This is a genomic window from Pectinatus cerevisiiphilus (assembly GCF_004341685.1).
In the GTDB taxonomy this organism is placed as follows: domain Bacteria; phylum Bacillota; class Negativicutes; order Selenomonadales; family Selenomonadaceae; genus Pectinatus; species Pectinatus cerevisiiphilus.
The window spans coordinates 57,672-106,340 of sequence record NZ_SMAA01000009.1; the positions used below are offsets into that span (position 1 = coordinate 57,672).

Sequence of the window (48,669 nt, forward strand, 5' to 3'; positions counted from 1 at the left end):
TGACAAGCTTCCCTCCACAGTACCAGGTCAGCTCGTCAGCCTTGCTGATAAAATGGACACCATCACAGCTACCTTCAGCCGTGGCCTAATTCCTACCGGCTCACAGGACCCCTTTGCCCTGCGTCGTCAGGCACTGGGGATTGTCAACACATTAATCAGCGCTAAGATGAATATTTCCTTAAATGCTTTTATCGAAAAGACCATGGAATTGCTGTCAATAAGTGCAGACAAACAAAACGCCTTAGCTGCCAGTATCATTGAGTTTATAAAACTACGTCTTAAAAATGTGCTTACAGAAGCAGCTATCCGTTATGACATAGTAGATTCCGTACTCGGTGACATTGACAACGTCTACGCCGTTTACGAAAAAGCACTCGCCCTCAATAATAAATTAAAGACAGAAGATTTGACCGGTGCGATCCAATCCTTTGTCCGTGTTGGCAACATTGCCAAACAGAATCTTTTCACAATCGACAAAACGCTATTTTCCGTTCCCGAAGAAAAAGCATTGTACCAAAGCTATCTCGATGTTAAAAACGAGCTTCAAGCATTGGGAAATGATTACAATACTATCATAGATAAGCTTGCCACCCTATCCACTCCCATTGATAATTTCTTTAATAAGGTAATGGTTATGGATAAAGATGAAAAAATTAAAAACAATCGACTTGCGCTACTCAAAAATATTGACAAATTAATCAAAACAATTGCTGACTTTAATAAAATCGTTCTTTGAAATTAATCACTTCAAACTTCCTATTACTATTTTCACTACTAGCCGCACTAAGCAACCTTTATCCTATTTCCCCAGTTCAGACTATTTGTGCTGCTTTGACTGTAAAGTGCAGCTGTATTTTTATAATACCGAAGTTTGAACAAATATGGTAAATTATGGGGTGAAATAAATGGAAGAAAAGAAATTACAACGCAATCTCAAAGCACGTCATGTCGAAATGATCGCTCTAGGTGGAACTATTGGTGTAGGGCTCTTTATGGGCTCCGCCAGTACTATCCAGACCGCCGGTCCCTCCGTACTACTTTGCTATGGAGTTGCCGGACTTGTCATCTTTTTCATAATGCGTATTATGGGTGAAATGCTCTACTTAGAACCGGTAACTGGCTCTTTTGCCTCTTACGGTTATAAATACATCCATCCTTTTGCTGGCTATTTGACCGCATGGTGCTACTGGTTTTTATGGGTGACGGTCGGCCTTTCGGAAATAACTGCCATTGGCATTTATGTAAGATTCTGGTTTCCCCTAATACCACAGTGGGTCTCGGCTTTCGGCGGTATGGCCATTGTAGCTCTGGCAAATATAGCAGCAGTAAAATATTATGGTGAATTTGAATTTTGGTTCTCTATCATAAAAATTACTACTATAGTCGTGATGATAATTGTAGGTTTCGGTGTTATATTATTTGGCTTTGGTTACGGCGGGCAACCACTCGGTTTCTCCAATCTGTGGTCACACGGAGGATTTTTCCCCAATGGCCTGACAGGTATGCTCACTGCTTTATGTATTGTAACGGCTTCCTTCCAAGGCGTAGAATTAGTCGGCATAACAGCAGGTGAAGCACAGCATCCACAGCATACGCTTAAAAAAGCCATCAAAGGAATTGTTTGGCGCATCCTGATCTTTTATATTGGTGCTATTTTTATAGTTATCACTATTTATCCATGGGACCAACTTAATATGATCGGCAGTCCTTTCGTAACTACTTTTGCTAAAATTGGCATACCGGCAGCAGCAGGCATAATCAATTTCGTTGTACTGACAGCCGCTCTTTCTGGCTGTAACAGCGGTATCTACAGTGCAGGCCGTATGCTTTATACCTTGGCAGAAAACAACCAGGCGCCCAAATGGCTTGGCAAATTATCAAAAACCGGTGTACCCCAAAATGCTATTATTTTTACAATAGCATTATTAAGCATTGGTGTCATTTTAAACTACCTGATACCAAATTCTAAACTGTTCCTATATATATACAGTGCCAGTGTTTTCCCCGGCATGATTGCTTGGTTTGTTTTAGCCGTTGCCCAGAAAAATTTCCGCCAAAAACATGGGAAAAAGATTATGGCTGAACATCCTTTTAAATCCCCATTTTATCCGTACAGTAACTACTTCTGTATAATTTTCCTCGCTTTGGTCACGGTTGGTATGTGGGTTAATAACGATACCAGGATGTCTCTAATCATTGGTTGGATATTTTGCGCCCTATTAGCGATATATTATTTCTTCAATCTGAAAAATAAAATTTATCCTGATATCAAAATTACACCAGTAAAGACAAATCGTCATTAATTGTCTTCCCATCTGTTTTATGTTATAATTTTTAGTAATGTAAAAATTTATTTTCCATTGTATTATATTGTAATTTAACGATGATAAAGAGAGTATGTTCTTGCTTTTTGTACAGAAAGCATTGTTTCAGCTGAGAACAATGCCAGAAGGCTGAACAGAAATTCACTTTTGAGTTCTATGGTGAAGATTCGGCAGAAATATTTCAGTATAACTTTTTTATACTGTTTATAGATATTTATTTTGCCAATTGCGTAGTCATTGCGTCGGCGGCGTTAACGCATTTAAAGTATCAATTAGGGTGGTACAGCGAATCCTTACCTTCGCCCCTTACAGGGCGGAGGTTTTTTTATTTTCTTTGAATTTATCAACCCAACTTCATCAGGAGGTATTAATTTTGGAACAGCAATTATCCCAAATCAAACAAGACGCTATAGCAGCTATAAAAGCGGCTACTAGTTTAAGTGAGCTCAGTGAACAACGCGTAAAATATCTTGGTAAAAAAGGTTCCCTTACTGCCATTTTGCGTGGTATGGGGAAACTAGCCCCGGAAGACAGGCCACGCGTCGGCCAACTGGTCAACGATGTTCGCAAAGAACTGGAAACATCATTAGACGACAAGCAGGCAGCTTTGAAAGCCAATGAACTTGCCAACCGCTTGTCAACCGAAAAAATAGACGTGACACTGCCTGGCCGTCATCATGAAATAGGCCATCTGCATCCGCTTACACTGACTTTAAATAAAATTAAAGGCATATTTAAAAGTATGGGGTATTCTATAGCGGAAGGCCCGCAGATAGAAACAGATTATTTTAATTTTGAAGCCTTAAATTTACCTAAAGACCATCCCGCCCGCGACATGCAGGATTCTTTTTATATAACAGAAGACATCCTCATGCGCACACAGACATCTCCCGTCCAGGCACGAACCATGCAGGCACATGATCCTAACAGCCCTATCCGTATAATAGCACCGGGCCGTGTCTTTCGGCGTGATGATTACGATGCCACCCATTCTCCCATGTTCACACAGGTAGAAGGTTTGTGTATTGACAAGGACATTAGTTTTTCCGATCTAAAGGGAACGCTGACTTCAGCAATGCGCCAGCTTTTTAGCGATGATCTTGAACTGCGTTTTCGTCCAAGCTTTTTCCCTTTTACAGAACCCAGTGCTGAAGTGGATATCACCTGCGTGATGTGCCATGGTAAAGGCTGTCGTGTCTGCAAAGGTACCGGCTGGCTTGAAATATTAGGTTCAGGTATGGTGCATCCACATGTTTTGGAAATGAGCGGTTATGATCCGAAAAAAGTTAGTGGTTTCGCCTTTGGCCTTGGTGTTGAACGCATTGCCATGCTTTCCTATGGAATCGAAGATTTACGTTTATTTTTCGACAATGATATACGTTTCTTAAAACAATTTTAAAAGAAAAGGAGACTCTTAAACATGCAGGTATCTATAAAGTGGCTTAAAGATTACATAGATTTCAAGGAAACACCCGAAAAACTTGCGGATATGCTCACAATGGCAGGTGTCCCCGTAGAAAATATAATAGACCCTGGGGCTGGCCTTGAAAAAGTGATAACGGGACGCATTGAAGAATTAAAACCACACGAAAATTCAGATCATCTCCAAATCTGCACTATGAATGTCGGCTTACCAGAAAACATCATCATAGTCACCGGCGCCCAAAACGTAGCCCAAGGACAGATTGTCCCCGTTGCCATGATCGGCGCACACTTGCCTAACGGCATGAAAATTTCCAAAGGAAAACTGCGCGGTGTAATGTCGTATGGTATGCTTTGTTCCGCACAAGAGCTCAAGCTTGATCTCGAAGCCCTGCCCGATAAACAAAAGACCGGCATTTATATACTGCCCGCCGATACACCTGTCGGTGTCCCTGTCAAAGACTTACTCGGTCTCAATGATGTAATCCTTGAATTTGAACTCACTGCCAACAGAAGTGATTGTTTCAGTGTTTTCGGCCTAGTACGTGAAATAGCCGCATTGACTGGGAACACTCCTAAATGGCCTGCTATCACGCTTGAAGAAAATTCTTCAGATAAAATAAATGATCTGCTCTCAATCGAAATCAAAGACGCTGATCTTTGTCCGCGTTTTTCCTGCCGCATGTTAAAAAACGTGAAAATCGGTCCTTCTCCCGAATGGATGCAGCAACGTCTTGAAGGTGCCGGTATACGGGCAATAAATAATGTCGTAGATGTGACAAATTTTGTCATGATCGAAATGGGGCAACCGCTGCATGCTTACGACTATGATGCCATAAGCGGACATAAGCTGATTGCCAGACGCAGCATAGAAGGAGAATTACTGCATACGCTTGACGATACTTCGCGCAAAGCGAAAAAAGACATGCTCGTCATTGCTGATACCGAAAAGGCTGCCGGACTAGCCGGTATAATGGGCGGCTTTGAAACAGAAATCACAGATAAAACTACAACGGTTGTCCTCGAAGCTGCCAAGTTTTATGGTGCCTGCATACGCCGTACCGCCCGTTCCTGCGGACTTGCCTCCGAAGCTTCAGGACGTTTTGAACGCGGTACTGATATAGAAAATACAATCCGCGCATTAGACAGGGCTGCCCAACTGCTCGTCCAGATGAATGCTGGTACTGTAGTAAAAGGTGTCCTCGATGTATATCCTGAAAAGAAAAAACCAACCACAGTTGACTTTACTGTCGAAGCAGTAAACAGACACTTAGGAACTGCTCTCGACAAACAGACCATGCTTAATATCCTTGCTAAACTGGAAATAAAAGCTGAAGAAAAAAACAACGTTATTACTGCCCATATTCCTTCATGGCGCGGTGACATTACCTGTATGCAGGATATCTCAGAAGAAGTATCGCGTATCTACGGCTTCGACAAGATAACCTCAACTCTCCCATCCGGTCTGGCCTTACAGGGTAAACAATCTGAAAAACAGACCTTTGTCGATAAGATAAAAGACATTATGGTAGGCCTCGGTCTCTGTGAAACAGTTTCCTTTAGTTTCACACATCCATCCCTCTTTGATAAACTCAACGTTCCTGCTGACCATACTATCCGCAAGGCCATTCCTATTATGAACCCACTCACCGATGAATATCCGCTGGTTAGAACCTGTCTTTTAACCTCAGTAATGGAAAATCTCACACGTAACTTTTCCCGTAAAAATAATGACATAAAAATATTTGAAGTAGGCACTACATTTCTGCCCAAAGCTTTACCAGTAACTGAACTACCTGATGAACACCTGAAAGTTGCCGGTGCAATAGCAGGACGCAGAAATCCAGTCGGCTGGAATGAAGACAATGCTTCAGTTGATTTTTATGATGCCAAAGGCATCGTTGAAGAATTATTGAAAAACCTGTCTATCAGCCGCTACAAAGTGGAAGCCGGCGAACATTTTGCCATGCATCCTGGTAAAACCGCCCTCTTTAAAAAAGGACGCGACACTATTTTCACCGTAGGCGAACTGCATCCTTCGGCAGCAGCGGCATTTGCCATCAACAAACCTGTTTATATCTTCTCTGCCGATATAGACACACTCATCAAATATGCGGCTAAAACCATAAAGAGCAAACCATTGCCAAAATACCCTGCTACTACGCGTGATCTTGCTATAATTATTGATACTTCTGTTGATGCTGCTTCAATCGAAAAAACAATAACAAAATCAGCCGGACAATATCTTATTTCTCTTGATTTATTTGATGTATATGAAGGCAAGCAAATTGATGCCCACAAAAAAAGCCTGGCCTTTTCTTTAACCTTCCAAGCCAATGAAAAAACATTAACAGACGCGGAAATAGATGCTGCTTTTAAAAATATTGTTACTGCATTGCAAAAAAATTACGATGCAGCTCTGCGTGCATAAAGCATATTTATTCAATAAAATCTTAAGCTATAAAAAACAGGAACTGTGACTAATTACGTCACAGTTCCTGTTTTTTTATTCTATACCAAAAGCTATTTTATCCCCATGTCTGCTACATCTTTAACAATCTGTAAAGTTAAGCGGGCTGTATCATATAAATCTTTTTCTTTGATAAATTCAGCAGTAGTATGTCCATTTGTCGTGCCTATCCCTAAAACAGCACAGAGGATTCCATAGCTATTAAAAAAGTTGGCATCACTCCCACCGCCAGATTCTTCCAGCAAAACAGGTAAGTTTATTTTTTGTGCGGCTTGTGCTGCGATCTGCACTACTGGTGAATTTGGGGAAATTTCATATGGATCATATGCTTTTCTTACTTCTACATCTACCTGCGTTCTTGTTTCTCTACCACCTCGTTCAAAAATATCACATATGTTCTTTGTCAGCTCATCTAATTTTACTTTGTCACGGCTGCGCGCTTCACAATCGACTTCCACTGTTTCTGCCACAATATTGGTAGCCTGTCCCCCTTTAATCCGACCTACATTGCAAGTGGTTTCTTCATCAATGCGTCCTTGCGGCATCTTTGTTAGCATCTTAGCTACCGCCATTATCGCATTATTGCCTTTTTCTGGTGCAATCCCTGCATGGGCAGCGGTTCCCTTCACTTTGACAAAAATTTTATTCTGTCCAGGAGCTTTTATCACTATTTTCCCTGGAGCCCCATGTGTATCCAAAGTATAGCCTAAATCAGCTTTTAAAAGCGTTTTATCCAAATTCTTGGAACCATTAACGCCGCCTTCTTCAGCAACAGTAAAAACTATTTGTAAATCGCCATGAGGTATATTATCTTCTTTCAAAACACGAAGTACTTCCAAAATGGAGGCAACACCAGCTTTATCATCTGCCCCTAAAATAGTACTGCCATCAGAACGGATAATGCCATCTACTATCTGCGGATGGATATTTTCACACGGTTCCACACAATCCATATGTGCCGTCAGCATAAGTACAGGTGCTTTAATACTCCCCTTCAAATCAGCAATAAGATTACCTGTATCACTATTTAATTTTTTTGCGGCATTATCCTCTTGTACTGTACAACCCAATTCAGTAAGCTGCTTGGTCAAAAGGTCGGCAACTTTACGCTCCTGTCTTGTCGAACAACGAATCTGCACCAACCTTAAAAATTCGTCTAGAAGTCGTTTTTCCTTAATCATATATTTACAATCCCTCCATATTTATATAGGCGCCATCCATATTATTTAATAAATTTTTTATAAAAGCAACATGAAAGTAACAACTCCCAACAACATAGGAATAGCATTTCGCTTTGCTAATTCCATAGGAGATACATTAGCTAATTCTGCACAAATAAGTGCGGCTCCAGCAACTGGTGACATAGAACGGCCAATGGCTCCCGACATTTGTGCTAATGAACCTAGATCCATTATAGACATTCCAAAATGTTCAGCAAATGGTGTGATTGCACCATTAAAAGCTAAAGCTGCGGCATCGCCTGAACCTGATAACACTGCAACAATAAATGGGCCAAAAGCTCCGGCAATTTTAGCCAATGATTGCGAGCTTTTCATTATTTCAATAAGGTTGTCCGTAAGTCCTACAGCTGCCATTCCCTGTGTAAAAACAGCAGCAGCAACAATTAAACCAATCACGTTACCGTATGCATTCCCCATGCCATCAAAAAATTTTTTGCAAACATCCTGGGGATTAGACCATGTTACGAGAATAGCAAGAATTGTACCAATAATCATTGCAAGTGGAACACTTACAAATGGTAATATTGCAATCTGCGCACTTCCCAAAACCAGTAAGATCAATGGAACCAAAGGAATCACTGCATGCACTGGATTTACTTTAAAAGTATCTTCGGCTCCCTTTCCAGCAACAATCTTGTTACTGTTTTTCGCATTAGCAGTTTCTTTATTAATAATAGCTATTCCGGTTAATGCGGCTATTACGACAAACGACGCAATAACAGCAGCTGGTGTTTCATTTATAATTACAGTCATTACATCCGTATTAGCTAATTGAGCCACAAAAGGATTATGCGATGTGCCAGGACTAATAGCACTTCCCCAAGTTCCAGCCAAAACTGCACAGCCTGCCATAGCTGGATGCACACCAGCAGCTATAAGGGTAGGGATAAGAATACTTCCGACAGCAGCAGCGCAGCCTGCCGCACTAGGAATGGCAACGCTGATCCACCAGGTAATTAAAATCGTCAATGGAATAAGGACCGATTTTCTTTTCTTGATTGCTGACGAAATGGCTATAGCTAAATGCTTATCACAGCCAGTATACCTCATTACAAAGGAAAACCCCATGACTGTACAAATTGTTGGTACTAAAGAACTATGCACCATAGTACTTGTAAATGCAGTAATTGCTGAATTTATTGCTCCACCTAATATACACATAACGATACCAGCTGTACATAATACCATACGTGCTTCATATTTTTTAATGATAGCTGCAAAAGCAACTAGAACAGTAATAATTCCGCCTAATAACATAATTTGCCTCCTTATAATTAAAATTTAATTCTTTATTTTCTGTATTTTATGATAATAAATATAATATATGTACTAATAAATTTAATACATAATTATATTATACATTATATAATTAATTTTTCAACAAAGGCTATATTTATATTATTAAAATAACACTATAAATTATCTTAGTTTGTAAAAATATCTCCTAAGACAAATTACACTATCCAATTGAACATATCATCTTAAATTATACAGAATATCCCCTAAAGATAATTATTGGTAAAAATTTTACTTGCCTTATATATATTGATCTCATTTTACAATAAATTATCAACTGAATTTGCGATATCCGCAAAATCTTTGTCTTGCATTTAACATTATTACGTGATAAAATAATTTAATGAAATATAGTGTAAAGGGGTGAATTACTTGCCAAATATTAAATCATCAATCCAAAGTGTTAAAAGTGATGCTGAACGCCGTGCGAAGAACGTAGCTGTAAAGTCTACTGTAAAAACTGCTTTTCGTAAGGTTAATGATGCAGTTAAAGCAGGCAATACCGACGATGTAAAATCTCTTTTAGCTGTTGCTTGCAAAAAAATAGATAAGGCTGCTGCCGACAATATTTATCACAAGAATGCTGCAGCTCGTCGTAAATCTCGCTTAGCTAAGAAAGTTAATGCTTCAGCGAAATAAGTTTTTACCTGCTTCTAAAATAAAATTGTGGAGCAGGTTTTTTTATGTGTCAAATGATAATTACTAATATAACTGCTTTATAAAAAATTCTTGACACTATTATTCATCTATGTTAGAATAGTTATCGCAGTTATGAAAAGAATATGGCCCTGTAGCTCAGTTGGATTAGAGCGTTTGACTACGAATCAAAAGGTCGCAGGTTCGAATCCTGCCAGGGTCACCATTATTATGGGTAGGTGCCCGAGTGGTTAAAGGGAACAGACTGTAAATCTGTCACCGTGAGGTTACGATGGTTCGAATCCATCCCTGCCCACCAATCTTTTCAATTATAATTACATATCATGGCCCTGTAGCTCAGTTGGATTAGAGCGTTTGACTACGAATCAAAAGGTCGCAGGTTCGAATCCTGCCAGGGTCACCATTATCATGGGTAGGTGCCCGAGTGGTTAAAGGGAACAGACTGTAAATCTGTCACCGTGAGGTTACGATGGTTCGAATCCATCCCTGCCCACCATCCTTGTAATTACGATTGATAATAACGAAAAACCATAGCAATTTGCTATGGTTTTTTTAGTTCCAAATAAATTGTTAATCAACGGCAACGATCACTGAACTTGCTTTCACTATTGCATAAGCTTCTTTTCCCACAGCAAGCCCCAGTTCTTCAACGGACTTTTTAGTAATAGTCGCGGATATTATATCCCCGCTTGCGAGTTTAATTTTAACAACGTCGTTTACGCTGCCTACATCAATCCCACACACTACACCCTTTAATTGATTTCTTGCGCTCAATTTCATTTCATCACCTCATTTCTTTAGTAAAATAAGTTTATTTTCCGGGATTGTTAGAAACAGTGGCTTCTCCCTCAAACGCAGCCACTCAGCTTTATCAAGTTCCCAGCGCAACGGCCGTCCTTCTGTCCCATAAGGACGCACCATAATGATATAGGAGAACGTATCCTCGATTACTTTGAGCACCTGTGCGCGAAAACAATTCATAACCTGCTGCTGTGTTGATTTCGGTTCAAAAAAATGTGCCCTAAAGCCGACATAAGACAAATCATCAGGAATTTGCTGATTGACACTAAGTTGCAACTGCCAATCCTCTGCATATAAGCTGTGCGCATTTACTTTATGTGCCCTTGAGTTATTCTTACATCCCGTCAAAATCGCAGCCGTTAATGTCTGTGGATCTTCAAATATCCCATGTTTATCACTTATAGCTTCAATTTCTCCATTATTCATCACGGCAATACGGCTGCATAGACGATATACTTCGTCACGGTTATGTGATACAAAAAGTGTTGTTTTGTTATACTTATCGAGCAGTTCACCCAGCTCCAGTTCCAGCTGCCATTTCAAATAACTGTCCAATGCGGAAAAAGGTTCATCAAGCATCAACAGCTTTGACTGCGCAGCTAAAATTCTGGCAAAAGCCACTCTTTGCTGTTGTCCTCCAGAAAGGCTGCATGGGTAATCATTTTCAAGCCCTCGCAAATGAAAACGGACGATATTTTCCTGTGTGAGTTCATCCTTATATTCTTTATTACCTTCAATAACAAAAGCGATATTTTCCCAAACTGTCATATTGGGAAATAACGCATAGTTTTGAAAAAGATATCCCGCATGCCGTTTCTGCGGTGGTAGATCTATCCGCTTGTCACTGTCAAAAAAGACCTTTCCATCAAGCTCTATATGGCCGCTATCCGGTTTTTCTACACCGGCAATACATTTCAGCGTCATACTTTTCCCGCAACCTGAAGCGCCTAAAATAGCAAAAGTTCCATTCTCTACAGTAAAATTTACATTCAGTAAAAACGCATTAAGCTGCTTTTTTATATTGACTTTTAATGTCATCTTCAGCCCTCATTCCTCACTGGGGCTTTTGCCGTATAACGTGCACTATTTTTCAGCCATAAATTCATCAGCACTATTACCACAAAAGAAAATATCATGATTATCCCCACCCAGAAAAAAGCAGCATCATTATCTCCGGCTTGCACAGCCGAATATATAGCGGTAGATATAGTTTGTGTTATTCCCGGTATATTACCGGCGACCATTATCGTCGCCCCAAATTCACCGAGAGCACGGGTAAAGGATAATATGACACCAGCTATAAGTCCATGCTTTGTGTTTGGCAATATGATATGCCAAAAAATTTTCCAATCAGAAATACCAAGTGTTTTCGCGGCATAAATGATATTCTTGTCCAATTGTTCAAATGCACCGCGCGTAGTTCTGTACATCAGCGGAAAGGCGACAACAACTGCCGCTACAACCGTTGCTTCCCATGAAAAGACCAGCGAATATCCCATTGAAAGCAGGATCTTTCCCACCAGACTGTTTTTACCAAAAGCAACCAACAGTATAAAGCCTACCACAGTAGGAGGCAATACCAAGGGAAGTGTTAGAATAGCATCGACGACACCTTGAAAATGTTTGAGCCGTACCACTACATAAGCTGCATAAATTCCCGTAAAAAAAGTTATAACCGTTGCTAAGCACGATGTTTTAAGCGATATTAGAAGCGGTGAATAGTCCATAATCATCCAGCCATGCTGAAGCCGTAATGTTCAAATATTTTTGCTGCTTCAGGTGTTTGCAAAAAGTCGACGAAGTCTTTTGCCGCCTGCATATTTTTTGTTGATTTCAATATCGCAATAGGATATACTATCGGCTTATGTGAGTCTTCTGGTGCTTCGGCTACAATTTTTACTTTATCGGAAATAGCAGCATCGGTTTGATATACTAATCCGCAATCGACCTCACCATTTTCAACCCAGGCGAGCACTGCGCGTACGTCATTCCCATAGACAGATTTTGGTTTCACTGTATCTTCATAGTTTAAATTTTTGAATATTTCTTCGGCATACTGTCCTGCCGGTACGCTTTTGGGATCACCGACAGCGATTTTGCTGACCTTATCGGTCGTAATATCAGCAAGCTGGGTTATATTATTTTTATTATCTTTTGGTGTTATCAACACTATTTTATTTATAAGCAGATCTTTGCGGGTGCCATCCGCCAACAAAGCTTTGTTATCTAACGCATCCATTTGTTGCTGCGCGGCCGAAATAAAAATATCTGCGGGAGCGCCTTGTTCAATCTGTGTTTGCAAAGTTCCGCTTGCAGCAAAATTAAAGGTCAAATCTACATTCGGATTCTTTTTCTTGTACTCTTCCGCCAGTGTATTCATAGTTTCCTTTAGGCTGGCTGCAGCTGAAACCACTAATTTTTGTTGCTGGCCTGCATCTGCGCTGCTTGTCTTTTCCCCTTCATTTTGCTGGCCGCAGCCAGATACCAATACAGCTGTCAACGTTATCATTAACAACATCATAAAGATAGAGACTTTACACCTTTTCATCATCATACAACTCCCTTATTTTCAAATTCTGTTTTAGAATAGCTGAAAATTGATAGTTAACAGTATACATCTTGCCAATACCTTTGCAAAATCATATTGATATATTATATTTTTTTACTATTTATGTCAATAATACTTTAAATAAAGAAATCGAATGTATAACATTAATAATTTCCGTATTTTATTTAACAGTATCATAAAAAAAGATAAATTTGCTTTTCAACCTACTTTTTATTAGGAAAAACTATTAGAATCTATATTTGGAAAAGAATTTGGAAATATGTCAGAAAATTCATTCTAAGTAGAGTGCATTCCTTTTCATATCAATGATTTTGCACAAAAAAACAGGCACATTACAAAATTAATTGCATGTGCCTGCATGACATAATTCTCCAAGCTATAAGCCCAGTTATATCAAATTCTAAACTTTTTAGTTTCGTTCATTAATTTATCAGTTAACTGTTGCAAATTTTGGCAGGATGCAGAAATTTCTTCCAGTGAAGCGGTCTGTTCTTCTGTAGAAGCAGAGGTATTTTCCATTTCTCCAGCGACGACTTTCGTTTCTTTGTTTACTTCCTGTATCCGGGAAAGGATATTATCACCATTTTTAGCGACTTCTTCCATTGTTTCCGACATTTCACGTACTTGCATTGCCACAGAAGCGGCTATCTGCATTATATTGGAAAAAGCTTCCCCTGATTTATTTGCAGATTCCATGCCAGCCTGTACTTCTCCTGTGCCTGCGGATATAGCCTCTACAGCTTCCTGCGTTTCCTTCTGGATCTTGCCTATTAGTTCGGCAATCTGTTGAGCTGATTGCTGTGATTGTTCAGCCAGTTTCCTGACTTCTTCTGCTACTACAGCAAATCCTTTCCCCTGCTCACCTGCACGTGCTGCTTCAATAGCTGCGTTAAGTGCCAACAGATTGGTCTGGCCAGCCAGTCCTGAGATGGTATCAACAATCTGGCCAATCTCCTTAGACCGGTCACCTAATGCCGAAATAACGCTTGATGAATGTTTCGTAGTTTCTTCAATCTGTTTCATCTGTTCAATAGTCGAGAACATTATCTGTGTACCTTCATTAGCCGTATTAAGTGCTTTTTCAGCATCGTTTGACGCGGTTTTAGCATCACTTGAAACAGCCTTCATATAAGTAGTTATACTGGCAGTATCCTGTGTTGATTGATCAATTCCTTTAGACTGTTTATCAGCCGATTGCGCTACAACTGTCACTGACTGGGCTATATTTTGGATAGCCTGCGCAGACTGGTCAGCACCTGTAGATACTTGAGAAACTGTATCTGATACATTATTTGCCGTGCTTTGGATTGTCTTGACCAGGTTTCTGATATTTTCTATTGTTTTATTATAAGCGGTCGCCATTTCACCGAATTCATCATTGCCAGTAAATTCAATTTGCTGTTTAAGGTCACCATTAGAAACCTTTTGGCTTACTTCCAAAAATGCATTGATAAACTTACTCATATAACGTGTGACAAACGTCGCTATTGCCATACCAATTATTATTGCCAGCAATAAACCAATGCCTGTTAAAAATTTACTTCTAGTATATTGGGACTGCCCATCTGAAACATTTTGAACCGTAGCTGCAGTTGTTGCTTCTATGTATTTATCAATTTCTCCGTTAAGCTGCTCACGCACCTGTTTCAATTTATCTGTTTGTGCTCTCATTGTATCTGTTTCCATATTCTGGCCCGATTTTAAAAGCTGTATTCTCTCATTAGAAAGCTTTTTATATTCCTGCCATATGGAAATAGTATCAGCTATTTGGCCTTTATAAGTAGATATTGATTTTTCCTGTAATTCGTTTAATTCCTTGTCTATGGCCTGTTCTGCTTTTTGCATATCAGCCATATCATCATTAGAAGAAGCACTATGTAAAATCACATTGCGCTGTGCCGCTAAATATTCACTAAGTTCCTTGTCTATATTAGTTATCAATAAAAGTCTGGGTACCTTTTGGCTGCCCAATTCATTTAAACGGGAATTTACACCGTCCATCGCGTACAAGGAAAACAACCCAATAATACCCGTTAAAACTATTACTACTGCATACGAAATATACATTCTGGCTTTTAAATTCATAGCAAACACATCCTTTGTCTTTATGTAATTAATTGATATCCCACACCAATAATATACATGTATAGGATACTGCCCTCATCACGGTTGACAATACCATCCTCTTTTTAGTAAATATTCTGCAAACACTTTTTAGAATAAAATTAGTAAAAATATTCTCAACATTAATAACACATTGTTTATTTTCTCCAAACCACCTCTTTCTTTATTTGATAAACGGTATCTCCTTTTCATCATTATCAGAAAAGCAAATACCGTTTTATAGAAAAAATTTAAAGCTTTATTTTTTTACTGATGGTGAGAATACTGGAGGCAAAACATCCGTGAAGCCATAATAATAAAGAATTGCTTCAACAATCCTTTTAGCGGCTTTACCATCCCCATAAGGATTGCATGTACTAGCCATCCGCATATATTCTGCCTTATCATCAAGTAAATATTTAACTTCGTTATAAACACGCTTTTTTTCTGTCCCAATCAATTTGACAGTACCAGCATCCACAGCTTCAGGACGTTCAGTAGTATCACGCAATACCAAAACGGGTTTTCCCAAAGATGGTGCTTCTTCTTGGATGCCGCCTGAATCTGTCATAATAAGATAAGAGCGATGCATCAGGTTAGCAAATGGTTCGTAGTCCAAAGGATCTATTAAATGGACACGTTCCAATCCGCCGAGTTCTTCATTAACAACTTCCCGTACCTTGGGATTTTTATGAACGGGAAAGACGACTTCTACATCCGGATATTCTGCCACTATTTCCTTCATGGCTTTATATACATGACGCATTGGTTCTCCCAGATTTTCCCGTCTATGTGTAGTCACTAAAATAATACGCCTATTAGCGTAATCTATACCATGCAGCATTTCATTGCTAAATTTATATTCATCACCAACAATTCTGTGTAAAGCGTCAATAACCGTATTGCCAGTAACAAAAATATTTTTTTCAGGAACATTTTCCTTACGCAGATTTTCGTGGGAAACCTGTGTTGGTGCAAAATGAAGATCAGCAAGCGCACCGGTCAGTTTTCTATTCATTTCTTCCGGAAAAGGTGAATATTTATTATTTGTTCTCAGTCCTGCTTCGACATGGCCTACCGCAGTTTCATGGTAATACGCTGCCAAGGCTCCCGCGAAGGTTGTTGTCGTGTCACCATGGACTAGCACCATATCAGGATTTTCTTTCGTTAAAATCTTATCAAGCCCCTGCATAGCTTTAGTGGTTATATCAAAAAGTGTCTGTCCAGCAGCCATGATGTTGAGATCATAATCAGGTTTTATGTTAAAAAGCTGCAATACCTGGTCAAGCATCTCTCTGTGCTGTGCCGTAACTGCTATAACGGGGTCTATTTTGTCACTTTTAGCCAATTCCAGTATTACCGGAGCCATCTTAATTGCCTCCGGCCTCGTACCGAAAACAGTCATTACTTTGATTTTTTCCTTCATGATCCTTCCTCCTGCCGCCAAACAGCATAAAATGTCAGGTATGAATATTATTTTTCGGATGGAATATCCCAATCTTTTTTGCGCCATAAATAATTACCAGCAATATGAATAATAATATTATCCCGCCGGCATATTCACTAACCTGTGTCAGTGCTATAGCACTCAACCCTAAAAAACTACTGAATACATACATCAACAGCACTGCCTGCCGTTGCGTAAAACCTAAATCTAAAAGTCTATGATGAAGATGTCCTTTATCTGGTTTAAAAATAGGAACACCGCTCCGGTACCTTCTTATTATCGCAAAGGTGGTGTCCAAAATAGGCAGTCCCAATGCTAAAATAGGTACTATCAAGGCAATTGTCGTAGCACTTTTTACAACGCCGATTATGGAAACTCCAGCTAATATAAAACCTAAAAACATGCTGCCAGTATCACCCATAAAAATACGCGCAGGATTGAAATTATACTTCAAAAAACCTAAAGCAGAACCAGCTAAAGCCGCAGTGATGAAAACAACAAATGCATCCCCCTGCTGATATCCCACCAGAAGCAACGTTATTGAAGCAATGGTAGAAACACCGGCGGCAAGTCCGTCTAAACCATCAATAAGATTTACCGTATTAGTAAGACCGACAATCCAGAAAACAGTAACCAGTACCGACAAATATTCTAAAAATATCCAATCACCGAAGGGGTTTGTCAAAAAATCAATCCGCACATCAAAGGATGCCATGATACACGCAGCAGCGATTTGGCCGATAAGCTTCACTTTTGCGGGTAGATTTTTATAATCGTCGATAATACCGATTATGACGATAAAAGTTCCCCCGATCAGTAGTCCCGCTAAATCCATTCCGTGCCCAGCCACTACATCAGTAGTAAGTGATAAGATCAGCACAGCTGCTAAAAATCCAATGTATATTCCCAACCCGCCAAGGCGAGGAATTGGCTGACAATGTACTTTTCTTTTGTTTGGTGCATCCATCGCATCCGTTTTAACAGCAAATTTTATTACCAGTGGCATTATCAGTAAAACGATAACCAATGAGATAACAAAAGCCAAAAAAGAACTCGGCATATTTACAGCGCACTTCCTTTACTATAAGCAAACAATACTACCATCTGCAAACAGATTTACCATGCAAATTGAACTGACCGTTTGCAAATAAGCTCATCAAGTCCAGCACTAAACCCTTCACAGAAAACTCCATTTAAAATCAAACTTTGCTGAACATCAGTTTTGTTTTTTTATTTGATATTGATACTGCTCTTATATTAGCCTAACCCAAAGAATATATCAATATATTTTTCTGGGATCAGCTTCCACGACCGAACCATCTGTTTCCAAATAAACTACTTTACCGATCATAGCATTGCATATCATTCTTCTGCATAAAAGACATGGTTTTCCTGATGCCAGTGTACCATCCTCATTATAGCCGACGATATAAATTACCGCATCCTTCATTTTGACAGGATCAGCAGCAATTATCGCGTTTTGTTCAGCATGTACTGCCACACAAAGTTCATATCGCTGTCCCTTGGGAACATGCTGCCGCTCACGCTCGCAAACACCCGTATCAATACAATTGGCCTCGCCGCGCGGTGCTCCGTTATAACCTGTACTTACTATTATTTTATCCTTGACAATAATTGCCCCATAACGACGGCGAAAGCAAGTAGCTCGACGCCCCACAGCTTTCGCTATATCAAGGAAATATTCCGTCCAACCAGGACGGTTGTATTTATCCATATTTTTCTCCAAACGAATAATCGATACTTTTATGGTCTAAGCTTATAATGTACCGAATAATCTATCGCCTGCATCGCCAAGTCCAGGAACTATATAACCATGTTCATTAAGTCGTTTGTCGACTGAAGCTGTATAGATTTTAATATCAGGATGTAATTTATTTATAGTCCTTATTCCTTCAGGAGCAGAAACAAGGCACAAATAAATAATATGTTTAGCTCCTTTTTTCTTGAGCAGGGAAAGTGCCGACGCAGCAGAACCACCCGTTGCCAGCATCGGATCGATTACGATCAAGGTGCGTTCAGCAACATCCTTAGGCAGCTTGCAATAATATTCGACAGGTTTTAATGTTTTAGGATCCCTGTACATGCCAACATGACCGATTTTTATCGTCGGTATGAGTTTGACAATCCCATCCACCATACCGAGACCAGCACGCAGGATAGGAATAAGGCCTAGTTTTTTACCATCAAGTGTCTTTGAAGTACATTCAGCCACTGGTGTCTTTATCTGCACATCGACAAGCGGCAGATCACGTGTTATTTCGTAAGCCATCAGCATGGAGATTTCTTCTAAGAGTTCCCTAAAATCTTTAGTACCCGTTTCTTCCATACGCATCAGCGTCAGCTTATGCTGCACCAGCGGATGGTCAATAATACTTATCTTTAAATCATCTGTCATTTTCATTCTCCCTTGACTCAGTATAAAGGATATTTTTCACATAAAGTTTTTACGCGCTTTACCGCTTCTGCCATTTTACTTTCGTCATTTGGATTATTTAATACTATAGCCATTATGCTGGCTGCTTCTTCCATATCTTTTTCTTTAAAACCGCGAGTTGTTAGTGCTGGTGTACCAAGTCTTATTCCGCTTGTCACAAATGGGCTCAACGGTTCAAATGGTATTGTATTTTTATTTACGGTAATACCTACATCATCAAGTAATTTTTCCGCATCTTTACCAGTGATGTTTTTATTTCTAAGATCGACAAGCATCAAATGGTTGTCCGTACCGCCAGAAACAATACGAAACCCTTCTTTTGTCAAAGCTTCTGCCAAAGCACGTGCATTTTTTATAATCTGCCGCTGATATTCTTTAAATTCATCACTAAGTGCTTCCTTAAAAGCTACAGCCTTGGCTGCGATTACATGCATTAAAGGGCCGCCCTGGGTTCCCGGAAAAACTGCCTTATTGAATTTTTTCCCAAATTCAGCATCACGGCAAAGTATAATACCACCGCGCGGTCCACGCAGCGTTTTATGTGTTGTTGATGTAACTACATCGGCATATTCTATAGGGTTTGGATGCAACCCAGCGGCTACAAGACCGGCAATATGTGCCATATCTACCATCAAGTATGCCCCTACCGATTTGGCAATCGATGATAAACGCCGAAAATCAATTATCCGCGCATATGCACTCGCACCAGCGACAATCATCTTCGGATGATGCTTCTGGGCAAGTTCCTGCAATGCATCATAATCAATGCGTTCTGTTTTTTTATCAACACCATACGGTATAACATTAAAATACTTACCGGAGATATTAACCGGACTACCATGTGTAAGATGTCCGCCGTCAGTAAGGTTCATGCCAAGCACAGTATCGCCAGGGTATAGGAGAGCGAAGAAAACAGCCATGTTGGCCTGTGCCCCGGAATGAGGTTGTACATTTGCATATTCAGCGCCGAATAATTTTTTTACACGATCAATTGCCAGCTGTTCCACTACATCGACACATTCACAACCACCATAATACCGTTTCCCTGGATATCCTTCCGCATATTTATTGGTCAGGACACTGCCCTGCGCTTGCATTACTGCACGGCTTACTATGTTTTCCGAAGCAATAAATTCAAGCTTATTGCGCTGTCGTTCCAATTCGGCATTTATAGCATTACTTATCTCCAGATCAACTTTCTCCAAATCGTCCACAAGATTCATTTATATCCCCCTAAGAAAAACCTACTCAATTATCAGCTATTTCGTTTATCTGCTATCGCCATAATCTTATTTACACGGCGTTCATGACGACCACCCAAAAATTTTTCTTTCACCCAGACACGTACCATTTCAGTTGCCGGGCCAAAACCTACATCCCTGCCGCCCATTGCCAGAACATTGGCATTATTATGCTGGCGCGACATACGTGCTGTAAAAACATTATGGCAAAGTGCAGCACGGATACCTTTGACTTTATTGCATGCAATAGAAATCCCTATACCTGTGCCACAAAGCGCTATACCTCTATCAGCTTCTCCCGAAGTGATTTTAGCACATATTTTTTCCGCTATATCTGGATAATCCACTGAATCTGTAGTATAGGTGCCTACATCTTCCACAGTTATATCAGTAAACTCCTTCAATACTTCCTTCACATGTTCCTTTAGTTCCAACGCACCCTGATCACAGCCAATAACAAGTTTCATAAAAATCAGCATCCAATTTATGGATGCCTCTCCACCACCTATCTTTTTTTAAGATAATTTTAACATACCGTGTTATCTAATGGCAAATTTTTACATTTAACCCATAATAAATATTATCAATAAAACCTTAGTCCTATTGCGTTATCGTTAATTAAATTTTTATGATATTTTGCCCGCTTGCTTTTTTCAGGCGGTTCATAATCGCAAGGCCAATCCCCTTTTGCGTTGTTCCCTCCGCCAAAATAATATCTATATCTTTATCATCAAAATAAAGTAAAGCATTATATAAATTAGAGGCAATCGCATAAAGGTTTTTATTGCTGCCATAATCATATACAGCATCATAAGCCAGTGCTTTTATAACTTCACTACTTGCTATGATACCTACTTTTTGGCCTTCTCCCTGGTACTTCTTCAATGCCTTCGCCAATGCACCCAGCATAGCTTCTTTTTTCCCTTCGAACAAAACCAAAGGAGCTTTTGGCGCATAATGACGATACTTCATACCAGGAGCTTTTGGTATTTCATCTTTTTTGGTCAAGGCTGGATCTATACGCACTTCAGCAAAAATTTCTTCCAGCATTTCCTTGGTAACTGCTCCGGGGCGTAAAATAACAGGAACTTCCTCAGTACAGTCAATTATAGTGGATTCAACGCCAAATCCCGCGGCGCCACCATCTAAAATCAAGGGAATGCGGCCTTTCATATCACGATATACCGATGCCGCCGTAGTCGGACTGGGGCGGCCTGAAATATTGGCGCTGGGCGCGGCTATTGGTACACCGGACAGGTTTATAAGTTTTCTGGCAATAGGATTAGCAGGCATCCTTACCCCAACGGTAGACAACCCACCTGTGATAGTATCAGGTATTGTCTCTTTCTTGGGTACAATCATTGTCACCGGACCAGGACAAAATGCCGACAATATTTTTACCGCCATAGGCGGCATTTTCTTTGTTACCATAGATAACATTTCGACACTGTCTATATGTAAAATAAGGGGATTATCAGAAGGGCGCCCCTTTGCCCTATATATTTTTGCTGATGCCTGTGTATCAAGGCCGTTTGCGCCAAGGCCATAAACAGTCTCCGTCGGAAATGCGACAACTTCACCGCTTTTTATAAGCCCTGCTGCTTTTTCTATGGCTTCGTTATCCTCTGGAGTTACTTTTATTATTTCTGTTTCCATAATACGACTACCCGTTCTATACCCGCTAAATCTTTCAATATCTCAATTTTCCCCCAAGCATTTTCCGCTGCTATTTTTTTTACAGATGCCGCCTGCTTTATCCCAATTTCACAAGCCAAAAATCCATCTGCAACTAGTAATTCCTTACTTTCTTCTAAAAGACGCCGATAAAAATTAAGACCGTCAGCGCCGTCTGTCAACGCATCAGCTGGTTCATACGCGCGCACTTCCGGTTCCAATGTATCCATGTCAGCAAGCGGAATATATGGTGGATTAGCAACAATAGCTGCCAATGGTTCTCTATCTGGTATATCCCGCAACGGTTGCAATAAATCTCCCTGCAAAAATTCAATTTTATCTTCAACATGAAGAATCCCTGCATTTTCTTGTGCTGCTGCTATTGCCTCTGCTGAGATATCGACTGCGTACCCATGAAGATTTTTTCTTAGCTTAACAAGCGATATCGCTATAGCGCCGCTGCCCGTACCAATATCTGCAAACACAGCTGTCTGCTCACTGGGCAGACGTTCGATAGCACACTCTACCAAAAGTTCAGTTTCCGGACGGGGCACCAGAACATGCCTGTTTACCTTAAACGGCATCCCCATAAATTCTTTTTGCCCTGTCAAGTAAGCCACCGGTATACGTGCTGCCCTTTTTTTTACCAGCTCGCGAAATTTGATAAGCTCATTTTCCTGCAAGGGTTCATCAAAATGCACGTACAGATATATTCTTTCTTTGCCTAAAAGATAAGAAAGCAGCACCTCTGCATCAAGCCGCGGAGAATCAATTCCCTTCGCCGAAAAATATTCCTGCGTCCATTTCAAAATTGTACCGATAGTCCATATTTTCCCGTTGCCGGCATATGTCTTGTTTTGCGTCATATATTTATTTGACCTGCTGTAATCTTTCCGCTTGGTCAGCCGTAATAAGCGCATTTATCAACTCATCAAGCTCACCGTTTAAAACAGCATCAAGTTTATGCAATGTCATACCGATACGGTGATCTGTAACACGCCCCTGCGGAAAATTATAAGTTCTGATTCGTTGGCTCCGGTCACCCGAACCTACCTGACTTTTTCTATCAGCAGCAATTTCTTTCTGCTGTGCTTTCTGGGCTTCATCATTGATTCTGGCACGCAGGACACGCATGGCCTTTTCTTTGTTTTTCAACTGTGATTTTTCATCCTGGCATTGGACGACAATGCCTGTGGGAATATGTGTAATGCGGATTGCCGAATCTGTCTTATTGACATACTGTCCGCCAGCTCCACTTGCTCTATATGTATCTATACGCAAATCGGACTGCTTTATGTCTATTTCTACATCTTCCACTTCCGGCAATACTGCTACCGTCACAGCAGAGGTATGTATCCTGCCGCTGGATTCTGTTTCCGGCACACGCTGCACACGGTGAGTCCCGCTTTCATATTTCAGGCGGCTGTACGCGCCACGGCCTTCAATACAAAAAGAAACTTCCTTGAAACCGCCCAGCTCAGTAGCATTTGCATCAAGAATTTCGGTTTTCCACCCCTTCATTTCCGCATAACGTGAATACATGCGAAACAAATCTCCGGCAAATAAGGCCGCTTCGTCACCGCCTACACCACCGCGTATTTCAATTATGACATTTTTAGTATCGTTGGGATCTTTAGGTAAAAGTAAAAGGGGAAGCTCTTTTTCAAAAGCTTCCTTTTCCTTTTGCAATGAAGCTATTTCTGTTTCCAATAATTTTTTAAATTCATTGTCATCTTCTTCAGCGAGCATTGCCTTATTTTCACTTAATTCGTTACATGCCTTTTTATACTGCCTGTACTTCTCCACGATCTCGCTGAGTGCGGCATGTTCCTGGTTGTATTTTTGCCAACGTGGTACATCCGCTAAAATATCAGGATCACTTATCAATGATTCCAATTCCAAATATTTATTTTCAATTGCAGCTAACTTTTCTAACACGAACGCTTATTCCCTTTCCCATATATCAATTATTATCAACTAGTTGTGTAAACGATGACGATTTTTCTTCATATGCCTTTGCAGGTTCTTCCTGCGTTTCGACAACAACTGCTTCTACCGCCTTAACCGCTACCTCTATCATTGATGCATCAGGTTCTTTCGTCGTAAGACGCTGTAACCACAGTCCCGGTAAAATAGCAATATGGACAAGCGGATTTTTCGAGCGTCCAGAAAATCTGATAATTTCATATGACACACCAGCTACAACAGGCAATAGCACAACACGTGACAATATTCTATAGATCAGGTCCGGCCAGCCTAAAAAGGCAAATATCACTATACTAACCAACATAACGATCAGTAGAAAAGAAGTACCACAACGCGGATGAAACCGGGAAAATTTTTGGATATTTTCAGGGGTAAGTGGAACACCTGCTTCATAAGCAAAAATCGTCTTATGTTCAGCTCCATGATACTGAAAAACACGGTGGATGTCCTTCACTTTTGATATTCCGTATATATATATAAGAAATATTGCCAACCGTAATATTCCTTCTCCCAAATTCATATAAAAAGGATCATTGGTTGGAAAAAATCTTGCCGCAGCCGTTGGGATAACCACAAATAACAAAATCGCCGCTGCGATAGATACAAAAATAGTAACTGCCATATCTTTATCCGAAAGCTTATCATCTTCATCTTCTCCTGCCATCTTAGCAGAATAGGAAAGTGAACGCATGCCGATTACTAAAGATTCACAGAGTGAGAGGACACCTCGCAGAAAAGGTTTTTTCAAAATAGGATATTTATCGCCGAGTGAATTTACAGGTCCTTTTTTTACGCAAATCTCGCCTGACGGTTCGCGAACAGCTGTAGCTACATATTTAGCACCACGCATCATCACGCCTTCAATGACAGCCTGCCCGCCTATATTCATTCTGGTACAGCATTTTTCTTTCACCACTAAGCTCCTTTGCCCTATAAGTTAAATAATTCTATATATAAATGAAGCAGAGCATTGCTGCTCTGCCGCCCATAACAAATATTATTTTGTTCCGTAACGTTTGTTAAATTTTTCAATTCTACCACCGGCAGCAGATTCACGCTGACGTCCCGTATAAAACGGATGACATTTTGAACATATATCAACGCGAAGGTTTTCCTTTACGGATCCGGTTTTAAAAGTATTGCCGCAGCCGCAAACAACTGTCGCTTCTTTATAATCAGGATGTATTCCCTTTTTCATATAACACACCTCATTTCTCCTAAACTATATCAGTTAGTAATTATAGCACACCGCTTTAGCTCTTGCAAGCATGCTGTTTAGTAAATTATATAGACATCCCTGCAGAAACTAAGTCACGCACACAAACATATAAACCATGTATAGCAGCAAAATTAATTTACAGTTCTGCCCAGCTCATATAATATTTTGTAAATAAATTTTATTATATTAGGTACCTGAAAATAATGCTTGACACTTATTTTTTTTTATGTTACGATAACATTTGTTAGGTACCTAATAAATAATTTTTACGGAGGAAAAAATGAATACTAACTCTCTTGGTAATAAAAATCCAAATCTTATTTCAGAAAAACTTTACTCACTCTTTTTACGCTGCTCTCACGCATTAAGTCGTGGTCATCATCAAAGTGGCGGTATGCACCCAAGCCAGCAACGCATACTTTCATTGCTGGCATCCAGCGATAAAATTACACAACATGACTTACTGGACATATTGCAAATCCGCGCTGCTTCTTTAAGTGAGTTATTAACTAAATTAGAAAGTAAACGACTCATCAATCGAACCAAAGCAGCTAATAATAAACGCAGCATTGATGTTGAAATAACTGATCTAGGTGAAGCAGTAGCCGCTGAATATGCTGACAGTCACCAAGCAGTGACGACTAAATTATTTTCCGTTTTATCGGAAGATGAGCAGCAGCTCTTAGTCCAATTATTAAGCAGGCTTATTGAAAATTGGCACAATTACCATCATGGTTTAAACGGAAATAAAGATTCTCTACATGGACAGAAAGACGGAAACGATCATACTGCTAATCATCATGATGAATCCACATGTCCATAATATATATAACACTATAAAGAACTACCAATATTAGTACAGTGAATAGGTGAAAAATGATTCAAAAAAAGTTCCCCCAAAATACACATATTAGTGAGCGCCAAAGAATTGGCCAACTGGCAGGTATTATCGGCATAGCAGTTAATGCCTGCCTATTCTTCTTAAAATTAACACTAGGATTATTAAGCAATAGTGTTTCTGTCATTGCTGACGGTTTTAATAACCTTGGGGACTGTATCTCTTCTCTTGTGACAACAGTTGGTTTTTATTTAAGCGGAAAAGATGCAGATACCAAACACCCATACGGATATGGGCGAATGGAATACATTAGTGGTTTTATCGTTGCCTTGCTAATAATTATAACAGCATTATCAGTAGGAAAATTTTCTATTATGCGTATGCTATCCCCAGAACCCTCTATGCTAACAACCAAACTTCTATTTGCCCAGATATTTGCAATAATAGTAAAATTAATCTTTGCCTTTTATATTCATGTTATAAACAGCAAATTTGATTCAGCCGTTTTAAATGCTACATTAAAAGACAGTTTAGCTGATGCTGGTGTAACTACTGCTGCTTTACTGTCATTGCTCACTTCACAATTTACATCATTGCCCGTTGATGGTATCGCAGGATTTATAATTGCCATTATGATTTTAGGAGCTGGCATAACTTCCTTCAAAGAACATCTGGATTTGTTACTCGGCAACTCTGTCAACAAAAAACGATAGAAGAAATTTCAACTGTTATAAAAAAATACTATGTTTTAGGTGACATGAAAGCTTTATATATATATGATTTTGGTCCAGAAAAACAAGTTGCCTTCTTAAAGATTGTTCCCAAGGTAAGTCCACATTTCAAAGAAACACAAAATGCTATTCAAAATTTTACTTCTCAATTAAAAAATGACTATAATATTGATGCTACAGTCTATTGGGATACCACTCATGTTGAAAACCACAGTACTAAGAAAAAACAATCTTTTACTTATATCAACTACAGCCAAAATAATTGATATAAAAATACGCTATTAAATAAACAAGGAAAATACATTCCGCCACATTCTTTTTTATCTTCTCATAAATAATCCGATGATAAGTGTATCTTTATCATTGGATTATTTTGCGTGTATAAGATCTATACACGCAGACTATTTTTATCTCTATCAGTAAATTTTTATAAAAATTTATTTGTTTAGGTTGCAATTATAGATTAATAGTAATATTATAATTGTATAAGCGATTATTCGAGTACGCAATTATATATAAGGAGGACATATGTGAAAAAGCTAGTAGACGTTTTAAAAGCACTATCCGATGAAACGCGATTAAGAATATTGAATCTACTATATGAGCGAGAACTATGCGTTTGTGACATTATGGAAACTTTACAGATTACCCAGGCAAAAGCATCCCGGCATTTGATTTATATGAAAAATGCCGGACTAGTAAAAGACAGAAAGCAGGCACAGTGGGCATATTATGCTTTAGAAAAAGATGAACGCTTAAAATTCATTAACAGCTTAGTTTTTGACAATTTGCGATGCATAAATCTGTACAAAGAAGATCTAGCAAACTTAAATAAATGGCTAGCACAAAAAAATGGTTATTGCGACAAAAAAGAAAAATGAAAAGGAGCTAATTTAGATGAAAAAGGTTGAAATTTTTGATCCGGCAATGTGTTGTACTACAGGTGTATGTGGTCCATCAATCGATCCTGAGCTTTTACGAATGGCAACGGTAATTAATTCTTTAAAAGAAAAAGGTATCCTTATCGAACGGCATAATCTGGCTAATGAACCACAGTGTTTTGTTGATAATAAGCTAATCAATAAGATACTGCAAGAAAAGGGAGCTGAAGTTTTGCCTGTAACGCTTGTTGATGGCAACGTTATTAAAACAAAGAGTTATCCAAGCAATAGTGAACTAGCCGAATGGCTTGGTGTAAATATTGAAATAAAGCAGATGAAAAAGGATGATGGCTGCTGTTGTAACACTAAAGGGAAGTGCTAATATGGCGGATATCCTGCAAGAAACATTTGCTCCAAGCAAGATAAACCTTACAAAATACTTATTTTTTACTGGCAAGGGTGGTGTTGGTAAAACTTCTACAGCTTGTGCCGTAGCTGTCAATTTAGCAGACCATGGTAAAAAAGTTCTTTTGGTCAGTACTGATCCTGCCTCTAATTTACAGGACGTTTTCCATACCACGCTCAGCGGTAAGGGTGTTGTGATTGACGGTGTTCCCAATCTTACCGTTGCCAACCTTAATCCAGAAGAAGCAGCAAGAGAATACAGAGAGGCCGTTATTGCTCCCTATCGTACAAAACTGCCTGAAAATGTTCTTACGAACATGGAAGAACAGCTTTCTGGTTCTTGTACCACTGAGATAGCCGCGTTTGACCAATTCGCTCATTTTATTACTGACCGTGTTACCAAAGAATACTATGATCATATCATTTTTGATACAGCGCCAACTGGACATACACTGCGTATGTTGCAACTTCCTTCAGCTTGGAGTAATTTTATCAATAAAAGTACACATGGCGCCTCTTGTCTAGGACAGCTTGCAGGACTTAAAGAGAAAAAAACTATGTATCAAATTGCTGTCAATAATTTATCAAACCCTATGAAAACAACGCTTCTTTTGATTGCAAGACCAGAAACAACACCTTTATTGGAAGCAGAGCGCTCAAGTATCGAATTGCATGAATTAGGAATTGATAATCAGTTCTTGATTATTAATGGTGTCTTAATTGAAACTTCCGATGATATTTCACAAAAAATATCTGCTAAACAGCACATATCCATGGAAAATATGCCCCATACCCTGAAAAAACTCAAAACTTTTTTCTTACCACTCCGTTCTTACAACATTTTAGGGTTAGATAATATCCGGGCATTTTTTCAACATGATACATATAAAAAAACTGTCGCACCAATAAAATTGGAAGAACATTTATCAATTCATTTATTAGTCGAAGATTTATATAAAACAGGAAAAAAGGTAATTTTCACAATGGGCAAGGGCGGTGTTGGTAAAACTACCCTAGCAGCCGTAATTGCTTTAGCCCTTGCCAAGAAAGGAACAAAGGTACGTTTAACCTCAACGGATCCCGCCGATCACCTGCGCTACGTTATTCAGAAATCGGCAAATATAACATTTAGTCACATTGATGAGAAACAGGAATTGCTACATTACCAAACAGAAGTACTTGAAAAAGCACGTGAGACGATGAATGATGAAGACATTGCTTACATTGAAGAAGATTTAAAATCTCCTTGTACACAAGAAATTGCCATATTCAGAGCTTTTGCTGATATTGTCGATAAGGCAGAAAACGAAGTTGTCGTAATCGACACTGCTCCAACCGGCCATACACTTTTATTATTAGATTCAACCCAGAGTTATCATCGGGAAGTACAAAGGGCCAAAGGTGAAACACCGATTTCGGTGCAACGTCTTTTACCAAGACTGCGTGATAAACAACAAACAGAAGTCATTATTGTCACATTGCCAGAAGCAACACCTGTATTTGAAGCATCAAGGCTGCATGATGATCTGCTGCGGGCGGGAATGCATAATAAATGGTGGATTGCAAACCAGTGCCTTTCTATGACTAATACGAAAAATCCTATGTTAATGGCACGTGTCAAAGCTGAAAAGCAATGGCTGAAAGAAATAAATAAAATTAGTGATGGTAACTTTGTTACTATTCCTTGGTTGCAAGATACTTCTATCGCAAATATCTATAACTGCTTTTAAATAAAAAGATAAATTTGTTATTTTTCGGCTACCCTTGGAGACTCCCATGCCAAAGGCTTGATATAAAACAACCCAAGTTTTGATATATTTTATATAAAAGATTCGTTAAATCCTTTTAATTTAATAATCTATAGCCCAAGTTTTATTGAGCATAAAACATCTATCCTTCCTTTTTAGTGTAGAAATCTTAATTGTAACGGATTTTTTGTTTTATGCTCTTTTTTTGTAAAAAAATAATATCAGAGTAAGCTTGAATTTTTGCTTACCCCAACATTTAGTATAGAACCGATTTTTGCTTTGCATAACAAAAAAGCCAGCAGGAAAATTCCTACCGGCTTTTTAATTTCTATGTTTGCCTCCAATTTGCTCTCAGTGAGCATTTAACAATTGGGTGCAGAACTCTAAGAATATTAATTTCATATGGTGTGACTGGCAGGAGTCGAACCTGCGGCCTATTGCTTAGGAGGCAACCGCTCTATCCGTCTGAGCTACAGCCACGTTATAAAAGACCTATATATTATAGCAAATTATGAACATCATAGCAAGACTGTTTCCCAGTATGCCATTACCTTTCGCTGCACAGCACCATATTCCATCATGGTTACATATAGTGCAATGCTAGGCTTTATAGTCAATCCCTATTACACAGGTTCTTTGATAACTACCTGTTCTTTTTTATCAATAGCATTGAGCTGCACGTTAATAATTTCCCTCGCCGCTGTAGGTACATTCTTGCCAACGTAATCAGCACGTATAGGCAGTTCTCTATGCCCGCGGTCAATAAGCACCGCCAGTTGGATAACATGCGGCCTACCGAGGTCAGTGAGCGCATTGAGGGCTGCGCGAATAGTGCGTCCTGTATAAAGGACATCATCTACCAGCACAAGTGTTTTTCCTGTGATATCACAAGGAAATTTTGTTTCCCGTATCACCGGTTGATAAGCAAGTGTGGATAAATCATCACGGTATAACGTTATATCAAGCACGCCTACAGGAACAGAGACGTCTTCGATGTTCTTAATTTCAGCAGAGAGTCTTTCCGCGAGAGGAACTCCCCGTGTACGAATACCAATGAGAACAATATCCTGGACGCCTTTATTTTTTTCGATTATTTCATGGGCGATACGTGTCAAAGCACGATGAATTCCCTTTTCGTCCATGAGAACAGTTTTATCGATAAAATCAGCCATTATTTTCACTTCCCTTTTTATTTTTTAAAATATTGAGGATATTAAGCATATCATCAGGCAGTGGTGCCGTAAAGAGCATTTCCTGCCCTGTAGAAGGATGATAAAGCTTTAACGTATGGGAATGCAGAGCTTGCCCCGCAATTTTTTTATCCAATGGTTTATTGCATTTTGAATAACAGGGATCACCAAGCAACGGGTACCCTATATAAGCCATATGTACACGTATCTGATGTGTACGGCCTGTCAAAAGTCTGCATTTTATAAAGGTATATTGGCGGAACCGTTCAAGTACTTTAAAAAGTGTCGTAGCCGGTTTTCCTTTATCAAGTAATACTGCCATTTTTTTCCGGTCAACAGGATGGCGGCCTATATTACCACTTATACGTCCTGCATTTTCACTTATATTACCGTTGACAATAGCAAGATAACAGCGCTGTGCCTTTTTGCTACTTATTTGTTCGGCCAGTTTGATATGGGCTTCATCAGTTTTGGCAGCTACCATCACACCAGAGGTGTCTTTATCGAGCCTGTGCACTATACCGGGTCGGATAATGCCGTTTATGCCAGAAAGGTCTTTACAATGCGCCAGCAGGGCATTGACAAGGGTTCCTCTATAAACTCCGGGGGCGGGATGGACAATCATGCCCCGCTGTTTATTGATGACGATAATTTGTTCATCCTCATACAAAATGTCAAGCGGAATTGCTTCTGCTTTTATGTCAAGCGGTACGGGATCTGGAACAGTGACCGTAATACGGTCATTTATTTTCAAGCGGTAATTTGCCTTGACCTCTTTACCATTCACAAGGACATTGCCACCAGCAATAAGTTTTTGGACTGCGGAACGTGAGAAAGTAGTGTTTTGGGCTGTAACAAAAGAGTCTAAACGATCATTCTCCTGTTGCGCGATATACTCATATGAAGTCATTATTCAGGAAGTCCTCTTGTATAAATATAATAAATAATGATAATAACGCCGAAGACTATGGCCGTATCGGCTATGTTGAAAATTGGCCATATATGGAAATCACAATAATCAATGACGATGCCAAACCTTATCCGATCAATCAGATTGCCGGCAGCACCACCAAGCAATAAAGCTGTACCAAGACGTAACAGCAAAGCTTGTCTTCTAATCACAGGATAAAAATATATTCCACATACCAATACGAGAATTGTTGCTATTATGAAGAACAAACGCTGGTCTTCTAATATACCGAAAGCGGCACCCGCATTTTGGATATAGGTAATACTAAATATGTTAGGAATAACGGGAAAAGACATCCCCGGCAGCATTGTTGACCGAATATAATATTTGATTACCTGATCAACAATAATTACAGCTATAATACACGCGATGAACATAATATCGTATCTCCAAGTTTTATATATATCGTTTTAGCAGGATGCCAGTACGTCCTTTTTTTGTTTTTCCCCGTATCTGAAATACTTCAATCCTTCCTCGTCCACGCATAGAAATGACGTCGCCTTCCTTGACCGTTTGCGACGGGTTTTTGACAGGCTGCCAGTTGAGTTTAAGTTTATCTGCTTCAATATCTGTTGTCATTTTACTACGCGACGATCCATAGCCGGCCGCCGCGATAGAGTCAATACGCAACGAAGCAACAGTTGCCGATATTTCTTTACAGCGTTCTTCTCTTTCCGGTATAGTCGAAAAATCACTATGTGTGCAGGAAACCGAAGTAGAGCCTATAGTAGTTAAGTTAGTTACGAGAAATTCTGCTATTTTACTTAAACAGATTATTTTCGCGTGCCCAGTGCTTATAATTAAATCGCCTATATTGCGCCTATCTATACCCAACCCCATCAAAGCACCTAACACATCACGATGTAATAAATGACAAAATTTTTCATTCCATGCTGCATCAATTACTTCTAAGCCGAAATTCACCTTACCCATGAAATCATCATGGATAAATGCCGCACATTGCCGTTCGGCTCCATTGTAACCACCGTTGAATTCAACATTAATGCCATCATAGTTGGCAGCAATCGTTTCAGCTATTTCCTGTCCATAAGGATCTAAAAAATCGCTGGAACGAAATTTCCTTGTTTTATTAACAACTTCTATATTGTCAACTAAAAGAACAGCAATATCTTCTCCTTCCGTGCCTTTATAAAAACGGATTATTTTTTCACGTTCAGCCATATTATTTTTTCCCCATTGCCCTAGATTTTTCTACGGCTGCAGTCACAGCATCTATCATCGCCCCGCGGACACCACGTTGTTCCATGACATGGACACCTTCAATAGTAGTCCCGCCGGGAGAAGTTACTTGGTCACGTAATTGTGCAGGATGCATCCCCGTTTCAAGCACCATTTTTGCAGAACCTAAAACTGTCTGTGCGGCAAGCTGTATTGCAGCATTTCGTTTCAACCCTGCCTTTACACCAGCATCAGACATTGCATCAATCAGTACAAAAATGAAGGCAGGACCACTGCCCGAAAGACCAGAAACAGCATCCATAAGTTTTTCTTCGACAAATATAACCCGCCCTGCTGAAGAAAATATCTTTTCGGCAATACTGCCATGGACTTCTTCGGCCTTTTTGCCGAGAGCTATTGCCGACATACCGGCACCGACAGCCATAGGCGTATTAGGCATGACACGAATGACGGGATTAACAGGAAAAGCCTTTTCCAGTGCAGTAAGAAGCATACCGGCAATAATAGAGATAACTATGGCATCACTTTTTACAAGCCCCTTTATTTCATCAATGGCTTTAGCAGCTGACTGCGGCTTTATTGCCAAAATTACAACGTCGACACTTTTTATAAAAGATTGTGCACCTACTGATGCATTTACGTTGTACTTGTCATGTAGATAATTACAACGTTTTTCTTTATGGTCAGAAATGTATATATCTTGTGGTTTAATCCAAGGCTGTGAAGAAATACCGCAAACTATGGCTTCAGCCATGGCACCACCGCCGATAAATCCTATTTTCATCAATAATCACTCCCAAATATATTATTCAACCAGTTCATTCCCAAGGTAATTTATCTTCATGGGAAGGTGCCGTTTTTTGTGCTACTGTATCAGAAAAAGTTACATTTACATTACTCGGTGCACACAAGAAAATATGCTGTCCAATCTTTTTTATGTCGCCAGCAAGCGCATAAGTAGCACCACTTATAAAATCTATTATTCTTCTGGCTGTGTTGTCCTCAGTATTTTCAAAATTTAAAACTACCGGTTTACGGGTTTTTATATAGTCTGAAATCTGCTGTGCATCATCAAAGGAAGTCGGTTCAATGATGATAACCTTCATTTGCTTAGATACGCCGCTTCCGGAAGAGTTGGCAGCTGCTGATTGAAAATCGACCACATTATCCTGCGCTGACATACTCGCATAAATATCAGTCTCATCGAGTTCGTGGTCCATCTGCCGCTTGGCATCCGCATTATTTTTATCATTATCATCAGCCAGTCCCATTTTACTGCCAAGCTTATCAAAAAAAGTCATAATCGCTCCTCCTTAATATTGGCGCGGTCCAAATATGGCAGTACCAACACGTACAATATTGGCGCCTTCTTCAACAGCGATCTTATAATCATGTGTCATTCCCATAGAAAGATATTTTACATCAGCAGTTTGATATGCCGTCTTCTGAATCTTTCTAAATAATTTATACATTGATTTAAACATAGGACGGACTTCTTCAAGATTTTCGAGGTTAGGAGCAATAAACATGAGCCCACATAATTTCAGATTGGGAAGACCGTCTATATCCGACAACAATGCTGGCAGATCTTCTATATATACACCATACTTACTTTGTTCTTTAACCAAATTTACTTGTACAAGAATATTTTGCAATTTATTTATTTTGATAGCTTCTTTATTTATTGTTTCTGCGAGTTTTATACTATCTACAGATTCAATCAAATCAAATATCTTTACAGCTTGTTTTACTTTGTTGGTCTGCAAATGACCGATGAGATGCCATTCCACGGTATTACCGATTTGTGGGTATTTTTCTAGTGCTTCCTGAACACGATTTTCACCTATGAAGGCAGCTCCGGCAGCAATTGCTTCGCGCATTTCTTCAACGGTATGGTTTTTAGTAACAGCAACAAGCTTTACCTTTTCAATCATATCTTGCTGCCGTTTCTTGCTGGATTCATCAATACATTTTTCTACTGCTAATAAATTTTCCTTGATCATTATTATATCTCCTCTAAAGATATATATTTGTCCATAATCGTCCAGTAAAGGTATTTATATAATATACCATATGAAAAAGGTTTTTTTATTTATCTTTACTGATGATCGGCGCACATATTATATAACATGCTAACTAAAATAAATTCCGCTTAAAAGCAAGAATTTCCTGCAACGATTAAAATTTTTATATATCAGGCGATAAAAGTCTTAATCATTTTAAATAGATAAGCGCCGCATGTCTACCTGTTTTCCCATTTTCTGCCCGATACGAATAAAATTTTTCGACGTTACAACTAGTGCAACAGTGTTCAGCTGCTATATTTTCCATCTTGACACCTTGCAACAGCAACAATTCTTTATTTGCTTCATAAAGTGAAAGATGATATTTATCTGCACGCCGTAATAATATCTGCGAAAGAACGGAAGATGGTACAGAAAGTGATGAAAAAAGACTAATAAATTTTTCGGCTACATTATCACCTATCTCATAACAGCATTGTCCGATACAGGGGCCAATGGCTGCAATACAGTCAGACGGTTCTGTACCGTAAGTGTCATGCATAACCTGTAATGTATTTGCCGCTATGTTGCCGACAGTACCGCGCCAGCCGGCATGGGCAAGACCGATGGCATTATGCTGGGGATCATAAATAAGCAAAGGCGCACAATCTGCAAAAAAAAGCATAAGAGGAATATTTTTTTCATTTGTAACCAGACCGTCGGTATCCTTTATAATATCATCAAGCGTAAAAGCACCGCTGCCCATATCTTTTTTAGTAACAACATGTATATTGGTGCCATGTACCTGTTCACAACAAACCACACGAGACAGGTCAGTCCCCATTTGTTTACTGAAACGCTTTCTGTTTTCGACAACAGCATCCGCGTTATCACCGACATGCAACCCCAGATTTAAGGAACTATAGCAACCATTGCTACTTCCACCACTTCGTTGTGATATGCCATGAACAACTCTGTCTTTAAATTTATTAAAAACGGACAAGGTATAAACTGCAGGTTCTAATTTCATTATAATTTTCCTTTCAACAAACACCACAGCGTTTACAGCCTTTAAAACACCTTACAGTGCGCTTTTGTTCTTTTGCCATTTCCAGTTCATGTACAAAATAACTGTTATTGACACCCATGTCGAGTGTATCCCATGGTAAAAGTTCAGCAATATCTCTTTGCCTGTACAGGTAAAATGAATCATCAAGATTATGTGCCTTCATCACTCGCCGAAAACTCTTACTACCACCTAATGTATGTGCTTCATAAAGTATCTGGGCAAGTTTTCTGTCACCACGCGCCAATATTCCCTGTAAGTATGATTCTTTTGGCGACTCAGTAAGGACTTCAACATATTTTATTTTTTTCAAAGATGTCCTTATATATTTTAATACTGAAGATATTCTTTTCATATCTGCCATAGGCATCCATTGGAATGGTGTAAATGGCTTGGGTACAAATGGATTTATACTTAATGTCAATTTACCATGGGCTTTGTTTTTATCCATATAGTTTCTCAAATCAATTGCCATTTTTATTATCGCATCTATATCTTCGTCATCTTCTTCAGGGAGCCCAACCATTATATAAAGCCGGAAATTATGTATCCCTGCTTTTATACCCATATCTATAGACTTATATAAGTGTTCATCCTCGATACCCTTATTTATAATATGGCGCAGCTTTATACTGCCTGCCTCTGGAGCAAGGGTAAGTGTTTTCTGCCCGCTTGCAGCCAAAGAATCGACAAGCAATTGCGTAACGGAGTCAGCGCGAAACGAAGCTACCGACATAGGATGTTTTTTTTCATTGATAAAGCGACATATTTCATCAATTTGTGGATGGTCAGATACTGCTGCGCCCATAAGGCCTATTTTTTTTTGCGCAGGAACATTTTCTATCATTGCTTTAATCGCCGCAACACTTCTATTGCGCGGCACGCGAAAACAATAACCGGCCATACAAAAACGACAATGCCGGCCACAACCACGCGCCGTTTCAATTAAATAAAAATTAAACTCTGTATGTTTGCTTTTAATCACTGTATGGCCTGGATAAGCATCTATATTTTTAACCCATTGACGCGCTACTTTATGTGGTACATTTTCAGCTGCTTCGATATGTAAAAGCTTTCCCGCAGTATCATATTGGTGCGTATAAAACGCGGGTACATAAACTCCCGGAACACTAGCAAGGCAAAAAAGCGCTTCCCGCCGGGAAAGTCCCTTTTTGCGTGCAGTAAGATAGACATCCAGAAAATTGTTTATTGTTTCTTCTCCTTCACCGATAATAAACGCATCAATGAAAAGATGAAGTGGTTCTGGGTTAAAAGTAGCACAAGGGCCGCCGGCAATCACCAATGGATCATTTTCCTCGCGATCTGCGGCTAGCAGCTTTACTTTACCAAGGGACAGCATCTCTAATATATTAAAATAATCCAGCTCAAACGATATTGCAAAACCGATAACGGCAAATTCATAAAGAGGGTTTTGCGATTCAAGACTCAAGAGCGGAGTATTGCTATGTTCATATTGTTTTTGCAAATATTTGTCAGGAAGGAAAAAGCGTTCGGCAGCACTATCCTCACGTGCATTTATTTGATGGTAGATTATATGCATCCCCAGATTGGACATGCCAACACTATATTGATTGGGATAACAGAGGGCAAAACGGGTGCGGATGCCTGCCGGATATAGACTATATCCTTCTTCATCGTCCAAAATTTCCCGTAAATAATTTTTAATTTTCCATGACAAAATTTCTACCTCCAAGAAATTAGCATTAATATTGTTTAAATTAAACGACCAGATAAAAAAAACTATTGTCAAAACTGCGTTAAAGGCAGCATAATATTTTATTATGGCAACCGAAAACAGCTTTGGCAACAGTTTTTTTTATTTTCTCTTTTTTTTTGTCGAACGTAATTCTGCAAGTTCCTGGGCAAAATTATCAATATCTGTAAACTTACGGTAAACAGAAGCAAAACGTATATAAGCAACCTCGTCAAAATGTTTGAGCCGTTCCATAATAAGCTCACCAATTTTTTTACTGGAAATTTCTGATACCATCATATTGTGTAAATCTTTTTCGATATTATCAGCAAAATGAATTATCTTTTCAGTAGGAATATCCCGTTTATAACAAGAGCGAATGATACCGTTTAAAAGCTTGTTCCGATCAAAAACGGCACGGCGCCCATCATTTTTTATGACTATAAGGGGTATATTCTCTACTGTCTCATAAGTCGTAAAGCGTTTGCCACAGGCGGAGCATTCTCTGCGGCGTCTTGTTGAATTTCCGTCATCAGCAGACCGCGAATCAATGACGCGGCTGTCAACTGTGCCGCAAAATGGACATTTCATTTAAGCACCTGCTTTATTTTTTTACATCTTCTACTTTATCTTTGGTAAATTTTTTCGTAACAACTGCCCCATTAGTACCTAAACTACCTAAATCTTTACCATTTAAAACAACTTTAGCAGCACCGGCATTACCAAGAACCAGCTGTACTTCCTGCTGTCCATCCCATTTAAAATTAGCACCCTTATCAACAGTCTGTTCAAGTGCAGTCTTTCCATCAACTTTAACTTCTACCCAGCACTTGTCATTGAATGTAGCTTCAACATGGACTCCGTCTGGTACAGGTTGTGGTGCAGCGGCTGGTGTTGCTTGTTGTTCAGTCGGTGCAGGTGCCTGCGTCTGGGAGACATTTTTAGCTGGCGCTGCTGGTGATGTAACGAGGGGAACGATAAAGTAGGCTATACAGCCTATAACGATCACGGCGATTATTACAGCAAATACAATATTCACCAAATTTCTTTTTCCCCGATTATCTTCTACACGCTGATGGAAACTATTATCTTCTTTTTTATTTCGTTCAGAAGGAAGGTCAGTTGCTAAATCAGATGCAGTATTCTCAGAGGTTGGTTGCTGCTTTTCAGAAGAAGTTTCGGTCGTGGGATTAGCAATCCCTTTTTCTTCATAATATTTGTTTAAGATATCCTTATAATCAAGGCCTAAAAATTTTGCATATGTTTTAATAAAGCCTTTTAGATATACTTCACCGTGGATTACGTCGTAATCGCCCTTTTCTATCGCCTCCAAGTACAAAGTACGTATATTTGTTTCGCTCTCAACATCCTTTAAAGTAATCTGCTTTTTTTCCCTTTCCTGTCGGAAAATATCGCCGATCATAGCATCTTCTCCCTTCGTCAAAGTACTTTGCTTTACATTATAGCGTATATAAGATTTTTTGACAAATGTATAGTAGGATGCAGCTTAATAAATACGTTATTGCTTTAAGTGACGCGGCATTTTCTCAAAAATTATTTTATGCGGGACTTAACAAACCGTAACTCGTCATCGTATAAAAAACAATATATTTAACCTTGTCGACTGCCAAGCTGTCAGATGACCAAAACGTATTCCACCACACATTTTAAAAACATTTTTTAAGTAAGGTACAGATGTTCCTTGCGTATATATTGCTCAACAGCTTCTGGCAATATGTATTTTATAGAATAACCCTTTTTTAGGCGGTTTCTTATATCTGTCGAGGATATTTCAAGCTCAGGCGTAGCTAAACGGTGTATGCGTTTTTCACCCAATGTGCCAAAGTGTTTTTTTATCGCATCAACATCAGGAATACAGCCCTGACGTGTTGCGGCAATAAACTGGCAGATATTTAAAAGTTCTTCTATCCTATCCCATGTAGGCAATTCCTGGACTGCATCGGCTCCTGTTATGAAATAAAATTCAGTGTCGTTTTCATAAGCCTTGATAAGTTCATATACTGTATCGATCGTATATGATGGGCCTTTGCGGCGCATTTCGATATCGGATACTTTAAAATAGGGATTAGAGCATGTTGCCAGCAATGTCATATTAAAGCGATGTATGGCCGGGGTAATAGTCAGCCCTGCTTTATGTGGTGGATTTGCCGCCGGTATAAAAATGACTTGTTCCATTTTATATTCATCGCGTACAGCTTCGGCCGTCATTAGATGACCGTAATGGATCGGATCAAACGTTCCGCCCATTATGCCAATCTTTTTCATTAAAATTCTCCCAATAAATATTTTACTAAAAAATACATAAGCAGCATGACTATTATCATGATAACTAATGCCCGCGAATAATCCCAAAAATCATGGCTGCCTTTTTCGGTATTCAAATATTGTCTTAATGTTCTTAAATATCCTGTAAACCGGCACATCAGCGTACTTGTCCGTTCCCATTAATCAAGTATTTCATAGTCGTTAACGCATTTAAACCCATTGGCCCTCTGGCATGCAGTTTCTGTGTACTAATACCTATTTCCGCACCAAACCCAAATTCAAAACCATCTGTAAAGCGTGTAGAAGCATTGACGTATACAGCGGACGCATCTATCTTCTGCTGAAAAAGCTGCGCACTGGTATATTCATTGGTTATAATTACTTCTGAATGTTTAGTTCCATATGTGTTGATATGCTTAATAGCAGCATTTATATCATCAACGACCTTTATAGAAAGGATGAGATCATGGTATTCTGTAGACCAATCATCTTCAGTAGCTTCTGCCATATCAGGATAAATGGCTCGTGTGCGTTCACAGCCACGCAGCTCCACATTACATGCGGCAAGTTTAGCCACAATAAACGGAATAAAATCTTTAGCGATATCCTGATGGACTAAAAGTGTTTCTATTGTATTGCAGACAGCAGGCCTGGATGTTTTCGCGTTTACTATTATATCAGCGGCCATTTCTTTATCGGCGCTTTTATCAACAAACGCATGACAGATACCCGCACCAGTTTCTATAACAGGAACAGTGCTGTTTTCAACTACATATTTTATTAAACTACTGCCTCCGCGCGGAATAATAACATCAATATATTTACGCAGATGCAGTAATTCTGTTATAGCACCGCGGTCCGTCGATTCAATAAACTGGATTGCCCCTTCAGGCATCCCTGCACTACTGGCTGCTGTAGCTAAAATAGAACTGATGATTTTATTTGTGTTTATAGCTTCCGAACCACCCCGTAGAAGGACAGCATTTCCGGATTTTATGCATAACCCAGCAACATCAGCAGTAACATTGGGCCGTGCTTCATAAATTATGCCGATAACACCAAGTGGTACACGCACTGCCCTTATATCAAGCCCGTTTGGTCTCTTCATTTCCATGAGTCCACTGCCAATGGGATCAGGCAGGGCAGCTATCTGCCGAAGTCCATTCGTGATCTGATGAATGCGTTCTTCGTTAAGCATTAAACGGTCAAGCATGGCAGAACTGAGATTTTTATTGCGTCCATTAGCTAAATCAATTTTATTTTCCGACAAAATAAGTTTTTGCCTATGCTCCAAAGCATCTGCCATTTCCTGCAATGCCTTATTTTTTTCAAGAGTTGATAATCCAATCAGCTCATTTGCAGCAAGACGGGCCGCTTTTGCCTGATCGTTCAAAGATAGTGTTTTTTCCATAAAGGGCTTCCTCCTTAAAAACTATAGCAGCGCATTGGCCGACAGCGATATCAAACCATAAGTACCATGTTATCACGATGTATTACTTCATCATATACTTTACCAGCCAAAAGCGAAGCAAAATCCCTTGTATTATGTCCTATTATTTTTTTTAGGGATTCAGTATCATAATTTATAATGCCACGGGCTATTTCCTGGGAATCTGTAGATAAAACCCGAACAGTGCTTCCTGCAGGGAAATCACCTTCAAAAGTTGTTATGCCTGCGGCTAATATACTTGAACCGTGTTTTATAAGCGCATCTTCACACCCATGGTCAACAACTATACTGCCGGCTATTCTCTTGCCAAACGCAATCCAGCGCTTTCTTTGTTTCAAATGAGCTTCACGTGCAGGAAAAATCGTCCCTACACTTTTTCCTGCAAAAATATCTGGCAGTACATTTTCCCGGCTGCCATTGGCAATGACCATCGTGACACCAGAATTAACCGCAATTTTGGCAGCTTGAATTTTTGTAAACATGCCGCCGGTACCAAGAGTAGTACCGGCACTACCGGCAATATCTTCTATTTCCGGTGTTATTTCTGAAATTTTATCTATTAGCTGCGCATCCGGGACTTTTTGTGGATTTGCCGTATAAAGGCCATCTATATCAGTTAAAAGCACCAAAGCATCAGCATCAACTATGCTGGCAACAGTGGCTGACAAAGTGTCATTATCACCGATTTTCAGCTGATCGATAGCAACGACATCGTTTTCATTTATTATCGGAATAACATGCATTTGCAGCAAGGCCAAAAGAGCATTACGGGAATTTATGTACTGTGAATATCTGACTGAATTCTCTTTCGTTAAAAGCACCTGTGCTACAGTCTGCCCATATTCACCAAATAATTTCTCGTAAATATGCATCAATATACCTTGCCCTATAGCGGCCAAAGCCTGCTTATCCGGTATATTATCTGGCCTTTTTTTTATTTTCATACGGCTCAGGCCTGCCCCTACGGCGCCTGATGTTACAAGCAGAATATCCTTATCTTGATTGGCAAGATCGGCTATCTGCCTGACCAGACATTCGATGCGGTGTATATTTAAGCGTCCAGCAGTGTGGTTCAAAGTACTTGTGCCAACTTTAACAACAATCCGCTGCGCCTTTTTGATTTCATTTCTGTCTTTCATCAAAGCTACCTTCATATACCTTAATTAGGTAATTTTATCTTAGGCTTTTTAAAATTTCTACGAAATAAAAGTCCATTGCGCCCTATCAGTTGGACTAAATCACAGTCTGTTCTTTCTGCCAGAAGCGATATGGCACTTTCTGGTGTTTGCAGACAATTTTGTAAGACACGAACCTTGATGAGTTCCCTTTTCGTTATTACGTCATTAGCGCTTTTAACTAATTGTGGTGTAACTGCTTCTTTACCTATTTGGACAACGGGCTCGAGAGTTGTCCCCATAGAGCGTAAAAAGCGTTTTTGTTTACCTGTTAATGTATTGCGAATCAAATTGCATCCTCCAAATATTTATTCCCTAAATTCAAATTCCATTGCACCAATATGGACGGTGTCCCCTTCTTTAATACCTTTGGCCTTAAGCTTACCATCAATCTGCTTGAGACGCCAAATGTATTGAAAGCGGCGCAATGCTTCATCATTTGCAAAATTAGTCATAGCGACAAGCTTATCCAATGATTTCCCCGAAACGACAAAATCACCTGTCATATCACGAGATATTTTTATTTCATCCTCATTATCTTTTGCAGCATCATATACTTTAGTTTTTTCCTCAGCTTTAGGCTGTTCGGTATAATTGATCAGCATAGTATATACATGCTTTATCAAATCAGTGACGCCTGCTTTAGTGGCAGCTGATATTTTAAATAAAGGAATTCCTTCCTTTTTGGCAAGGGCTTCGAGCCTTGGCAAATTCTCCGCGGCTTCAGGCAGATCAATCTTGTTAGCGGCAATTACCTGCGGACTTTTTGTCAATTTATCGGCATACAAGGCTAATTCCTTATTAATCTTATAAAAATCGTCTACAGGATCTCTTCCCTCTATACCTGACGCATCAATAACATGGACCAAGATTTTAGTCCGTTCAATATGGCGCAAAAAATCATGGCCGAGACCGACGCCTTCAGCAGCTCCTTCGATAAGGCCTGGAATATCTGCCATCACAAAGCTTTGTTCTGGTCCCACACTGACCACTCCTAAAATAGGCGCCAGCGTTGTAAAATGATATTCAGCTATATCAGGACGCGCTGCTGATACGGCAGCTATAAGACTTGATTTGCCGACACTTGGATAACCGATGAGTCCCACATCTGCCAGTACTTTCAATTCTAAAACCAGTTTCTTACTTTCACCTGGTTCACCGAGTTCCGCAAAGGTAGGGGCGCGATTGGCACTGTTGGCAAAACGGGCATTACCTCGTCCACCCCGTCCGCCTCGGCAAATAACAGCAGTTTCGCCTTCTTCTGTCAGATCGGCCAGCACTTCATCAGTATCTTCATCCTTAATAATTGTACCAGCAGGAACCTTTATTAATAAATCAGCGGCATTTCTCCCAAACTGATTCTTAATATCACCATTGCCACCATTTTTCCCTACAAATTTTCTGTTATAACGGAAATCCAGCAGCGTATTTATATTGCCGTCAACAACAAATACTATATCAGCGCCTTTTCCACCGTCTCCGCCACTAGGTCCACCTTTAGGCACAAATTTTTCTCGCCGAAAAGCAGATTTGCCATTACCACCGTCACCGGCTTTAACGGTTACTTTCGTTCTATCTATAAACTTCATATAATTCTCCTGTCATAGTCATCATTAAATAAAAAAATTATTATATCTCTCAAACAATATCAGAAAATCTTGTATTTGTAAAGTTTCCCGCTATCTTCACTGCTCTTTCCAGAATGATTTTAAATAAATAGTTTTGCATAGGTTCAAGAATATGATAAAATGTCTTATTAGTTTATACATTGGTTTTTATCAGAAGGATGCAGTATAATAGCTACTTAAGATTACTTCAAAGTAGGAATTGATGCTAAAGAGGGGAATCAGCAATTGTTTACAACGGTTAATATATTAGGAACAAAAGTAACTTCAATAACTATGCAGCAGGCTGTGGAAACAGCGGTACAATTTATTGAAGCAAAACATAATTATATGATTGCGACCGCTAATGCTGAAATGATCATGCGGGCTACGAAAGATCAGGAATTAAAGGAAATATTAAATAAAGTCAATCTAGTAATTCCAGATGGTGCCGGAACAGTCTGGGCATCCAATTATTTGGGCGTCCATATGCCTGAAAGAGTCGCCGGTTTTGACCTAGTGCAAAACCTTTTGCAGCTAGCACCGAGCAAAGGTTGGCGCGTATTCTTTTTCGGTTCGGCACCAGGAGTAGCTGAAAAAGCAAAACTCAAAGCGCAACAAGACTATCCCGGTATTGAAATTGTTGGTGTGCGAAATGGTTTTTTTACGGCTGCTGATGATAAAGCCATCGTAGCAGAAATAAATGCTGCTAAACCCGATCTTTTACTTGTCGCACTTGGCGTACCAAAACAGGAAAAATGGTTATACAAGCATTTACCAGAACTTGATTGTGCACTGTCTATCGGTGTCGGTGGTACCCTTGATGTTATGGCAGGAGTAATGAAACGAGCTCCTTTATGGATGCAAAAGGCAAAACTTGAATGGTTATTTCGTGGAATGATGCAACCAAAAAGAGCGGGCAGGTTAATGGCTTTACCAAAATTTGTAAATGCTGTGCGGGTGTGGAAAAAAAAGGCGAATCAGTAGACAAAAAATTTTAATTATACTATAATTAGTATGTTATAAGCGCATGTCAAGTGCATATTTAATTTGATTATTCAGCTTTTAAAAATAGAAGAGGTAATAAAAATGAATATTGTTAAAGAAGGATACAAGTTCATTGGTTTTGCCACGGCTCTGACTGTTGGCGCAGGTGCTTTAATAAGTCCATATGCAGCTGTTGCACCAGGTGTCTTGGCAGGATTTTTTACGTTTTTCTTTAGAAACCCGAAGAGAAACATACCAGATGATAATTCCGTCATCGTTTCACCTGCTGATGGCAAAGTTATGAAGGTAGTGAAGGTCGACCATGATGATTTTGTCAAAGGACCAGGAACTAAAGTAACCATTTTTTTGTCTGTCTTTAACGTACATGTTAATCGTAGTCCGATGAAGGGCAAAATAAAATTACAACAGTATACCTGCGGTCGTTTTCATCCAGCTTATAAAAACAGCGTCGGTTTTGAAAACGAACGTCATATGATTGGTATAGATAATGGCAAAATGCGCGTCACAGTTACGCAGATAGCCGGAATTCTGGCCCGCCGCATCGTATCTTGGGTAACGCTTAATGATACGTTGACGAAGGGAGAGCTCTACGGCCTCATTAAATTTGGTTCATGTACTGAGGTCGTTATGCCTGACAACGTCAATGTCGTAGTAAAAAAAGGCGACAAAGTTGTAGGCGGAGAAACAATTATTGGGAGGATAAAAAAATAATGAGTAAAGCATGGATACCGAATCTTTGTACTTCGATGAATCTAGTATTCGGTATACTGGCCATATTTGTAATGCTTATGGGAGGCGTCAAATTCGGGCCTTTGATTGATGCACCTATCTGTATATTGTTAGCATTAATTGCAGATGGTTTGGATGGACGTTTAGCCCGCCGTTTTGGTACAGTCAACGAACGGGGCAAAGAAATGGATTCTCTTTGCGATGTCGTTTCTTTTGGCGTTGCACCTGGAATAATATCGGTATTGTTTACTTTATCGATTATTAGCATGGCTGCAATGAAAGCAGGAACACCTCCTGATAGACTGAAGTATTTTATGTATTTTAGCATCGTAGCAGGTGTTATTTATGCTGTTTGTGGAATGTGGCGTTTGGCTCGTTTCAATGTAAATGCCAGCATCGTACATGGTCATTTTATGGGACTGCCTATTCCTGCCGGTGGTTGTATGATAGCGACAGCTGCTATGCTTATAGCTAACCTGCCATTTATCCCACCAATAGCAATTGGTTACGCAATACCTATAATTGTTATTATTACAGGATTATTGATGATAAGCAGCATTCATTATCCCGATTTCAAGGGAACCGGTGAAAAAATAAATATAATCGCATTGATTATTTCCCTGCTATTTGCGTTGGCTATTATATTCCTCTGCCGCGCTGTATTCCCATTTGCGGTTTTGTTTGCTATTTTTTCTACCTACGCTGTTTTTGGTATATTAAATACTATTTGCAATAAAATCGCGTAATGCACTTTATAGTTTGTTTGTGGAGGTGCAGTATGCCTAAAGATATACAGCCAAAGGGGAACTAATGCTAATGACATACGCTCTTGATTATATTATGCTGCCGATTCAAGGGTTAATATTTTTATTTACTGTATATTACTTTTGTATTGGTATCTGTGGCTTATGGAGACGTAAGGAGAAAAAAATCCTTACGCCTCAAAAATCATTTGCGGTAATTGTTGCCGCGCATAATGAAAAAGCTGTTATCAGCCAATTGATAGATAATCTGAGGCAGCTTGATTATCCTAAAGATTTGTATGATATTTTTGTTATAGCTGATAATTGCAGCGACAATACGGCACAGATTGCAAAAGATCATGGTGCTATCGTACATGAACGAACCGATAAAGAAAAACGCGGCAAAGGCTTTGCTATGGAATGGATGTTTGCCAGGCTTTTCAAAATGCAGCGCCAATATGATGCCGTAGCAATTTTTGATGCGGATAATCTTGTAGACAAACGATTCTTATTGGAAATGAATAATCGCCTGTGCAAGGGAGACAAACTTGTACAGGGTTACTTAGATGCTAAAAACCCTTATGATACATGGGTGTCTGGTACATTTGCCATCGCTTTCTGGGTAATTGACCATATATGGCATTTGGCTAAGACGAATATAGGATTATCTTCTGTTCTCGGTGGCACGGGTATGTGTATCACCACAGGCGTATTGCATAAATACGGCTGGGGTGCTACCTGCCTGACTGAGGACATGGAATTCACAATGAAAGCGCTCACTGAAGGAATAAAAACTACATGGGCGCATGATGCTATAGTCTATGATGAAAAACCGCTTACTTTTATGCAATCCTGGCGGCAGCGGAAACGCTGGGCACAGGGACAGTTTGACGTAGCCCATCGCTTTATACCCAAAATGATCAAGGCGGGTATTAAAAGACATGATATCCGTATACTAGATGGTTGTATGCACTTGATACAACCGCATATTTTAATGATGTCGACCTTTTTCGTCATTATGAGTTATATCCAGATGGGTTTAGGCGTAACTATTTTTACCAATATATATCAGTTTTTGCCATCATCCTTGCTTACCGTTATCACATTAGGACAATATATATTACCAGTCATTATTCTACTTAAAATACACGTCAAATTAAAAGCATGGTTTTATCTCATCTTGTACCCAGTTTTCATCTACAGCTGGATTCCTATAGTTTTCTTAGGTTTTATACATCGCAATGACCATGAATGGAGTCATACACAGCATACACGTGCCGTTTCGTATGATGATATTGCTCATTAACATGGCATAAAACTGAGCAGAATGTAATGTAAAATTTAAAAACTGTTTTGTATGATGTATTTATGTACAGCAAAACGCAAGAGTTTTTAAGTATCAGTTAAGAGATTTATTCGTAAATAATAAAAAAGCTATTGCAAGTAGTTCGTTCTGCTGTGCAATAGCTTTTTGTTATTATATATTTTGTATTAATAATGAATGTACAAATATTTTAAGGATGTAATATGAAAGATAATAAAGAACGTCTTAGCATAAATATTGCTAAGCTATATTATGAATCAGACTATAGTCAACAAAAAATTGCAGAAAAACTTAATATATCTAGACCCACTGTTTCGCGATTACTACAATATGCAAAAGATCAAAAATTCGTACAAATAAATATCATCGATCCCATAAAAGATAATAGTAATTTGGAACAACTATTGATTGAGAAATATGGATTAGAAGATGTAAAAATTGCATATACACCATTAGATACACGAGAAGAAATAAAAAAAAGTATCAGCGCAAAGGCAGCCGAATATCTCTACTCAATAACCAAAGATGGAGATATTATAGGTGTTAGCTGGGGATTGACCATTTATAATTTAGCCCTTAATTTAAAACCAAAAATGTTAAAAGGCGCTCAATGTCAAGGTAGTTGTCAGTAATTCTTCAAATTTTATATGTGCATCTACTGACTATGCTCCAGATTCGACTGTATGTTCGAAGTGGGCA

Annotated in this window: 50 protein-coding genes and 5 tRNA genes (1 of these 55 cut by a window edge); 20 read left to right on the plus strand and 35 right to left on the minus strand. The window is 39.3% G+C overall.

Features of this window, described 5'->3' with window-relative positions:
* The 4 genes from glyS to pheT form a co-directional block, all read left to right on the plus strand.
* Positions 1-736: the 3' end of a glycine--tRNA ligase subunit beta gene (gene glyS, locus EDC37_RS07290; RefSeq protein ID WP_132549686.1), read on the plus strand. Its footprint begins 1,310 nt before the window's first position; only the last 736 of its 2,046 coding nucleotides appear in the window; the start codon falls outside the window, past its left edge; it ends in the stop codon at positions 734-736.
* A 169-nt stretch (positions 737-905) separates the two neighbouring features.
* Positions 906-2,303 carry an amino acid permease gene (locus EDC37_RS07295; protein ID WP_132549689.1) on the plus strand — a complete coding sequence of 466 codons (1,398 nt, stop codon included), beginning with the start codon at positions 906-908 and terminating at the stop codon, positions 2,301-2,303.
* A 394-nt stretch (positions 2,304-2,697) separates the two neighbouring features.
* Positions 2,698-3,723 (plus strand): phenylalanine--tRNA ligase subunit alpha, encoded by a 1,026-nt coding sequence (gene pheS, locus EDC37_RS07300; RefSeq protein ID WP_132549692.1) that lies wholly within the window; start codon positions 2,698-2,700, stop codon positions 3,721-3,723.
* A gap of 21 nt (positions 3,724-3,744) precedes the next feature.
* Entirely contained in the window at positions 3,745-6,177 is a 2,433-nt protein-coding gene (gene pheT / locus EDC37_RS07305; protein ID WP_132549695.1) for a phenylalanine--tRNA ligase subunit beta, read from the plus strand.
* A gap of 92 nt (positions 6,178-6,269) precedes the next feature.
* Here the strand turns inward: pheT and EDC37_RS07310 are convergent, their stop codons facing one another.
* Both EDC37_RS07310 and dcuC read right to left on the minus strand, forming a co-directional pair.
* A complete protein-coding gene (locus EDC37_RS07310) occupies positions 6,270-7,397 on the minus strand; it encodes a M20/M25/M40 family metallo-hydrolase (RefSeq protein WP_132549698.1) in 1,128 nt (375 codons plus the stop codon).
* 57 nt (positions 7,398-7,454) lie between these two features.
* Positions 7,455-8,714 (minus strand): C4-dicarboxylate transporter DcuC, encoded by a 1,260-nt coding sequence (gene dcuC, locus EDC37_RS07315; protein WP_231040137.1) that lies wholly within the window; start codon positions 8,712-8,714, stop codon positions 7,455-7,457.
* 411 nt (positions 8,715-9,125) lie between these two features.
* Between dcuC and rpsT the strand changes: the two genes are divergently transcribed.
* The 5 genes from rpsT (at position 9,126) to EDC37_RS07340 (ending at position 9,906) form a co-directional block, all read left to right on the plus strand.
* On the plus strand, positions 9,126-9,392 hold the full coding sequence (gene rpsT / locus EDC37_RS07320; protein ID WP_132549704.1) for a 30S ribosomal protein S20: 267 nt from the start codon (positions 9,126-9,128) through the stop codon (positions 9,390-9,392).
* 145 nt (positions 9,393-9,537) lie between these two features.
* A tRNA-Arg gene (locus EDC37_RS07325) sits at positions 9,538-9,615 on the plus strand.
* 7 nt (positions 9,616-9,622) lie between these two features.
* A tRNA-Tyr gene (locus EDC37_RS07330) sits at positions 9,623-9,708 on the plus strand.
* A gap of 27 nt (positions 9,709-9,735) precedes the next feature.
* Positions 9,736-9,813, plus strand: a tRNA-Arg gene (locus EDC37_RS07335).
* Positions 9,814-9,820: 7 nt separating this feature from the next.
* Positions 9,821-9,906: transfer RNA gene (locus tag EDC37_RS07340), tRNA-Tyr, on the plus strand.
* Between the two features lie 74 nt (positions 9,907-9,980).
* On the opposite strand, the gene EDC37_RS12370 is transcribed toward EDC37_RS07340, so the two are convergent.
* The 16 genes from EDC37_RS12370 to rpmE form a co-directional block, all read right to left on the minus strand.
* Positions 9,981-10,190, minus strand: a complete 210-nt coding sequence (locus EDC37_RS12370; protein WP_196589952.1) for a TOBE domain-containing protein — start codon at positions 10,188-10,190, stop codon at positions 9,981-9,983.
* Between the two features lie 9 nt (positions 10,191-10,199).
* Positions 10,200-11,249 (minus strand): sulfate/molybdate ABC transporter ATP-binding protein, encoded by a 1,050-nt coding sequence (locus tag EDC37_RS07345; protein WP_196589953.1) that lies wholly within the window; start codon positions 11,247-11,249, stop codon positions 10,200-10,202.
* A gap of 2 nt (positions 11,250-11,251) precedes the next feature.
* Positions 11,252-11,938 (minus strand): molybdate ABC transporter permease subunit, encoded by a 687-nt coding sequence (gene modB, locus EDC37_RS07350; RefSeq protein WP_132549707.1) that lies wholly within the window; start codon positions 11,936-11,938, stop codon positions 11,252-11,254.
* Between the two features lie 2 nt (positions 11,939-11,940).
* A complete protein-coding gene (gene modA, locus EDC37_RS07355; protein WP_330998892.1) occupies positions 11,941-12,765 on the minus strand; it encodes a molybdate ABC transporter substrate-binding protein in 825 nt (274 codons plus the stop codon).
* 408 nt (positions 12,766-13,173) lie between these two features.
* Positions 13,174-14,865 carry a methyl-accepting chemotaxis protein gene (locus EDC37_RS07360; protein ID WP_132549710.1) on the minus strand — a complete coding sequence of 564 codons (1,692 nt, stop codon included), beginning with the start codon at positions 14,863-14,865 and terminating at the stop codon, positions 13,174-13,176.
* A 277-nt stretch (positions 14,866-15,142) separates the two neighbouring features.
* The gene (gene wecB / locus EDC37_RS07365; RefSeq protein WP_132549713.1) at positions 15,143-16,309 is read right to left on the minus strand and encodes a non-hydrolyzing UDP-N-acetylglucosamine 2-epimerase; all 1,167 of its coding nucleotides are present in this window, start codon (positions 16,307-16,309) and stop codon (positions 15,143-15,145) included.
* A 34-nt stretch (positions 16,310-16,343) separates the two neighbouring features.
* A complete protein-coding gene (locus EDC37_RS07370) occupies positions 16,344-17,390 on the minus strand; it encodes a glycosyltransferase family 4 protein (RefSeq protein ID WP_132549716.1) in 1,047 nt (348 codons plus the stop codon).
* A gap of 219 nt (positions 17,391-17,609) precedes the next feature.
* A complete protein-coding gene (locus EDC37_RS07375) occupies positions 17,610-18,065 on the minus strand; it encodes a deoxycytidylate deaminase (RefSeq protein ID WP_132549719.1) in 456 nt (151 codons plus the stop codon).
* 42 nt (positions 18,066-18,107) lie between these two features.
* Complete coding sequence (gene upp, locus EDC37_RS07380; protein ID WP_132549722.1) at positions 18,108-18,746, minus strand: uracil phosphoribosyltransferase; 639 nt, start codon at positions 18,744-18,746, stop codon at positions 18,108-18,110.
* Positions 18,747-18,763: 17 nt separating this feature from the next.
* Entirely contained in the window at positions 18,764-20,008 is a 1,245-nt protein-coding gene (gene glyA / locus EDC37_RS07385) for a serine hydroxymethyltransferase (RefSeq protein WP_132549725.1), read from the minus strand.
* A gap of 32 nt (positions 20,009-20,040) precedes the next feature.
* Complete coding sequence (rpiB, locus tag EDC37_RS07390; RefSeq protein ID WP_132549728.1) at positions 20,041-20,493, minus strand: ribose 5-phosphate isomerase B; 453 nt, start codon at positions 20,491-20,493, stop codon at positions 20,041-20,043.
* 151 nt (positions 20,494-20,644) lie between these two features.
* On the minus strand, positions 20,645-21,682 hold the full coding sequence (locus EDC37_RS07395; RefSeq protein WP_132549731.1) for an L-threonylcarbamoyladenylate synthase: 1,038 nt from the start codon (positions 21,680-21,682) through the stop codon (positions 20,645-20,647).
* Entirely contained in the window at positions 21,667-22,566 is a 900-nt protein-coding gene (gene prmC, locus EDC37_RS07400) for a peptide chain release factor N(5)-glutamine methyltransferase (RefSeq protein WP_132549734.1), read from the minus strand. The genes EDC37_RS07395 and prmC overlap by 16 nt, the downstream gene beginning before the upstream one ends.
* Before the next feature lie 4 nt (positions 22,567-22,570).
* A complete protein-coding gene (gene prfA, locus EDC37_RS07405) occupies positions 22,571-23,638 on the minus strand; it encodes a peptide chain release factor 1 (protein ID WP_132549737.1) in 1,068 nt (355 codons plus the stop codon).
* A gap of 25 nt (positions 23,639-23,663) precedes the next feature.
* On the minus strand, positions 23,664-24,575 hold the full coding sequence (locus EDC37_RS07410; RefSeq protein WP_132549841.1) for a DUF1385 domain-containing protein: 912 nt from the start codon (positions 24,573-24,575) through the stop codon (positions 23,664-23,666).
* Positions 24,576-24,683: 108 nt separating this feature from the next.
* Positions 24,684-24,884 (minus strand): 50S ribosomal protein L31, encoded by a 201-nt coding sequence (rpmE, locus tag EDC37_RS07415; protein ID WP_132549740.1) that lies wholly within the window; start codon positions 24,882-24,884, stop codon positions 24,684-24,686.
* Positions 24,885-25,185: 301 nt separating this feature from the next.
* Between rpmE and EDC37_RS07420 the strand changes: the two genes are divergently transcribed.
* The 6 genes from EDC37_RS07420 (at position 25,186) to arsA (ending at position 29,490) form a co-directional block, all read left to right on the plus strand.
* Positions 25,186-25,728: a MarR family winged helix-turn-helix transcriptional regulator gene (locus EDC37_RS07420; RefSeq protein WP_132549743.1), complete on the plus strand. Its 543-nt coding sequence runs from the start codon at positions 25,186-25,188 to the stop codon at positions 25,726-25,728.
* 53 nt (positions 25,729-25,781) lie between these two features.
* The gene (locus EDC37_RS07425; RefSeq protein ID WP_132549746.1) at positions 25,782-26,456 is read left to right on the plus strand and encodes a cation diffusion facilitator family transporter; all 675 of its coding nucleotides are present in this window, start codon (positions 25,782-25,784) and stop codon (positions 26,454-26,456) included.
* A gap of 44 nt (positions 26,457-26,500) precedes the next feature.
* Complete coding sequence (locus EDC37_RS07430; RefSeq protein ID WP_132549749.1) at positions 26,501-26,740, plus strand: hypothetical protein; 240 nt, start codon at positions 26,501-26,503, stop codon at positions 26,738-26,740.
* 264 nt (positions 26,741-27,004) lie between these two features.
* Positions 27,005-27,355, plus strand: coding sequence for an ArsR/SmtB family transcription factor (locus EDC37_RS07435; protein WP_132549752.1), 351 nt, complete (start codon positions 27,005-27,007; stop codon positions 27,353-27,355).
* Between the two features lie 16 nt (positions 27,356-27,371).
* The gene (gene arsD / locus EDC37_RS07440) at positions 27,372-27,737 is read left to right on the plus strand and encodes an arsenite efflux transporter metallochaperone ArsD (RefSeq protein WP_132549755.1); all 366 of its coding nucleotides are present in this window, start codon (positions 27,372-27,374) and stop codon (positions 27,735-27,737) included.
* Entirely contained in the window at positions 27,700-29,490 is a 1,791-nt protein-coding gene (arsA, locus tag EDC37_RS07445) for an arsenical pump-driving ATPase (RefSeq protein WP_462139423.1), read from the plus strand. Before arsD ends, arsA begins: the two co-directional genes overlap by 38 nt.
* Positions 29,491-29,911: 421 nt before the next feature.
* On the opposite strand, the gene EDC37_RS07450 is transcribed toward arsA, so the two are convergent.
* The 17 genes from EDC37_RS07450 to obgE form a co-directional block, all read right to left on the minus strand.
* Positions 29,912-29,988, minus strand: a tRNA-Arg gene (locus EDC37_RS07450).
* 143 nt (positions 29,989-30,131) lie between these two features.
* Complete coding sequence (pyrR, locus tag EDC37_RS07455) at positions 30,132-30,680, minus strand: bifunctional pyr operon transcriptional regulator/uracil phosphoribosyltransferase PyrR (RefSeq protein WP_132549758.1); 549 nt, start codon at positions 30,678-30,680, stop codon at positions 30,132-30,134.
* A complete protein-coding gene (locus tag EDC37_RS07460; RefSeq protein ID WP_132549761.1) occupies positions 30,673-31,608 on the minus strand; it encodes an RluA family pseudouridine synthase in 936 nt (311 codons plus the stop codon). The genes pyrR and EDC37_RS07460 overlap by 8 nt, the downstream gene beginning before the upstream one ends.
* A complete protein-coding gene (gene lspA, locus EDC37_RS07465) occupies positions 31,608-32,045 on the minus strand; it encodes a signal peptidase II (RefSeq protein ID WP_132549764.1) in 438 nt (145 codons plus the stop codon). Before lspA ends, EDC37_RS07460 begins: the two co-directional genes overlap by 1 nt.
* Positions 32,046-32,064: 19 nt before the next feature.
* Positions 32,065-32,850 carry a YlmH family RNA-binding protein gene (locus EDC37_RS07470; protein ID WP_132549767.1) on the minus strand — a complete coding sequence of 262 codons (786 nt, stop codon included), beginning with the start codon at positions 32,848-32,850 and terminating at the stop codon, positions 32,065-32,067.
* 1 nt (position 32,851) lies between these two features.
* Positions 32,852-33,652, minus strand: a complete 801-nt coding sequence (proC, locus tag EDC37_RS07475; RefSeq protein ID WP_132549770.1) for a pyrroline-5-carboxylate reductase — start codon at positions 33,650-33,652, stop codon at positions 32,852-32,854.
* A 34-nt stretch (positions 33,653-33,686) separates the two neighbouring features.
* A complete protein-coding gene (locus EDC37_RS07480) occupies positions 33,687-34,169 on the minus strand; it encodes a cell division protein SepF (protein ID WP_132549773.1) in 483 nt (160 codons plus the stop codon).
* A 12-nt stretch (positions 34,170-34,181) separates the two neighbouring features.
* Positions 34,182-34,871, minus strand: coding sequence for a YggS family pyridoxal phosphate-dependent enzyme (locus EDC37_RS07485; protein WP_132549776.1), 690 nt, complete (start codon positions 34,869-34,871; stop codon positions 34,182-34,184).
* A 211-nt stretch (positions 34,872-35,082) separates the two neighbouring features.
* Entirely contained in the window at positions 35,083-35,901 is an 819-nt protein-coding gene (pgeF, locus tag EDC37_RS07490) for a peptidoglycan editing factor PgeF (protein ID WP_132549779.1), read from the minus strand.
* A 13-nt stretch (positions 35,902-35,914) separates the two neighbouring features.
* Entirely contained in the window at positions 35,915-37,636 is a 1,722-nt protein-coding gene (locus EDC37_RS07495; protein WP_132549782.1) for a TIGR03960 family B12-binding radical SAM protein, read from the minus strand.
* Between the two features lie 138 nt (positions 37,637-37,774).
* Positions 37,775-38,242, minus strand: coding sequence for a transcriptional regulator NrdR (gene nrdR, locus EDC37_RS07500; RefSeq protein ID WP_132549784.1), 468 nt, complete (start codon positions 38,240-38,242; stop codon positions 37,775-37,777).
* A gap of 13 nt (positions 38,243-38,255) precedes the next feature.
* Positions 38,256-39,074, minus strand: coding sequence for a helix-turn-helix domain-containing protein (locus tag EDC37_RS07505; protein ID WP_132549787.1), 819 nt, complete (start codon positions 39,072-39,074; stop codon positions 38,256-38,258).
* Positions 39,075-39,331: 257 nt separating this feature from the next.
* On the minus strand, positions 39,332-39,937 hold the full coding sequence (gene nadD / locus EDC37_RS07510; protein WP_132549790.1) for a nicotinate-nucleotide adenylyltransferase: 606 nt from the start codon (positions 39,935-39,937) through the stop codon (positions 39,332-39,334).
* Positions 39,938-40,094: 157 nt separating this feature from the next.
* Complete coding sequence (locus tag EDC37_RS07515; protein ID WP_132549793.1) at positions 40,095-41,348, minus strand: glutamate-5-semialdehyde dehydrogenase; 1,254 nt, start codon at positions 41,346-41,348, stop codon at positions 40,095-40,097.
* Between the two features lie 50 nt (positions 41,349-41,398).
* On the minus strand, positions 41,399-42,526 hold the full coding sequence (gene proB, locus EDC37_RS07520; RefSeq protein WP_132549796.1) for a glutamate 5-kinase: 1,128 nt from the start codon (positions 42,524-42,526) through the stop codon (positions 41,399-41,401).
* A 20-nt stretch (positions 42,527-42,546) separates the two neighbouring features.
* Positions 42,547-42,852 (minus strand): YhbY family RNA-binding protein, encoded by a 306-nt coding sequence (locus EDC37_RS07525; RefSeq protein WP_132549799.1) that lies wholly within the window; start codon positions 42,850-42,852, stop codon positions 42,547-42,549.
* 18 nt (positions 42,853-42,870) lie between these two features.
* Positions 42,871-44,151, minus strand: a complete 1,281-nt coding sequence (gene obgE / locus EDC37_RS07530) for a GTPase ObgE (RefSeq protein WP_132549802.1) — start codon at positions 44,149-44,151, stop codon at positions 42,871-42,873.
* Between the two features lie 264 nt (positions 44,152-44,415).
* Between obgE and EDC37_RS07535 the strand changes: the two genes are divergently transcribed.
* The 5 genes from EDC37_RS07535 (at position 44,416) to EDC37_RS07555 (ending at position 48,602) form a co-directional block, all read left to right on the plus strand.
* A complete protein-coding gene (locus EDC37_RS07535; protein WP_231040138.1) occupies positions 44,416-45,153 on the plus strand; it encodes a WecB/TagA/CpsF family glycosyltransferase in 738 nt (245 codons plus the stop codon).
* A gap of 102 nt (positions 45,154-45,255) precedes the next feature.
* Positions 45,256-45,885 carry a phosphatidylserine decarboxylase family protein gene (locus EDC37_RS07540; protein WP_132549805.1) on the plus strand — a complete coding sequence of 210 codons (630 nt, stop codon included), beginning with the start codon at positions 45,256-45,258 and terminating at the stop codon, positions 45,883-45,885.
* Between the two features lie 71 nt (positions 45,886-45,956).
* Positions 45,957-46,649: a CDP-alcohol phosphatidyltransferase family protein gene (locus EDC37_RS07545; RefSeq protein WP_414153143.1), complete on the plus strand. Its 693-nt coding sequence runs from the start codon at positions 45,957-45,959 to the stop codon at positions 46,647-46,649.
* Between the two features lie 70 nt (positions 46,650-46,719).
* The gene (locus tag EDC37_RS07550) at positions 46,720-47,952 is read left to right on the plus strand and encodes a glycosyltransferase family 2 protein (protein ID WP_132549811.1); all 1,233 of its coding nucleotides are present in this window, start codon (positions 46,720-46,722) and stop codon (positions 47,950-47,952) included.
* 221 nt (positions 47,953-48,173) lie between these two features.
* Positions 48,174-48,602 carry a sugar-binding domain-containing protein gene (locus tag EDC37_RS07555; RefSeq protein WP_132549814.1) on the plus strand — a complete coding sequence of 143 codons (429 nt, stop codon included), beginning with the start codon at positions 48,174-48,176 and terminating at the stop codon, positions 48,600-48,602.
* Positions 48,603-48,669: the final 67 nt, after the last annotated feature.

Excerpts from the sequence above, each read along its gene's own strand:
- arsD (WP_132549755.1), top strand. The coding sequence starts at position 27,372 with ATGAAAAAGGTTGAAATTTTTGATCCGGCAATGTGTTGTACTACAGGT.
- nrdR (WP_132549784.1), bottom strand. The coding sequence starts at position 38,242 with ATGAAATGTCCATTTTGCGGCACAGTTGACAGCCGCGTCATTGATTCG.
- EDC37_RS07555 (WP_132549814.1), top strand. The coding sequence starts at position 48,174 with ATGAAAGATAATAAAGAACGTCTTAGCATAAATATTGCTAAGCTATAT.
- upp (WP_132549722.1), bottom strand. The coding sequence starts at position 18,746 with ATGACAGATGATTTAAAGATAAGTATTATTGACCATCCGCTGGTGCAG.
- EDC37_RS07430 (WP_132549749.1), top strand. The coding sequence starts at position 26,501 with ATGAAAGCTTTATATATATATGATTTTGGTCCAGAAAAACAAGTTGCC.
- EDC37_RS07545 (WP_414153143.1), top strand. The coding sequence starts at position 45,957 with ATGCTTATGGGAGGCGTCAAATTCGGGCCTTTGATTGATGCACCTATC.
- glyA (WP_132549725.1), bottom strand. The coding sequence starts at position 20,008 with ATGAATCTTGTGGACGATTTGGAGAAAGTTGATCTGGAGATAAGTAAT.
- proB (WP_132549796.1), bottom strand. The coding sequence starts at position 42,526 with ATGAAAGACAGAAATGAAATCAAAAAGGCGCAGCGGATTGTTGTTAAA.
- EDC37_RS07410 (WP_132549841.1), bottom strand. The coding sequence starts at position 24,575 with ATGAATATAGGCGGGCAGGCTGTCATTGAAGGCGTGATGATGCGTGGT.
- pheT (WP_132549695.1), top strand. The coding sequence starts at position 3,745 with ATGCAGGTATCTATAAAGTGGCTTAAAGATTACATAGATTTCAAGGAA.
- nadD (WP_132549790.1), bottom strand. The coding sequence starts at position 39,937 with ATGAAAAAGATTGGCATAATGGGCGGAACGTTTGATCCGATCCATTAC.
- rpiB (WP_132549728.1), bottom strand. The coding sequence starts at position 20,493 with ATGAAACTTGTTATTGGCTGTGATCAGGGTGCGTTGGAACTAAAGGAA.
- wecB (WP_132549713.1), bottom strand. The coding sequence starts at position 16,309 with ATGAAGGAAAAAATCAAAGTAATGACTGTTTTCGGTACGAGGCCGGAG.
- rpmE (WP_132549740.1), bottom strand. The coding sequence starts at position 24,884 with ATGAAAAAGGGAATACATCCTGATTATAAAGAAGCGACAGTTGTTTGC.
- modB (WP_132549707.1), bottom strand. The coding sequence starts at position 11,938 with ATGGACTATTCACCGCTTCTAATATCGCTTAAAACATCGTGCTTAGCA.
- proC (WP_132549770.1), bottom strand. The coding sequence starts at position 33,652 with ATGAAAATAGGATTTATCGGCGGTGGTGCCATGGCTGAAGCCATAGTT.
- EDC37_RS07395 (WP_132549731.1), bottom strand. The coding sequence starts at position 21,682 with ATGGAAACAGAAATAATAAAAGTAACTCCAGAGGATAACGAAGCCATA.
- EDC37_RS07485 (WP_132549776.1), bottom strand. The coding sequence starts at position 34,871 with ATGATCAAGGAAAATTTATTAGCAGTAGAAAAATGTATTGATGAATCC.
- EDC37_RS07345 (WP_196589953.1), bottom strand. The coding sequence starts at position 11,249 with ATGACATTAAAAGTCAATATAAAAAAGCAGCTTAATGCGTTTTTACTG.
- prmC (WP_132549734.1), bottom strand. The coding sequence starts at position 22,566 with ATGACGCAAAACAAGACATATGCCGGCAACGGGAAAATATGGACTATC.
- EDC37_RS07480 (WP_132549773.1), bottom strand. The coding sequence starts at position 34,169 with ATGACTTTTTTTGATAAGCTTGGCAGTAAAATGGGACTGGCTGATGAT.
- EDC37_RS07295 (WP_132549689.1), top strand. The coding sequence starts at position 906 with ATGGAAGAAAAGAAATTACAACGCAATCTCAAAGCACGTCATGTCGAA.
- EDC37_RS07360 (WP_132549710.1), bottom strand. The coding sequence starts at position 14,865 with ATGAATTTAAAAGCCAGAATGTATATTTCGTATGCAGTAGTAATAGTT.
- obgE (WP_132549802.1), bottom strand. The coding sequence starts at position 44,151 with ATGAAGTTTATAGATAGAACGAAAGTAACCGTTAAAGCCGGTGACGGT.
- arsA (WP_462139423.1), top strand. The coding sequence starts at position 27,700 with ATGATGGCTGCTGTTGTAACACTAAAGGGAAGTGCTAATATGGCGGAT.
- dcuC (WP_231040137.1), bottom strand. The coding sequence starts at position 8,714 with ATGTTATTAGGCGGAATTATTACTGTTCTAGTTGCTTTTGCAGCTATC.
- lspA (WP_132549764.1), bottom strand. The coding sequence starts at position 32,045 with ATGTTCATCGCGTGTATTATAGCTGTAATTATTGTTGATCAGGTAATC.
- EDC37_RS07550 (WP_132549811.1), top strand. The coding sequence starts at position 46,720 with ATGACATACGCTCTTGATTATATTATGCTGCCGATTCAAGGGTTAATA.
- EDC37_RS07425 (WP_132549746.1), top strand. The coding sequence starts at position 25,782 with ATGATTCAAAAAAAGTTCCCCCAAAATACACATATTAGTGAGCGCCAA.
- EDC37_RS07420 (WP_132549743.1), top strand. The coding sequence starts at position 25,186 with ATGAATACTAACTCTCTTGGTAATAAAAATCCAAATCTTATTTCAGAA.
- EDC37_RS07310 (WP_132549698.1), bottom strand. The coding sequence starts at position 7,397 with ATGATTAAGGAAAAACGACTTCTAGACGAATTTTTAAGGTTGGTGCAG.
- EDC37_RS07515 (WP_132549793.1), bottom strand. The coding sequence starts at position 41,348 with ATGGAAAAAACACTATCTTTGAACGATCAGGCAAAAGCGGCCCGTCTT.
- EDC37_RS07505 (WP_132549787.1), bottom strand. The coding sequence starts at position 39,074 with ATGATCGGCGATATTTTCCGACAGGAAAGGGAAAAAAAGCAGATTACT.
- modA (WP_330998892.1), bottom strand. The coding sequence starts at position 12,765 with ATGATGATGAAAAGGTGTAAAGTCTCTATCTTTATGATGTTGTTAATG.
- EDC37_RS07370 (WP_132549716.1), bottom strand. The coding sequence starts at position 17,390 with ATGCCGAGTTCTTTTTTGGCTTTTGTTATCTCATTGGTTATCGTTTTA.
- EDC37_RS07470 (WP_132549767.1), bottom strand. The coding sequence starts at position 32,850 with ATGGCTGAACGTGAAAAAATAATCCGTTTTTATAAAGGCACGGAAGGA.
- EDC37_RS07375 (WP_132549719.1), bottom strand. The coding sequence starts at position 18,065 with ATGGATAAATACAACCGTCCTGGTTGGACGGAATATTTCCTTGATATA.
- EDC37_RS07460 (WP_132549761.1), bottom strand. The coding sequence starts at position 31,608 with ATGACTTCATATGAGTATATCGCGCAACAGGAGAATGATCGTTTAGAC.
- pgeF (WP_132549779.1), bottom strand. The coding sequence starts at position 35,901 with ATGAAATTAGAACCTGCAGTTTATACCTTGTCCGTTTTTAATAAATTT.
- pyrR (WP_132549758.1), bottom strand. The coding sequence starts at position 30,680 with ATGGCTGATTTTATCGATAAAACTGTTCTCATGGACGAAAAGGGAATT.
- EDC37_RS07540 (WP_132549805.1), top strand. The coding sequence starts at position 45,256 with ATGAATATTGTTAAAGAAGGATACAAGTTCATTGGTTTTGCCACGGCT.
- EDC37_RS12370 (WP_196589952.1), bottom strand. The coding sequence starts at position 10,190 with ATGAAATTGAGCGCAAGAAATCAATTAAAGGGTGTAGTGTGTGGGATT.